The sequence below is a fragment of the uncultured Marivita sp. genome (assembly GCF_947488135.1).
Taxonomy (GTDB): domain Bacteria; phylum Pseudomonadota; class Alphaproteobacteria; order Rhodobacterales; family Rhodobacteraceae; genus Marivita.
This window is the reverse complement of record NZ_CANKYW010000006.1, coordinates 167931-225175: the sequence shown is the minus strand read 5'-3', so window position 1 is coordinate 225175 and position 57245 is coordinate 167931. Positions and strand designations below refer to the sequence as shown.

Here is a 57245-nt window from a genome sequence, read left to right as displayed (position 1 = left end):
AGAAACCCGTGCCGTTGGAGAATGGCCTGTGCGTCGTCCGACTCGAGCCAGTCAAGAAACGCCATCGCCACGTCAGGCGCGGCACTGTCGGCGACCACGGCGCCGGGGTACAGGATCGGCGCGTGGCTGTCCGACGGAAAGACACCCGCCACATGCACGCGGGGTTCCGCTTCGGCGTCGGTCGCATAGACGACCCCCAACGGTGCCTCGCCCAGCGCCACGAGGGCGAGTGCCGCCCTGACATTGTCCGTTGGCGCAAGCCTTTGGTCGAGGGCGTCCCACAGCCCCAGACGCGACAGCGCGTCCTTTGCATAGATCCCGGCGGGCACGGCATCGGGCAAAGCAATGGCCAGCCTGCCCTCCGCGCCGAGTAGGGCGGGAATGTCTGTGTGCTCCGAGATCTCGGTGTCAGACCCCAGCGCCGGATCATACGCCACCAGTACAAGACGGTTCGACGCGATGTTGCGTCGACTATCCGCCAACAGGCGGCCCCGATCCTCGAGCCAGGACACCCAATCTTCGTTCGCCGACAGATACAGGTCCGCGGGCGCCCCCGCCTCGATCTGACGTGCCAGTGTCGAACTTCCCGCGAGGGCGATCGTCACCTGGTGACCGGTCTCATTCTCCCACTGCATTGCGGCGTCGTCCAATGCGTCCCCCAGCGAGGCGGCGGCAAAAACCGTCACCTCGGCAGCCTGCGCCGGAATGGCAAAGCAAAGGGTCAGCAAGGCTGCGCGCAGGTGCTGGATCACGAATGAAGTGTCCTTGTCTCAACGGGGGCGATATCGCGCACACCAGACCAATTGCGCCGTGGAGTGGCAAGGGGCAGCGCGCGGACTGCGACGAATCTCTTGAGAACAAAATAAGAACATATACACTTCACCTCATGCAGACCGCCGCCACCCTTCTGTCACGCCGCCCGCACCGGCCCATGCCCGAAGTCACTCTTGGGGAGGCCGAGATCGCGTTGCGCCTGGGACGTGTGCACGAATTATGCGGATCGGCACGCCGCACTCTGGCGCTCGCCGTCGCGGCGGAGACCGGGGGGCCGGTGGTCTGGGTCACGGTTCAGGGCGCGGCCGAGACCCTGTGCGCCGATGCCATCGCGGAGCTGATGGAGCCCGGCCAGATTCTGTTCGTCACGGTCCCGAAACGCGACATGCTGCTGTGGGCAATGGAAGAAGCCCTGCGCGATGGGCAGGCCCCGGTGGTGGTCGGAGATCTGACCGCACCGCCCGCGATGGTGCCGGTGCGCCGTCTGCACCTGGCCGCCGAAGCAGGATGCGGCGGGGGAGTGTGCCGCCCGCTGGCCCTGCTGCTGACCCCGGATGACGGCGGCGCGCCGGGCATCGAAACCCGCTGGTCGCTTGAACCGGCGCATCACGAAGGTCAGGGACACTGGACCATCAGCCGCCTGCGCGCCCGCATGGCCCCACCGCGAGAGTGGGTGATGATGCACACGCGCACAGGCCTGAAGCCCCGCGCACCGCGCCCCAAAAGGTCGCCCGACATACCCGCGAACCCTGCGGATTTCGCGCGAAATTCCCTGCCCGACCCCGAAGAAACGACACAGAGCGTCGGATAAGGGCACACAAGCTCGTCTCGATGCGCTATCGCTGGGATCATGCGCCTGCCTCTGTCTTTCGTCGCCCTGTTTCTGTCCGTTGCCTTGTTGCAGCTCTCCTCGGGAGGGGTTGGCCCGCTCGATGCGATTTCCGGCGTCACTCTGGGGTTCACCACGGCGCAGATCGGTATCTTAGGTTCGGCACATTTCGTCGGGTTCTTCATCGGGTGCTGGTGGGCACCCCGCCTGATGGGCACCGTGGGACATGCCCGCGCCTTTGCCGCCTTCACGGCGCTGGGGGCGATCGCGCTCATGGCGCACATGCTTTTGACCGAGGCCTGGGCGTGGTCGCTGATGCGGGTCGCCACGGGCCTGTGCATCGCGGGATGCTACACGATCATCGAAGCCTGGCTTCAGGCCGAGGTCACGAACGAGACCCGCGGACGCGCGATGGGTCTGTACCGCATCGTCGATATGGGGGCCTCTCTGGTGGCCCAGCTTCTGATCGGTGTCCTGACGCCGGCGGCCTATGTCAGCTACAACATCCTCGCCATCCTGTGCTGTGCCGCCTTGTTGCCGATGGTCGTGACCAAGAGCCCACAGCCCAGCACCCCATCCGCCCCGCGTCTGCGCCCGATGCTTGCGGTGGCGCGCTCTCCACTGGCCGCCGCCGGGGTGATCGTCGCCGCCCTGTCCTCGGCCTCGTTCCGAATGGTCGGGCCGATCTATGGACAGGGCGTCGGACTGGCGCTTGACCAGATCGCGGTGTTCATGGCTGCCTTCGTGGCCGGAGGCGCGCTGGCGCAGTACCCGATCGGCTGGCTGGCCGACAAATACGACCGCCGCTGGGTTCTCATCTGGCTGTCGGTGGCAGCCATCGTATCCTCCGTGGCCACGGCCAGCCTGACTGACCTCGACACGGTCGGCGTTCTGCTCATGGCGACATTCTTTGGGCTGACGACCTTTCCCATCTATTCCGTCGCGGCGGCCCATGCCCATGACTTCGCGTCGTCGGACGAGCGGGTCGAACTGTCCGCCGCTTTGATGTTCTGGTACGCGACCGGGGCCATCGCGGCACCTTATCTGGCATCGGTGCTAATGGGGCTGTACGGCCCCCCCGCCCTTTTCGCCATGATCGCAGTCGGACATGCGGTGCTAGTCGTGTTCGGCCTGATCCGTATGCGCGCCCGCCCCAGCCAGCCCAAGACACCCTATGTCTACGCGCCGCGCACGTCCTTCCTGATCGGGCGGTTGATGCGCTCCAGCCGGGAAAAGGACTGATCCTCTGGCACTTGCGCCTGTGATCCGGTAAAGCGGCGCGAACTTCAGACAAACACGCGGGCGCAAGTTTTATGGCACGGCATCTGATCACGTCGGCGATCCCTTACATCAACGGGATCAAACATCTCGGGAACCTCGTGGGCAGCCAGTTGCCCGCCGATCTCTACGCCCGCTACCTGCGTGCACGCGGCAACGAGGTGATGTTTCTCTGCGCCACCGACGAGCACGGCACCCCGGCCGAATTGGCTGCCGCGAAGGCAGGCAAGCCTGTCGCCGATTACTGCGCCGAGATGTGGGCGGTTCAGGCGGAACTGGCCAAGGGCTTCCGCCTGTCTTTCGATCATTTCGGTCGTTCCTCCAGCCCGCAGAACCACAAGCTGACCCAGCATTTTGCGGGGCGCTTGGCCGATGCCGGATTGATCCGCGAAGTCAGCGAAAAGCAGGTCTATTCGCACGCCGACAAACGCTTCCTGCCGGATCGCTATATCGAAGGCACCTGCCCCAACTGCGGGTACGACAAAGCCCGTGGCGACCAGTGCGAGAACTGCACCAAGCAGCTCGATCCGACTGACCTGATCGACCCGCGCTCGGCCATCTCTGGCTCGACCGATCTTGAGGTGCGCGAAACCAAACACCTCTACCTGCGCCAGTCACAGATGCGCGGCAAGTTGCAGGACTGGATCGACAGCAAGACCGACTGGCCGATCCTGACCACATCGATTGCGAAGAAGTGGCTGAACGATGGCGACGGCCTTCAGGACCGGGGCATCACCCGCGATCTGGACTGGGGCATCCCGGTCAAGAAAGGCGAGGAGGACTGGCCGGGTATGGAAGGCAAGGTCTTCTACGTCTGGTTCGACGCGCCCATCGAGTACATCGCCTGCGCGGGCGAATGGGCCGAGGCGCATGGCAAGAGCGATGCCGATTGGGAACGCTGGTGGCGCACCGACAAGGGCGCGGATGATGTGCGCTATACGCAGTTCATGGGCAAGGACAACGTGCCGTTTCACACGCTGTCGTTCCCGGCGACGATCCTCGGGTCCGGCGAGCCATGGAAGCTGGTCGATTACATCAAGTCCTTCAACTACCTCAATTACGACGGCGGCCAGTTCAGCACGTCGCAGGGCCGCGGCGTCTTCATGGATCAGGCGCTCGAAATCCTGCCGGCCGATTACTGGCGCTGGTGGCTGCTGAGCCATGCGCCCGAAAGCTCGGACAGTGAGTTCACCTGGGAAAATTTCCAAAGCTCGGTGAACAAGGATCTGGCTGACGTGCTGGGCAATTTCGCCAGCCGCGTGACCAAGTTCTGCCGCTCCAAGTTCGGCGAAGAAGTGCCCGCAGGCGGCACGCCGGGCGAGCGCGAGGCGCAATTGATCGACGATCTGGAAAAGGGCTTGCGCGACTACGAGGCGCATATGGATGCCATTGACGTCCGCAAATCCGCCTTGGCCTTGAGGGCGCTTTGGGTTCTGGGGAACGAGTATCTTCAGGACGTGGCGCCTTGGACGACGTTCAAGGAAGACCCAGACGCAGCAGCAATGCAGATCCGCATCGCGTTGAACCTGATCCGCTTTTACGCCGTGATCTCGAGCCCGTTCATTCCGGATGCCTCGGCGCAGCTGCTGACCGCGATGAAATCCGAAGATGCCGAATGGCCCAAGGATGTGGCCTCAGCCGTGAAGGCCCTCCCGGTCGGACATGCTTTCGCAGTGCCCGAGGTAACGTTCCGGAAGATAAGCGACGATGAACGCGCGGAATGGCAGGAACGTTTCGCCGGCGGCAGACGCTGACGCCGCGTGTTTTGCTGACCAAAGCTGCTTCTTTGGGCTCCAAATACCAGTCTGTTTGCATCGGTGTATTTTGGTCGCGGGCGGGAGCTCGTTAAATACCTGATGGTCTGACATCGCCCCGAGGCTTGAGCCCCGCCCGCTTACGGATGTCCTGCACACTTGATTGGGACGGTTGCCGCCGATCCCGTATGACTGGAACAGGGGAAGTATGATGGAAAATGTATTCGGTGTCGACGTTGCAAAGGCCTGGATTGATGTGGCTGGTCCAGATGGGTACCAGCGTGTTTCAAACAAGGACCTCACCGCCTTCGCGCAAGCGGTTCGCGCGGTGCACGGGGGTGTGGTTTTTGAAGCGTCTGGCGGATGTGAAACGCCTTTGCGGACGGCTCTTGGGACGGTGGGTGTGCCCGCGATCCGGGTCAATCCGCGTCGGTCGCGCGCGTTTGCCAACTCGCTCGGGCGGCTGGCCAAGACAGACAAGGTCGACGCGCAGGTTCTGCGCGAGATGGGGCAGCGGCTGGACCTGCCGGAATGTCCACCCGACAGCGAAGAGATGTTGCATCTCAAGGCTTTGCAGCTGCGCCGCCGACAATTGGTCGAGGATGCAAAACGCGAGAAGGTCCGCTGGACGCAGACCACAGATCCACAGACGAGGCGTTCGATCCAACGCGTGTTGGACGTCTTGAAGGAGGAAGTGGCCGTGCTTTCCAGGCAGATCGAGGCGTGCATCGCAGCCTCCCGCGACTTGTCAGAGCGCGCGCACGTGCTGCGGGGTGCGCCCGGGATCGGGCCGGTCGTGGCCACCGCCCTGCTGACGGAATTGCCTGAACTGGGTCCGCTCTCACCCCGCCAGGTCGCAGCACTTGTAGGCGTCGCGCCGATGGCCCGTGATAGCGGAACGCGCATCGGCAAACGGCGCATCGGCGGCGGCCGCAAAAGCCTGCGAGATGCCCTGTATATGGCCGGCTTGAGTGCCTCTCGATCTGATCCCGGTTTACGAGCCTTCGCTGAGCGACTGAAAGAAAACGGAAAGGCTCCAAAGCAAGCCATCATCGCTGTCACGCGCAAACTCGTCATCATTCTTAACGCAATGATCCGAGACAACCGACCATATGCGACAAACGCATAAACACACTTGCCTCGGGGAGTGCGAGGGGCAGAGCCCCTCGCACGGATCGGATCGGCACAGCCGATCCGAAACCGGAAAGACCCTCAGGCCGCTTTGATCTCGACGACTTCCACGTCGAAGGTCAGATCCTGACCCGCCAGCGGATGGTTCGCGTCGAGGGTCACCTCGGTCTCGTTCACATCGGCGACCATCACGGGCACGACCTGTCCGCTCGGTGTCTGCATTTGCAACTGCGTGCCGGGCTCGAGCGGGATATCGGCCGGGATGTCAGCGCGCGGGACGGCTTGTTGCGCGTTCGGGTCGCGCTGTCCGTAGGCTTGATCGGCGGGCACGTCGACTTTTTTCGTGTCGCCGACGGCCATGCCGGCGATCGCCTGATCGAGGCCAGGAATGATCTGTCCTGCGCCGACGGTGAATTCCAAGGGGTCGCGGCCGGCCGAGCTGTCGAAGGTCGAACCGTCAGCCAATGTGCCGGTGTAATGAATAGAAACGGTATCGCCCGTTTTTGCCTGGGTCATGAATGCTCCATATGTCGGGGAATGAATAAGTGGAGGCCGCCGTTCAGGCAGGTGCTCCGGTGCATAAACGCAGTTTAACAAGACAAGTTCCGAGACACAAATCAGCCTTCGGACATGGTCTCTTCGCTTGGCGCTGCCTCAGTGATCAGCCCGACCATCGCGCCCGCGGGGTCCTTCACGATTGCGATGCGGCCGATGCCTGGCACATCAAAGGGATCGCGCATGATTTCGCCGCCCATTTGTTCGGTCTTCGCGACCTCGGCATCGACGTCGGCCAGCACAAGGTCACACGGGAAGGGCAGTGGTTTTGAAAACGGTGCGGAGGGCGAATGAGCTTTGCATCTGGGCCACCCCCGGAAGGCGTGTCAGGTATTGTCGATGAATGCGGGCGAAATCCTCGGTGTCCTCGGCGACGACCTTGAGGATATAGTCGGCGGTTCCGGCCATCAGGTGGCATTCCAGCACATCCGGCACCCGGGACACCGCTTTCTCGAACGCCTCAAGCAGATCATCCGCCTGGCTGCTCAGCTTGATTTCGACGAACACGGTGGTCGGCATTCCCAATTTGCGCGCGTTCAAGAGCGCCACGTAATCGCGAATATATCCGTCCGCCTCGAGCCGCTGCACCCGCCGGTGACAGGCAGAGGCGGACAGGTTTACCGACTCGGCCAGTTCGGCATTCGAGATCCGGCCCTTGCGTTGCAACACACGCAGGATGCGACGATCCATGTCATCAAGGGCCATATATCAGAAATCTCCTGCAAAATGGCTCAGTATTCGAAGCTTCTTCGCAAGATGACCGGGCAAACGCCGCATATCCAGACAAAATTGCATCGTGACCCACGTATTATTCCCAGAACATCAATCGGAGGAGTTCACCATGAAAATCGGATGCCCCACAGAAATCAAACCGCAGGAATTCCGCGTCGGCATCACTCCGAGCGCGGCACAGGAAGCGGTGGCGCATGGCCATACCGTCTTGATCCAGAAAGGCGCCGGCATTGGCGCGGGTTTCGATGACGACAGCTATAGCGCCGCCGGTGCGCAGATCATCGACACCGCCGACGAGGTGTTCGCGACCGCCGACATGATCGTAAAGGTCAAGGAACCTCAGGCGAAAGAACGCAAGATGCTGCGCGAAGGCCAGCTTCTGTTCACCTACCTGCACCTCGCACCAGACCCCGACCAGACACATGACCTGATCGCATCGGGCGCGACCTGTATCGCATATGAAACTGTCACCGATGCGAGCGGTGGTCTGCCCCTGCTTGCTCCGATGTCCGAAGTCGCCGGAAAGCTTGCGCCTCAGGTCGGTGCGTGGACCTTGCAAAAGGCAAATGGCGGGCGCGGCGTATTGATGGGCGGTGTGCCCGGGGTTGGTCCCGCGCAGGTCGTCGTCATTGGCGGTGGCGTTGTCGGCACGCACGCGGCCCGTGTCGCCGCTGGGATGGGCGCTGAGGTGACCGTTCTCGATCGCTCTCTTCCGCGCATGCGCTATCTCGATGACATGTTCGGAAGTACGTTCCGCACGCGCTACGCGAGCCAGTCCAACATCGCCGAGATGATCACGCAGGCCGATATGGTCGTAGGCGCCGTTCTGATCCCCGGGGCGGCCGCTCCGAAACTGGTCAGCCGGGCCGACCTTGCAACGATGAAGCCCGGCGCCGCGCTTGTGGACGTGGCCATCGATCAGGGTGGGTGCTTCGAAACCTCCAAGGCAACCACGCACGAAAACCCGGTCTACGAGGTCGACGGCATCATGCATTACTGCGTCGCCAACATGCCCGGGGCCGTGGCGCGCACATCGACCATCGCCTTGGGGAATGCAACGATACCCTTCATGCTCGCCCTGGCCGACAAGGGGTGGAAACAGGCCTGCGCCGATGATCCGCATCTTCTCGCCGGACTTAACGTCCATGCGGGCAAGCTGACCTATGCGGCAGTCGGCAAAGCTCTGGGACTGGACGTGACCGAACCCAAAGACATTCTGGCGATGACCTGATCTTCAAATCCGCCGCCGGTCGCGCGACTGGCGGCAAATGTTTGCGAGGACTATACGCAAAGTTGCATGAGAAATTGAATAGACTCGGATTTTGCCCTACCTCTGAGTAGCCTAAGTGACGATGCGTCAACCAAACGCACCGAGTTTGGGCATCCATAAATCAGGGAGGATATTATGGGCCATCTACTTCAAAGCACCGCCACACTTGCAATCGCGCCATTGCTCGCCACCGCGCTCATCACGGGATCGCAGGCCTCCGCGCAGACCGGGGTCAACACAACCAGCCTGCAACACACGGTTGTGCTGTCCGATCTCGACGAGCCGTGGGATATGGCATTTCTCGACGATGGAACCATGTTTTTCACCGAGAAATGCGATGGACTATCTGTCCTCATGCCATCTGGTGAGGTGAACGCCCTTTTGGGCATGTCCAATGCCGAAGGGTATGCCAGCTCTGCCGAAGATCTCTTTTGCGACGGCCAGGCCGGAATGATGGGTGTCGCTATCGATCCCGATTTCGCAAACAACCGTCGAATCTACGTCTACTCGACCTCGAATATGGTGACGCCGCATACCAACCGTCTCATGCGGCTGGTAGTAAGCGAGGACTTCACAGACGTGTCGGACCGCACCGATATCGTCGAGGATGTGCCCTATAAAATGGAAGCGACGGATCACCCGTTTGGAGGCACCGGCGCCCACAATGGCGGGCGCGTGCGTTTCGGACCGGACGGCTATCTTTATCTAACGACAGGCGACAATCACAACAGCGAGATCCCGCAAAGCCCGACACTTATGGGCAGCAAGGTGCTCCGGATCGACACCGACGGGAACGCAGCCGCAGAAAACGCGCCGCCGGAAGGCTTTGACCAGCGCACCTACACCTACGGGCATCGCAACGTGCAGGGGATCGCCTTTCACCCCGAAACCGGCACACCGATCGTCGCGGAACACGGACCCTGGCATTCAGACGAAATCACGGTTCTCCGAAACGGTGGCAATGCCGGTTGGGACCCGCGTCCGAACATGGCAGGTCGCGGTGAGTGCCCGGACAATTACTGTGGCTATAGCCCGAACCAGATGGAGGGCATGAACCGCTATGAGCGCGCAACCTTCATGCCGATGACCGATCTCGAGACCTATCCGGACGCCATGCCACCGATCTGGGACAATAACGGCTGGTCACAAGGTACGTCCTCTGCGGCCTTTCTTGAAGGTGAGCAGTGGGGCGATTGGGACGGCGCGATGGTTGTCGGCATCATGGGTATCGGCTTTGGCGGCACTCCGCTGGGCCAGCGGATCGACGTGATCGAACTGACCGACGAAATGACCGTCGAGGATGTCACCGAATTGACGCTGCCGATGGAACCGGGGCGGTTCCGCTCGGTTGTATCGGGGCCTGACGGCAGCCTCTACACGGCGGTCGACGAGGGTCTGATCTATAAACTCACACCCGGTAATTGATGCAAAAAGCCTTCGCCACACATCACGGCGAAGGCCTGAAAATCGGTCCGGCGCGAGGCTGGCAGCCGTAGTGTCGGCAAATCAGCCCTTGCTCAGAGCATCCCGGATTTCCAGAAGAACGTCGAGTTCGCTCGGACCCGTTTCCACTTCCGGCGCGACATCGTCCGGCTTTTCCGCAGCTTCCTTGATCCGGTTGACCATCTTGACCAGCATGAAGACCACGAAGGCGATGATCAGGAAATTGATCACGGCCATAATGAAGCTGCCGATCGCAAAGACCGGGGCGCCGGCTTCTTGCGCGGCGGCAAGCGACGCGAATTCACTGCCATCCAGCGTGTAGAACCAGCCGGAGAAGTCGATCCCGCCCGTGAACAGGGCGATGATCGGGTTGATGATGTCCCCCACCAACGATGTGACGATCGCCGTGAATGCGGCCCCGATGATGATGCCGACAGCCATGTCCATGACATTGCCCTTGGCGATGAAATCCTTGAATTCTTGAATCATTACGCGTTTCCCTCGTGTTGGCTTGCCCGGCGCGCTGGCCCGGGATGCAAATCTGATAGCATCGCCGAAGCCATTGTCACGTTTTTGGAAACGATCCACTGGGAATTTGCGGATATGTGCCGCAAAATGCGGCTCGCACGCCTCAGATCACGACGGCAGCGCGCCCGTCAGCACATACCGCAGGATCTGCGCGACCTCTTGCGGGCTGCGCGTCATGGCCAAGGCAGCCGCGTCCACCTCTTTCAAGGCATGGTCGTGCTCGGGCTGTTGCAGGATGATGAGCGATTTGCCCAGCGCGCTGGCATACCCGGCGTCGAACGCGGCGTTCCATTGCTTGTATTTCTCACCGAACCGGACAACGACGACATCGGCATCCGCAATCCCCTTGCGGGTCCGGATCGCGTTGACCATCGCTCCCTTGTGATCGTGCCAGTACTTGTCGTTTTCAGACCCAAGGATCGCGACCCCGCAATCGTCGCTTGCGGCGTGATCGGTGACCGGGCTGTCGAATTCGACATCAAGACCCTTGCACGCCTCGATGATTTGCTCACGCCAGTCGGTGTGGATTTCTCCGGACAGATAAACCTTCAATCCCATGGGACTTCTCCTTTTCTGTTGATGAAAGGGGTAGCGCGGATCGGGAAGAAAGCCAATCAATCCACCCGACGGGCCACAACTGTCCGCCGCGGATCCTTGCCGGGTGCCATCTGGGTCTCGATGATCTCGAACCCCGCATGACGGATCGCCGCGTCGAGGTCATCCGTTGTCAGCTTGGCGAAATAGGGGGCTTTTCCGACGGCCTGCATGATGGGAAGGCCGATTTGGATAAACCACCAGATCAGGTTGCGACGTTCCGGCATGCAAAAGGTCTTTGAGACGAAATACCCGCCCGACTTGGTACGGGCGGCGATTTCATCGAGGGCGCTGTCCATGTCTTCGAGAAGGTGAAGCAGGTTGAACGCCAGCACCGCGTCGAACGGCCCATCGGGAGCATCCGCTGCATCCGCCTGGCGAAACTCGACATTGGTCGTGCCTTGGCCGCGTGCCTTTTCGCGGCCCTTGCCCAGCATCGCTTCGGACACGTCCGTGGCCACGATGCGCGCCACGCTGGGTGCCAGCGCCAAGGCCGTTGACCCCGTGCCGCAGCCCAACTCCAGCACTGTGTCTTCTGGCTTCAGAAGCGCACGCACTTGATCCAGCGTCGCCTCATAGGCCTCGGGATTGCGGATCGGCGATGCCGCGTATTTGTCCGCGATGCGATCCCAGAACTTCGCAGACGTATACATAGGTATCTCCGTCTCCTTAGGAGCCGTCAGCCGCGCAAGACGCCGCCGGTGGCCTTGGACACTTTCTCAACGATCTTCTTGCCCACTGCATCGATATCCGCTTCCTTGAGCGTGCCCCCTGTCGGTTGCAGGCGCACGGTGATGGCAAGGGATTTCTTGCCCTCGCCTAAGGACCCGCCGATGAATTCATCGAAGAGCCGCACGTCCGCAATCAGCGCCTTGTCCGCACCGGCCGCTGCGTTCATCAAATCCAAGGCGGCAACGTCGCTATCGACGACAAAGGCAAAATCCCGTTCGACGGCTTGCAGGTCATTGAGCACCAGCGCCGGGCGCGTCGCACCGGTCTTGCGGGGCATCGGGATGTCCTGCGGCCAGAGGGTGAAGGCGACAGCCGATCCCTTGATGTCCATCGCCTTGACGACCTTCGGATGCAATTCGCCGAACACACCCAGCACCTTTTTCGGACCGAGGCAGATCATGCCATGCCGTCCCGGATGCCACCAATCGCTTGCCCCGCGCAGGATCTGTGTTTTGGCCGGTGCGCCCATCGCTGCGAGGATCGCCTCGGCATCGGCCTTGACGTCGAAGAGATCGACGGCACGTGACGTTCCGTGAACATCTTTCGGACCGGTGCGCCCGATCAGCAGACCGGACAGCAGCAGGTGCTGCTCCTCGGGTTCACCGCCGTGGAACGCGTGCCCCAACTCGAACAGGGCCAGGTCCATGAAACCGCGGGCCTGGTTGCGGGCTGCGGCCTGAAGCAATCCCGGCAGGAGCGCGGGACGCATATGGCTCATCTCCGAACTGATCGGGTTCGCCAGCATGGTCGCATCATCACCGCCGCCGAACAGCTCTGCCGCGGCCTTGTCGATGAAGCTGTAGGTGACGCATTCATTGTAACCCAACGCGGCCGCAGTCCGCCGCGCAGCGCGTTCGCGGCGCTGCATCGGGGACAGGATCGGCTTTGGCACACCGGGATCGGTGCGGCGCATCGGCTTGCCTTGAAGCTTGGTCAGCGATGCGATGCGCGCGACCTCTTCCACGAGGTCGGCCTCGCCCATCACATCGGGGCGCCAAGACGGCACATGCGCCATGTTCCCCTCAAGACGGAAGCCAAGCGCGGTGAGTGTCTGGCGCTGTTCGGATTCGGGGATTTCCATGCCAACAAGCGAGATCACCCGCGCCGGATCGAGCTTGTAGGCGCGGGAGGTGTCGGGCACGGCTCCGGCCTGGATCAGGTCGGACGCCTCGCCGCCTGCGTGATCGACGATCATGCGCACGGCAAGTTCCAGACCTTCGGGCGTAAAGGCCGGATCGACACCGCGTTCAAACCGGTAGCGCGCATCCGAGTTGATCTTGAGCGCACGGCCCGTATAGGCGATCTGGATCGGGTCCCAGTAGGCGCTTTCGACGAACACATCGGTGGTCTCGTCGGTGCAGCCGGTCTCTTCACCACCCATGACACCGGCGATGCTCTCCGGGCCCTTGGCGTCGGAAATCACCATCTGGCCGGGTTGGAGCGTGTAGGTCTTGCCGTCCAGCGCCAACAATTCCTCACCACCCGCAGCACGGTGTACGCGCAGATCGCCTGTCACCTTGGCCATATCGAAGACGTGCAAGGGGCGGTTGCGGTCGTAGGTGAAATAGTTGGTCACATCGACAAGAAAGTTGATCGGGCGCAACCCGATGGCGCGCAGCGCGTCCTGAAGCCATTGCGGGCTTGGGCCGTTCTTGACACCACGAATGATGCGTCCGCAGAACAGAGGGCATCCGTCCAGCGTGTCGTCGTCGATCACCACCTTGGTGTCGGCGGTGAAGCTGACAGGCACCGGCTCCACGTCACGTGTCTTGAGTTTGCCAAGCCCCCGCGCCGCCAGATCGCGGGCGATACCCTGCACGCCCAGGGCGTCGGGGCGGTTGGGGGTGATGGCGATCTCGATCACCGGATCCACCTTGGCGGGGTCGTTTTCGGCCAGCCAATCGATGAATTTCTGGCCTACCTCGCCGGACGGCAGTTCGATAATACCGTCATGTTCGTCGGAGAGTTCAAGCTCGCGCTCGGAGGCCATCATCCCGTGGCTCTCGACGCCGCGGATGTTGCCGACGCTGAGCGTCACGTCGATGCCCGGCACGTAGTCGCCCGGCTTGGCCAACACAACCGTGATCCCCGCCCGCGCGTTCGGGGCACCGCAGACAATCTGCTTGTCGCCCTCGTCGGTCTCGACGGTGCAGACGCGCAACCGGTCGGCATCGGGATGCTGCTCGGCGTGCTTCACTTTAGCCAGCGTAAACGTCTTGAGCCTATCCGCCGGGTTTTCGACGCCTTCGACCTCAAGGCCCAGATCGGTCAGGGCATAGGTGATCTCGTCCACGGTTGCGGTGGTGTCGAGGTGTTTCTTCAGCCAGGAGAGGGTGAATTTCATAGTTTGATCCTCAGCAAAAAACAGGCAAGAAAACTGAAATGAAGAGAAGAAATGCCGCTACTATGAATGTAGACCCACCGAGCCAAGACAAGAGCTCCAGTTTCTCCAATTCCTTTACAAGTAGCTTTTCCCATTCCCCAATTGTCTTTTCTCCTAAATTCCCCTGTTTAACTTGTGGAATATGCGACATTGAGGCAGCAAAAAATCCTATGCTTGCAATAAGAGCAGCTACGCTAACTTGAACAATTCCGTGCCAAGTATTCGCATTGCTGCACCTATCAGCCATTTTGATTAATTCTGGCAAGTTGTCAGAATTTCCCAACACCGATAATGCCGCAACGCCAGCCACTAGTGTCGATACCATGGCAACGTTACGTTTCGACCTCCCTTGTAGGCCATTTACTAAGTGCAAAATGCGATCAATTTTATTTGGAATGACGTGCGAGTAGAAACCTTTCACAGATTTACTGCAGGCAGGGCAACATTTTTGATAGCCGTCGGATCCATCGCAAAAACCTCCATGCCTAAGACACAAATAGCGGCCACGGTTCACTTCTAGATAGTGAAACTTTCGTTCTCTGTTCACCCACTCAGCCCCCCATGCAGCGTCGGCACGTCCAAAGCGGCGAAGCCGTAGTGGCGCAGCCAGCGGAGGTCTGAATCGAAGAAGGCGCGCAGGTCGGGGATGCCGTATTTCAGCATTGCGATGCGGTCGATGCCCATGCCGAAGGCAAAGCCCTGCCATTCGTCAGGGTTCACGCCTGCGTTCTGCAAAACCTTGGGATGCACCATGCCCGAGCCGAGGATTTCGAGCCAGTCATCGCCCTCGCCCACCTTGAGCGACCCACCCTCCCAGGAACAGCGGATGTCCACCTCGGCCGAGGGTTCGGTGAAGGGAAAATGCGAGGCGCGGAAACGGAGTTCGACATCGTCGACCTCAAAATACGCCTTCACGAATTCCTCCAGCACCCATTTCAGGTTCGCCATGGAGATATCCTTGTCGATGGCAAGGCCCTCGACCTGGTGGAACATCGGCGTGTGGGTCTGGTCGTAATCGGCGCGGTAGACGCGGCCCGGCGCGATGACACGGATCGGCGCGCCGGTCTTTTCCATCGACCGGATCTGCACCGGCGAGGTGTGGGTCCGCAGGACGTGCGGCGGGCGGTTGTCGCCCTCGGCACGGTGCATGTAGAACGTGTCCATCTCGGCCCGCGCAGGGTGATGGCCCGGAATGTTCAGCGCGTCGAAATTGTACCAGTCAGTGTCGATCTGCGGTCCTTCGGCGACGGAAAAGCCCATATCCGCGAAGATCGCCGTGACCTCTTCGGTCACTTGGCTGATCGGGTGGATCGTGCCCATGCGCCGCGTCCGGCCGGGCAATGTCACGTCCAGCCACTCACCGCGCAGACGCTCATCGAGCGCCGCATCTTCGAGGGCGGCTTTCTTCGCCGCCAGAGCCGAATTGATTTCGTCTTTCAATGCATTGAGCGCAGGACCGGCGACCTGACGTTCCTCGGGGCTCATCTTGCCCAACTCGCGCATTTTCAGGCTGATCTCGCCCTTCTTGCCGACGGCCTGCACGCGCAGATCTTCCAGCGCCGCTTCGCTGTCCGCCGCCGCAATCAGCCCAATATACTTGTCGCGCAGATCGTCCATGTCACCCTCCGGCTCGTGTCGTGCTTTCCCTAGCCGCCCCGGTGCAGGGACGCAAGACGACCCCAATGGAGCGCGCCCTTCTTTCTGGGGCTGGAAAACCGGGGTTTCAGTGTAGGCGCCTCAATCGCGCGGCCCGACAAGCCGGTCGATCGGCGCGTAATCGTCGGTCAGAAGCGTGCCCGCCGCCGCGATCTGATCGACAAATCCGGGACCGAGCGCTGCAAAGGTGGTGCGGTCCGGCGCCGGAACGGTGAAGCTGTCGACGGAGGTCTCCGACATGCCCGCCGCAATCACCATGACGACACGCTCGCCAAGTTCGGGACGACGGGCTTCGGCCCAGACCTCGACCACCGGAAACACCGTCTGGAGGGTTTTGACAACGCTACCGATCGCCTGCATCCGGTCCGCGTAATCGATGACGTTCATCAGGTAGCTGCCGTCGGGTGTCATCCGCGACCGGACAAGGCTGAAGAATTCCTGTGTGACGAGGTGCTGCGGCACGGCCACGTCGGTGAACGCGTCCCCGAGGATGGCATCGTAGCGCGTTTCATCGGTCAAAAGCGCGCGACGCGCATCCATGTGGAGCACGCGCGTGGTCGTTGGATCGAACCAGAAGTCGCGCGCGGCCAGTTCCGTCACGGCGGGGTCGATCTCGGCGACGGTTGTCGTGGTCAGTCCGCGCTGCGCAAACGCACGGGGCAGCGCGTAGTTGCCTCCACCGATCAGGAACCGTGACGGCGTCGCGTTCGGCGCGCGCAGCCGGGCCAGTGCATCCAGCATCGCGGCATGGTCGGTGAACATCACATCCGGTGCGTTCTCCGCCGAAATCCCATGCACCATGTGGTCGATCACCATGGCCCGGGTGACGCGCGACGGATCGGCAGAGATATCGACGCTTTGAAGGCAGAAATACCGGCTTTCGACGTGACAGGGGTTCGGCGAAAACGCCGTGGCACCGGCGAGCCCGACAAGCGCCAGCAAGGTCACGGCATGCAGCGTGCGGGCGCGTCTGGCCAGCACGAAACACAAGGCGGCGCCCGCGCTGTAGACGAGGGTGACCGTGGCAAGCGTCCAAAGGCTTCCCAGCCACGAGATAAAGAAGAAGCCCGCCAGAAGCGTGCCGACAATCGCTCCGATGGCCCCCGAGGCGAACATCGCGCCCAGCGCCTGCCCCTGACGGGACGGACCGGACAGCGACACCTGCGTTAGAAGCGGCGCCGGGATCCCTGCGAACAGCGACGGCAGAAAGAACGCGGCGAGCGTGAGGCCTGTGATGCCCCAGACCGGCTGCGGGAAGGCGGTCAGCACCGGTTCGGCCGACGCACGCAGCGCAAAGCTTGCCAATGCCGTGGTCAAAGCCGCAGCCACAAGAGCCCAGCCGGTCGCGGACATGGGGTTGATCCCCGTCCGGTCCGCCAATCGCCCACCCCACCAATGCCCCGCTGAAAAGCCCGCAAGAACCACGGCGATGACCGAGGTCCAGGTGTAGAGCGACATGCCCACATAGGGCGCAAGCATGCGCCCCGCGACGATCTCCACCACCATGGAGGCGGCGGACACGGTGGCCTGAAGGGCGACAAGCAACCAGAGAGGGGCTATTGGCATCTGAGCCTCGCAAAACGGGTCTTTGGCCCATGTTGCGTGCGCGGCAGGCGAAGGCAAGTGGTGTCGCCTCAGGCGAGCGCCATTACCGGACCTTCGAGAAGTCGCATGAGATCGCCGAAGTACCCGCCCGACCGCGCAGGTTGGTTGGGATCAGAGGTGATCGCCACTGCGAGGTCGCGCTCCTTGTGAGATGCGATGATCTGACCGCCATAGCCGCGCGCCAGAGTGTAGCCCGAGGGCGAAAGGAACCAGCCATAGCCATAGGCCAATCCGGACCACGGCGATCTTGCATGGGGCACCGTCGAGGCGGCGATCCAGCTTTGTGGGATGATCTGCTCACCGTCGTACCGCCCGTCATCGCGCATCAGCTTGGCGATCTTGAGCATCGCGGTCGGGCTCAGGGCCATGTTGTTGCCCCCCATGTAGTACCCCTGCGGATCACGCGTCCACGGCGGGATCTCGATGCCGAGCGGTCTGCCCAGCCGTTCGCGGGCTTGCGCCAGCAGGCTTTGCCCCGTCGCCTCGGTCAAGGCAGCGCCAAGGATATGCGTCGAGCCGGTGGAGTAGAGCATCTGCCCCCCCGGTTCGGCGACCATCGGACGGGACAAGGCATCGGCCAGCCAATTACGGGAATTGACCCATGCACCGTAATTTGGCCCCGACGTGCGTTCGAGCCCTGCCCGCAAGGTCACGAGGTCTTCCAGCGTGATGTCTCCTGCTCCGGGCGTAGCGTTGGCCGGTAATATTCCGGGCGCGACATCCGACAAAGGCGCAGAGACAGACGGCACCTCCCCCCGGTCGATGGCCGCCCCCAGCAAGAGCGCGACAACGCTTTTCGAGCAGGATTTGATGTTGGCGAGGCGCTCCAGCCCCGGCCCGCGCGGCGCCTCGGCGAAGAGCGTATCCGCGCCACGGCTGATCTGGATCGAATGGAGTTGCGGTAACTCTGCGATGGCCGACCGAAGATCATCGGTCTGAGCGCGACCGATGAAGGGCATGCAAAGAGCTGACCCCGAGGCGGCGATGAAGATACGTCGATTGATCATGACAGTCGGTTTATGCCCTGCGGGCCAAGTGTCCAGCGCGCAGGGTTCACGTATGCGTGGGCGGCGCAGGCCGCGGCATCCGGTGCGTCAGGACAGGTGATGCACCTCCTGCAGCGCATAGACCGGGGTCGGTATCCCTTCCATGCGCGCCTTCAGTTGCAGCGCCAGGAACTGCGAATAATGCCGGGACTGGTGCAGATTGCCGCCGTGGAACCAAAGGTTTTCCTGCTGCGTCGGCTTCCACATATTGCGCTGCTCGCCTTCCCAGGGACCGGGATCCTTGGTGGTGTTCGAGCCAAGACCCCAGACCTTGCCCACCTTGTCGGCCATGTCCTGCCCCATCAGGTCAGCCACCCAGCCGTTCATCGAATTGTAGCCGGTGGCGAAGACGATCAGGTCAGCGTCCAGCTTTTCGCCGGTGTCGAGGATCAGACCGTCTTCGACGATCTCGGTCACCTGACCGCGCTTTAGCTTGACCTCTCCGTCGATGATGAGCTGGCTCGCGCCCACGTCGATGTAATAGCCCGATCCACGGCGCAGGTACTTCATGAAGAGGCCCGAGTCGTCGTCGCCCCAATCCAGCCAGAAGCCCGCCTTTTCCAACCCCTCATAAAACTCCTTGTCCTGCTCTTTCATCGCGGCATAGGCCGGGATCTGGAATTCATGCAGGATCGCGTAAGGAAGCGAGGCGAAGATGAGATCGGCCTTTTCCGTGGTTACGCCGGCATTGACCGCCCGTTCGGAATAAAGATCGCCAAGACCGATTTCCATCAGCGTGTCGGATCGCACGATGTGGGTGGAGGACCGCTGCACCATCGTCACGTCGGCATCGTGCTCCCAAAGCGCGGCGCAAATATCGTGCGCCGAATTGTTCGACCCCACCACGACGCATTTCTTGCCCTTGTATTTGTCTGGCCCGGGATGCTGCGAAGAATGGTGCATGTCGCCCTTGAAGCTGTCCATGCCGGGGAAATCCGGAATGCGTGCCTTGCCAGACATGCCTGTGGCCATCACCAGCTGTTTGGGCCGGAGCGTGACCTCCTCGCCGTCTCGGTCGACGACGACGGTCCATTCCTTCTTGTCCTCGTCATAGCTCGCGGATTTGGCGGTGGTGCGGGTCCAGTAGTTGAGCTCCATCACCTTGGTATACATCTCGAGCCAGTCCCCGATCTTGTCCTTCGGCGCGAAGACCGGCCAGTTTTCGGGAAACTTGATATAGGGCAGATGATCGTACCAGACCGGGTCGTGCAGGCAGAGCGACTTGTAGCGCTTGCGCCAGCTGTCGCCGGGCCGTTCGTTACGCTCGACAATGATCGTGGGCACGCCAAGCTGCCGCAGCCGCGCACCGAGCGCGATCCCGCCCTGCCCGCCGCCAATGATGAGCGTATAGGGCTGCTTGCTATAGCCGAGCTCGGCAGCTTCTCTTTCGCGTTCTTCGGCCCATGTTTCCCGGTTCTTACCTGCGCCGTGTTTGGCCCCAAGCGGGCGGCCGAAACCCTTTGGCTCTTCATGTCCCTTGAGTTCGACCATCGTGGTCAACAGCGTCCAGATCTTGCCATCCCGCAGACGGATCAGCCCATATCCACGCGCGACTTCGGTCTCAAACGTGATCCACGCCGTCGTGACGCCACCGTCTTCGGTCACCACTTCGCCCTCGGCCAATGCCCAATTGCGCGGCTTGGTCGTGGAAAGCTGATGCCTGAGCATATCTTCGACCTGATCTTTGCCCTCCACCGTCTTGATGTTCCAGGTGAAGGTGACAAGGTCGCGCCAATAGCAGTCGCCGACGAACATCTCCTGCGCACGGGCGATGTCGCCCTGTTCAAGCGCTTTGCCGAAATCGTCGAGAAAGGCCTGCGTCTGATCGGCCAGCGAAGAATCAAGCATGGTTTCCTCCCAGTTTCTTGTGAACTGGAACAACAGTGCCAATGCGAAAGATTTGACGCTAGGGAAACTTTGGTCGGTCGGCAGGATCGGCGGATTCGGGTTCGCCAAACGCAGATGGCAAAACACAGGGCTTGGAAACAAAAAAGCCCCGCTGATCCGGCGGGGCTTTTTCTATTCTAACTCTCTGTCGCTTACGCGGCCAAGGCACCCTTGGCCTGATCCACGATTGCACCGAAGGCTTCGGGCTCGTGAACGGCCAGATCGGCCAGCACCTTGCGATCCACTTCGATCCCGGCCAGCGTCAGGCCGTTGATGAAGCGCGAATAGGTCAGGCCTTCGTCGTGCATCCGTACAGCGGCGTTGATCCGCTGGATCCACAGGGCGCGGAAATTGCGCTTGCGGTTCTTGCGGTCGCGTGTGGCGTACTGGTTCGCCTTGTCGACGGCCTGACGTGCAACCTTGAAGGTGTTCTTGCGGCGGCCATAGTAACCTTTGGCGGCCTTGATGACCTTCTTGTGACGGGCGTGCGTTGTGGTTCCGCCTTTTACTCGGGACATATCAATTCCTCCTTAGCGCGCGTAGGGCATCATCGGCTTGATGATCTGCTCATCAGCCTTGGACAACACGGTGGTTCCGCGCGCGTCGCGGATGAACTTCTTGTGGCGCTTGATCATGCCGTGGCGTTTGCCGGCCTGACCCGCCTTGATGCGGCCCGTGGCCGTCACCTTGAACCGCTTTTTGCAGCTCGACTTCGTCTTCATCTTCGGCATTTCCGTCTCCTGTCTTCAGATCGGTTTGCGCGCGACTCGGTATGCCAATTCGACCGGCCGCACGGGGTAGAGCGCGCCGTATAGGCGGGGTTTGCGGGCAATGCAACTCTTTCAGAGAAGACTGTCCGGGATTTTCTGTTCCGCCGCCGTGTTGGCGCGTCGGAAGATCAGCGTGACGCAGGTCGAGACGATCACGATGAACAGCGAATAAAGCACCGGTACTGCCATAATCGCCTGCGCCTCGGTGCCTTGGAACGTGAACACGATGATGGCGATGGCCAGCGGCCCATTCTGGATGCCGGTCTCCAACGCCACGGTGCGGGCATTGCGCGGGTGCAGCCGCAGCGCACGGGCGAAGAGGTAACCGATGGTGATGCCGAAGACACCCAGCCCGATGGACGCGATGTAAGTGTTGGGGGTGGTTTCCAACAGGAATTGCCAATTGCGTGGAATCCAGCTGACCATCAGGAACAGGATGAAGAACAGCGCCAAGGCTGAGCCGAAAAACTCCGTGACCGCTCCCACGTTCGCGCTGATCTTGCGCAAGACCATCCCGATCGCCACCGGCACCAACAACAGAACCAGCGTCGCGATGATGTTCTCGCGCGGTATTTCGAGGTTCAGCGCCGAGGCATAAAGGAGAAGCACCAGCGGGATCATGATGACACCCGTTACCGTGGACGTAACCGTCATCAAGACCGAAAGCGCCAGATTGCCCTTGGAAAAATAGGTAAAGATGTTCGACGTGGTGCCACCGGGCATGCAGGCCATGATCAGAATGCCCAGCGCGATGGTTTCCGGCACCACAAGGAAGGTCGCCAGCAGGAACCCGATAAAGGGCATGAACCCGTATTGAGAGATCACCCCGATGGCCAACCCATAGGGACGCCGCAGGGCAAGGTAGAAATCGCGCGGCGTGAGCGATGCGCCCATGCCCAACATGATGACAAAGATCATCAGCGCCAGCAGCGCCTGTTCGAATGCTCCGACCACTGTGCCTACTCCGCTGCGATGCGGGCCAGCTCTTCGGCGCGCAGGTCTTTTCTAAGGATTTTTCCGACGTTCGACTTTGGCAACTCATCGCGGAATTCGACGCGTTTGGGCACCTTGTAGGCGGTCAGGTGTTCCTTGCAATGCGCGCGGATCGCAGCCTCGGTCAGGCCGCCGTCGCGCTTGACCACAAAGGCCTTGACCGCTTCGCCGGTCAAGTCATCCGGCACGCCAATGACCGCCGCTTCAAGGATGCCGGGGTGCAGGGCAAGGCAGTCCTCGACCTCGTTCGGGTAGACGTTGAAGCCCGACACGACGACCATGTCCTTCTTGCGATCCACGATACGGAAATAGCCGTCCGCATCCATCACGCCGATGTCGCCGGTCAGGAACCAGCCGTCGCGCAAGGCGCCCTTGGTTTCCTCCGGCTTGTTCCAGTAGCCCGCCATGATCTGCGGACCCTTGGCGGTAATCTCGCCGCTTTGGCCCTGCGGAACCGGCATCCCGGCATCGTCGATGCAGGCGATATCCGTGCCGGGAACGGGAATGCCGATAGACCCATCACGCGTCTTGCCCAGCGGATTGAAGGTCAGCACGGGGGAGGTTTCCGTCAGGCCATAGCCCTGAAGCACCGGCTTACCGGTGATGCCCTCCCATTTTTGCGCCACCGCCGCCTGAAGCGCCATTCCGCCAGCGGACGAGAACTTGAGATGTTTCGGCGGGCTGTCGGTGAACCAGATCTCGTTGCTCAGCCCGTTGAACAGCGTGTTCACACCGCTCATCCAAGTGATCTTGTAATTCTCGAACGCGCGTTTGAGGTTCGACAGGGGCCGCGGGTTCGGGATGAGGATGTTGCGCGCGCCGAGCCAGTAGAAGGCCAGCATGTTCACCGCGAAGGCAAAGATGTGATAGAGCGGCAGTGCAGTCAGGGCGATTTCCTTGCCCTTCTCCACGCCTTCCAGCATCTCCATCGTCTGTTCCATGTTCAGGATCAGGTTGGCATGGGTCAGCATCGCCCCCTTGGCGACACCCGTGGTTCCGCCAGTATATTGCAGGCAAGCGACGTCATTGGCATCGACCGTCTGTGAATAGACATCCGGCGCGATCCGTTCGCGGGTCATGTGATCACGCCCGGCGGCCAGCGCATCGGGGAAGCGGATATGGGCCACTTCGATGGGTTTCACCGACTTGTCCCAGTGTTTTTGCACCAGCCCGACGATCCCGCGCGGCAGGGATGGCAGGAATTCGGCAACGCGCGTGACGATGATGTTGGGGATCGGATGACCTTGCGTGGCCGCCGGGATCTTGTCGGCGAACATATCCACGATGATCAACGCATGTGGCTCGGCATCGGAGAACTGCTTGCCCATCTCCTCGGCGGTATAGAGCGGGTTGACGTTCACAAGGATACAGCCCGCTTTCAGGATGCCGAAGGCCGCGACCGGAAAGGTCAGGCAATTCGGCATCTGGAGCGCGACGCGGTCCCCCTGCCTCAGCCCCGCAACTTCGCGCAGGTAGACTGCAAAGGCATCCGACATCTCGTCAACCTGATGGAAACTCAGCGTGCCGTTCATGCCGTTCGGCAAACAGGCCGTAAAGGCCGGAGCCGAGCCATACGTGCTTGAGACAGACCGGATCAGGTCCGCCAGCGTGCGATACGATGCCGTTTCGATGTTCTTGCGGACATTCGGCCCATAAAAAGCTGTCCACGGACGCGCGTCGCGTGTCATGCCATCCTCCTCCCATCAATCACGACGCGGCACAGCTCATGGCGCGCATCGTGTACGTGAAAAGATTGCTAAATGGATATTTCAGATTGATCTATAGTGATCGAACGTCACACGACACAGTCGCACCAGGTCAGGTGAAATCCCGAAGCACTTTCGCCACCACCGCCGGGATCGTTTCCAACGTATAGCCGCCCGGTTTGTTGGACATGGCCCAGACGACCATCGCCCCCGCAATCATCAACGTGATCGTTGCAATCCTCGGACGGTCGCCCTTGGAAATCGAAGAAACAACCGCCGGAATGGACAAGACGCCAAGCGCCAGCCCGATAACGAAAAGCGTGTCAGGGTCCATACCGCCTGCTCCCACTGATTACGTGGGGTCAGATTACTCCGGATCCGTGTTATAGATCAAACGTTCGTCGCAGGGCGCAACACGAAGGATGTTGGTTGTGCCCGGCGTGTTGAATGGAACACCCGCGGTGACAAGGATCTGATCGGTCGGTTCCGCGTATTTGCCAGCACGTGCAGCCCGCGCCGCATTGACGACCGCCTGCTTGAATCGCTCCAGTTCACCGGTCAACACACATTCCGTGCCCCAAGTCAGCGCAAGCCGACGCGCGGTGCGTACAGAGCTTGTCATGGCGATGATCGGCACGCGCGGACGCTCGCGGGCGGTCAGCAAAGCCGTCGTGCCAGAAGAGGTGAAACAGCAGATCGCCTTGATATCGGTCGTCTCGGCGATCTCGCGGGCCGCAGCGACGATCCCGTCTGCCACGGTCTGACGCTTGGCGGTTCGGGACGCTTCGATGATTTCGGTATAGGTCGGATCGCTTTCCACTTCGATGGCAACGTTGTTCATCGTCGTCACCGCTTCGATGGGATAATCGCCCGCCGCCGACTCCGCACTCAGCATGATCGCGTCGGACCCTTCGTAGATCGCGGTCGCAACATCCGACACCTCGGCACGGGTTGGCATCGGCGATTCGATCATCGACTCGAGCATCTGTGTCGCCACGATCACTGGTTTCGCAGCGGAACGACAGCGGCGGATCAGGCGCTTCTGGATCGGCGGCACGTTCTGCACCGGCAGTTCGACACCAAGATCGCCGCGCGCCACCATGATACCGTCGGAGACCTCAAGGATCTCTTCGAACGCTTTGACGCCCGCAGGCTTCTCGATCTTGGACAGGATCGCGGCACGGCCCTTGCACAACTCGCGCGCCTCGATGACATCCTGCGCGCGCTGCACGAAGCTGAGAGCGAGCCAATCGACCCCAAGTTCGGATACGAACTCAAGATCCTCGCGGTCTTTATCGGACAGCGCCGCCAGCGGGAGGACGACGTCAGGGACGTTCACACCCTTACGGTTCGAAATGGTGCCGCCAGTGATAACCGTGCAATCCGCGAAATCGGCACCGCAGGTTTCGACTTTCAACCGGATTTTGCCGTCATTCACCAAAAGATGCGCGCCAGGCTCCAATGCCGCGAAGATCTCGGAATGAGGAAGCGTGACGCGGGTTGCCGTGCCCTCTTCGTCCGCCAAATCGAGACGGAAGCTCGCGCCTTCGACCAATTCCTCTTCGCCATTTGCAAAGACGCCGACGCGCAGCTTGGGACCCTGAAGGTCGGCCAGAATACCGATCGTGCTGTCACAGTCCTTTTCGACCTGCCGGATGATCGCGTGACGTTCGGCGATCTCATCGTGGCTGCCATGGCTCATGTTGAGACGGAACACATCCGCACCGGCCTCGTGAAGGCCACGGATCATCTCGTAGGTGCTGGAAGCCGGCCCCAGGGTGGCCACGATTTTCACACTCCGCAAACGTCTCATTCGGAATCCCGTCCTTCAACTTGGTTCTGGGCGACCGGCAGGTCGCAGTCCACCGCTGCTGCAACACGTCTTGTCGGCAAGTGCGCCGCCTCATGTTACCGCTAACTTTCGCTTGGCGTTATTGCTCATTTCCCTTTCCTGCGCAACTCAACTATCTGATGCGCCCGGGAGATCACATACCTATGACATATGTACCGTTTTTTGTGCATGGAGAGAACCGGTCCTCGCGTTGGCTGATCACGTGCGATCATGCGACGAACACGGTGCCGCCGGATCTCGGAGGCTCGCTCGGCCTGCCCGAAGCTGACATGGCACGGCACATCGCTTTTGATCCAGGGGCTGCCGGTGTGACCCGCGCCATAGCCGATGCGTTGGATGCGCCCGCGATCCTGTCGAATTTCTCGCGGCTGGTGATCGATCCAAACCGCGGAGAAAACGACCCGACCCTGTTGATGCGCCTTTATGACGGGTCCGTCATTCCCGGCAATCGGAACGCCTGCGCCGAAGAGAAAGAGCGCAGACTCAACGCGTATTACCGCCCCTATCACGACGCGCTTGCGGCACTTGCGGCGCGGCGCGACGACACCGTCATCGTGGCGGTTCATTCGTTTACACGGCAGTTGAAATCCCGCCCAAGCCGCCCGTGGCATATCGGGATCCTGCACGCCTATGACCGGCGTCTGTCCGACCCCTTGATCACGGCGCTGGAAGCCGAACCCGACCTTGTTGTCGGTCGCAATGAACCCTATCCCGGGCACTTACCCGGTGATGCGATCGATCGGCACGCCTTGCATCACGGCAGGCTGAACACACTTATCGAATTGCGCAATGACCTGATCGCAACCGAGGCAACGCAAGCGGCATGGGGCGAACGGCTCGCACCGATGCTTGTCGCGGCTTTGGCGAAAACGAATGAATGAACCGGAGGATCCGAAGATGGACAAACAGACACAGCTTGAGATCGAGGCCGCCGCCTTTCGCCGCTTGCGGCAGCATCTGATCGAGGATCGCCCTGACGTTCAGAACATCGACATGATGAACCTGACAGGGTTTTGCCGAAACTGTCTGAGCCGCTGGTATCAGGAAGCCGCCAACGAGCGCGGGATCGAGATGGACAAGGAGGCCGGGCGCGAGGCGTTCTACGGCATGCCCATGTCCGAATGGAAAGCCCGCTACCAGACCGAAGCGAGCGATGCGCAGAAAGCGGCGTTCGAGGTGGCATTCAAGGAAAACGTCACTGACAAGGAAAGCTGACCGGGACAGGCCGACCATGCACAATCGCATCGTCGGCCTTCGTCAAATCAATTTATCCAAGACGACGATCAGCGGTTGGCGCCCGGAACCCAGAGGATATCGGCCTTTCCGTCGTTATTCGCCACACGCGCCGCGACGAAGAACCAATCGCTCAAGCGGTTAAGGTACTTGACCGCCGCAGGGTTCACGCTTTCCATCGTGGCAAGCTCGACCGTCAATCTTTCCGACCGGCGCGCGACCGTGCGACATTGGTGCAGATGTGCCGATAGTGCCGATCCACCGGGAAGGATGAAGCTGCGCAGCGGTTCGAGTTTCGCATTCATCGCATCGATTTCCGATTCAAGACGATCGGTCTGCGATGAAACGATCCGCAACGGCGGATACTCGGCATCGGCGTCCTTCTCCATATCGGGACGGCAGAGATCCGCGCCAAGGTCGAACAGGTCGTTTTGAATGCGCGAGAGTTGGCCATCCAACTCACCATCGGTATGCAACCGCGCCAGACCGACGATCGAGTTCAGCTCATCCACCGTTCCATAGGCCGTGACCCGCATCGAATGTTTGGCAACCCGTGCGCCATTGCCCAGCGCGGTTTCACCATCGTCACCGGTTTTGGTGTAGATCTTGTTCAGAACGACCATCGCTTATTCCCCCCGAACCCAGACGAACAGCAGGATGAGAAGCACCGCAACGAACTGTGCGATGATCCGCCAGCGCATCGCCTTGTTCGCGTATTTCTTGTTGAACTCACCCCCCTTGGCAAAGCTTCCGATCCCGAAAAGCAGGATACCGACCACCGCGAGACAGGCGATGGCGACAACGATGAACAGCGGATCTTGCATCATGGCAGGTGGTCTTTCTTAACTTCGTGTTCACGGGGATGTAGCCGTATCGCGGCACAAGGCGAATGAAAAGTCAGCCCTTGGACAAAAGCCAGTCCAGGGCACGTGTTGGAAGCAGCCGACGGGCAACTGCCATCAGATGCGTCGGTGTCGTGACCCGGTAGCGCGGTTTCGGCGACGATGACGTCAGCGCCTTCTCGACAGCGTCAGTCACCGCTGAGGCCGGCCATTGCACACGCGAACTGCCGCCTTTCTTGAGCATATCGAGCAGCGAGTCCTCGTACTGCGCACGGCGCGCTGAAGCTTCCCAATCGACCCAGTGATCGAATTGTTTGATCGCGTTTTTCCGAAAATCCGTCTCGATCGGGCCGGGTTCGATCAGGATGACACGAATTCCCGTCCCTGCCATTTCCATGCGGAGAACATCGGCATAGCCCTCAAGCGCAAATTTCGTGGCCACGTACGCCCCGCGATATTTCATGCCCACCAATCCCAGAACGGACGAGTTGAACAGAATGCGGCCGTGACCCCGTTTCCGCATCGCCGGAATAAGCCGCAGGGATAGATCGTGCCACCCGAGAAAATTCGCCTCGAACTGAGCGCGCATTCCGTCGGCCGGGATGTCTTCCAGCGGCCCGGGCAACGCGTAGGCCCCATTGTGAAACACAGCATCCAACGCGCCTGCGGTCTCCTCCAGCACCGTTTGAGCGCACCGCGCGATACTGGCGCTGTCTTCGTAGTCGAGTTGCGGTGCGGCGAATCCTTCGGCTTTGAGGCGTTCGCAATCCTCGACGGATCGACACGCCGCAAAGACCTTCCAGCCCTGCGTCTTCAATCGCCGCGCCGTGTCCAGTCCGATGCCCGACGAACACCCGGTGATCAGGATGGTTTTCGATGCCACGTCAGTTGGCAGCCGTTACGAGCCATTCAGCGATCCAGCCTTCATCCCCGGTGACGGTGTCGCGCAGATGGAGCCAGCCATTGCCTTCGTCCTTGAGCACCTCAATCATATCGTTGCGGATCAACTGCCCCACCACCGCGTAATCGGTGCCCGGTCCGCCACGAACATTCACCCGGTCTCCATCGACAAAGCGCAGGTCGGGGCGTGGTTCCTCCACCGGCTGCACCGCTGTGGCAGCGACTTCGACGACGGGCGTCGGATCGCTTTCCGGCTCAGAAACATCCACTGTGTTGACCGGATCTTCTTTCTCAATCGGCTTGATCAAAGCACGAGCTTGGGCGATGTCCGTAAGCCCAGCAACAGTTGTATCCGCCCGCGCCACGATGGTCAAAGCGGGCTCCGGGTCCGAAACGAAGGGCTTCGGCTCTGCGAAGACGGTGACCGAATTGCTACCGGGTTCGAAATCGGACCCTCCGGACAGTTCGTAGAACGCGACGCCCATGAGTGCGAATGCAACCAAAATATACTTGTTCATCTCAATCCCCCAATGCGGTCGCACGTCAGCTCGCCGGAACAGGAATATCGCGATTCTTTGCCCACGCCGAATGGGAAAGAGAAAAAATATTCCCGCAATTGCTTTACGGCCTCAGGGGCGGTGAGTATCACATCATCTATGGTTGATGATGTCGACGACCCCAAGATGACCCCCCGCGACTTTGCGGAACCGCTACGCCGAGCGATCGGTGAGCGGTACCTGACCTATGCGTTGTCGACGATCATGCACCGGGCGCTGCCCGACGCGCGCGACGGGCTGAAACCCGTGCATCGCCGTATCCTTTATGCAATGCGCGAACTCCGGCTGAGTTCCACCGGGGGTTTCCGCAAATCCGCCAAGATCAGCGGCGACGTGATGGGCAATTACCACCCGCACGGCGACGCCGCGATCTACGACGCGATGGCGCGGCTCGCGCAGGACTTCAACGTCCGCTATCCGCTGGTCGATGGACAGGGCAATTTCGGCAATATCGACGGCGATAATCCCGCCGCCGCGCGCTATACCGAAGCGCGCCTGACGGCAGTCGCCGAGGCGCTGCTGGACGGGTTGAACGAGAACGCGGTCGATTACCGGGCGAACTACGACGGCACCCTCGAAGAACCTGTTGTTCTTCCCGCGCAATTTCCAAACCTTCTTGCCAACGGCTCCAGCGGCATCGCCGTCGGCATGGCGACAAACATTCCGCCGCACAATATCGCGGAACTGATCGACGCCTGTCTGCATCTGATCAAGGTGCCGGACGCGCGCGACGATACGCTGCTCAACTACGTGCCAGGGCCGGATTTCCCCACGGGCGGCGTGATCGTCGAAGACCGCGAAACCATCGCGCAGGCCTACCGCACCGGGCGCGGGTCGATCCGCTTGCGCTGCCGTTGGGAGGTCGAGGATCTTGGCCGTGGTCAATGGCAGATCATCGTCACCGAGATCCCGTATCAGGTACAGAAATCCAAGCTGGTCGAACGGCTGGCCGAACTGATCCAGACCAAGAAGGTCCCGATCCTTGCCGATATCCGTGACGAATCCGCCGACGACATCCGCATGGTGCTTGAGCCGCGCTCCAAGAACGTGGACCCGGATGTGTTGATGAACATGCTGTTCCGCAACTCCGATCTGGAAACGCGGTTCAGCCTGAACATGAACGTCCTCATCGACGGGCTGACGCCCAAGGTCTGTTCGATGAAAGAGGTGCTGCGCGCCTTCCTTGATTTCCGGCGCGAAGTCTTGATCCGGCGCAGCCAGCACCGGATGGACAAGATCGACCACCGGCTCGAAGTGCTGGAGGGCCTGATCGTCGCGTTCCTGAACCTGGACCGCGTGATCGACATCATACGCTACGACGAAGAGCCGAAGGCCGCCCTGATGCGTGAGGACTGGGGCAAGGATCACCCGCGCGCGCGCGACGAGGCCGACTATGTCTCGCCTCCGATGGTCGGCGATGACGAGGAACTTGGCCTCACTGAGGTTCAGACCGAAGCCATCCTGAACATGCGGTTGCGGTCGCTCCGCAAGCTCGAAGAGATGGAGCTCGTGGCAGAACGCGACCGCCTGATGGAGGAACGCGCGGGGTTGGAGGACCTCCTGGAAAGCGGCGATTTGCAATGGGACGCCATCGCGGACCAGTTACGCGAGACCAAAAAGACCTTTGGCAAAAACTACGTCGGCGGCGAGCGCCGCACCACCTTCGCCGAAGCAGGTGTCGTCGAGGACGTCCCGATCGAGGCCATGATCGAGCGTGAACCGATCACCGTGGTCTGTTCCGAGATGGGCTGGATCCGGGCCATGACCGGCCATATCGACCTGAATCGCGAGCTCAAGTTCAAGGATGGTGACGGACCACGCTTCATCTTCCATGCAGAGACCACCGACCGGTTGCTGGTCTTTGGAACCAACGGCCGCTTCTACACTCTGTCCGCCGCCAACCTGCCGGGTGGCCGGGGCATGGGTGAACCGCTGCGCCTGATGGTGGATCTGCCCAACGAGGCGGGGATCGTCGATCTGTTCATCCACCAGCCGGATCGCAAACTCCTTGTTGCCTCCAGTGCGGGCGACGGGTTCGTCGTGCCCGAGACCGAAGTCGTGGCCCAGACGCGCGCGGGCAAACAGGTGCTCAACGTCAAGGGCGACGTACGGGCCAAGTTGTGCAAACCTGTGACCGGCGACGCGGTCGCAGTCGTTGGCGAAAACCGCAAAGTTCTGGTCTTTGCGCTGGACGAACTACCTGAGATGGGACGCGGGAAAGGCGTGCGGCTGCAAAAGTACAAGGACGGGGGCCTCTCGGATGCAACCACCTTCACCCTGGGAGAAGGCCTCACCTGGCGCGACCCGGCAGGACGCACCAGAACGGAAACAGACCTCGGCGAATGGACCGGAAAACGCGCCAGCGCCGGACGTATGGCCCCACGCGGCTTCCCCAGAGACAACACCTTCACCTGATCCGGACAGGCTGACCACAGACGTCGTCGGTCATCGCAGCGCGCTTTTCTGGCTGGCCCTGAAAACCGGCGTCCTGACCGTGCTGACATTGGGCTTTTACCGCTTCTGGATGCGCACCCGCTTGCGACGCTGGTACTGGTCGGCCATCCGGCCCGGTGGCCATCCGTTGGAATATGTCGGCGACCCGGTCGAAAAACTCCTCGGATTTCTGTTCGCGGTGGTGGTTCTGGCCTTCTATATCGGCGTCGTGAACCTTGTCTTGATGTTCGCGAGCTTCTCGCTGTTTCAGGACAACTTCGCCGCCTATGTATCGAGCCTTGTGGGCGTCATCCCGCTCTGGTTCTTCGCCCAATACCGGGCGCGCCGCTATGTCCTCGCCCGCACGCGATGGCGCGGGCTGCGGTTCGGTCTTGAGCCCGGAGCCTGGGGCTATGCATGGCGCGCGGTGGTGCATTGGCTCGTCACAATTCTGAGCGCTGGCCTTTTGCTGCCGCGGATGACGTTCTGGCTTGAAAAGTACAAGGTGGACCGCACGTTTTTCGGGACCGCGCGCATGACGCAAGGCGGCACCTGGACGATGCTGTACCCGGCGATGAAACCGCTCTTTCTCGCCCTCGGGATCGGCCTACTTGGCGGCGCGGCGATCCTGTCCGAGAATATCCCGGTTGGCGCGGGCCTTTGTGTGATCGCTGGGTTTGTCGGATTCTATGGACTGTTCCACTACCGGGTTGAGACGCTCCGGCGTTTGACGGAAACGAAGTCGATCAATGGCGTCAGCTTAGATCTTGCGCCCAATGCGTTCCGAGTCATGATGATCTACGTGCTTGGAAGCCTGCTGGCAGCATCGGCTGTTTTCATCCCGATGGTCCTGTTGGGGATCTTGCTGTTGCTGATCCAATCCGCCGACATGCTGGCCGAAATGGGGCTTGAGGATACGATCGCGCCGATCGCCGGGTTGGGGCGCTACGCGATTATCGCCATCAGCGTGATGATCTATTTTTCGATCTTCCTGCTGTGGAGCGCTTTGACCAACGTATTCGTCACGCTGCCGGTGATCCGCCACTATTTCTCCACCCTCACCTTGTATCCCGCTGCCGCTATTGACGACATCAGACAACGCCCGCGCGATGAATTCGCAGAGGCTGAAGGCTTTGCCGACGCTCTGGATGTGGGGGCATCGCTATGACCGTTCTTCGCATCGGCCGCGTGCCAGAGCCGTTCTCCGCGACGGGAACCTATTTCGACGGCACCCGCGCCCGTCCCGCGACGATCACTCTGACAATCGACGAAGAGGCGCAAACGCTGGTCGGCTTGGCCGACACCGGAGCCAGGCTGCACTGGCGACTAGCGGACATAAGACAAATACCGGATCAGGCCGGGGGCGATCAGATGGTCATCCAGCGCGCCGATGATCCGGTGCAGCGCATTCTCTTGCCGGATGATGGCTTGGCTCCGCGCCTGCCCAACCGGACCAAACGCCCGACCGTTACGAAACGTGGACCTCTTCTTGGCTGGGCGGCTGCCGCAGTTGCATCTGTCGCGCTGATCATTTTCGTCCTTGTGCCGATCATGGCGAACCAGTTGGCGCGGTTCATCCCACCGGACGGTGAGCGCGCCTTGGGCGAGGTCACACTGGATCAGATCCGCAGTGCGCTCGACCAGACCGGGCTGAACCCTGTCCCACTCTGCGACAACCCGGAAGGCGTGGAGGCGCTCGCCAAGATGGAGGCGCGGTTGCAAGATGCGCTTCCCGAAGGCCAAAGCCTCACCGTATCGGTTCTGGATCACGGCATGATCAATGCCTTCGCTCTACCCGGCAACTACATCGTGTTCTTTCGCGGCCTGATCGAGAAGGCGCAATCCCCCGAGGAGGTCGCCGCCGTGTTCGCGCATGAAATCGGCCATGTGGTCAGCCGCGATCCAACGCGGCACGCGCTGCGATCCGCCGGGTCTCTGGGCGTGCTCGGGCTGCTGTTCGGTGACTTCGCCGGCGGCGCGGCGGTTCTCTTGCTGGCGGAACGCCTGATCGAAGCGCAGTACAGTCAGGAGGCCGAAGCCGATGCCGATGTCTTCGCCCACGCTGTCCTGCGCGACGCGCAGATCGCGCCCTCGGCCTTGGCAACAATGTTCGAACGGTTCCGCGAGATCGGAGGAGAGGCAAGCCCCTTCGTCGCTCATTTCCTGAGTCATCCCGCCTTGGGAGATCGCATTCAGGCAGCACGGGATGCCACGCCGGAGGGGTTCGAAGGCGTTCCGGTCCTCACCGCGCAGGAATGGCGCGCGCTGCAAAACATTTGCGAATGATGCTGCATCAGAACAATCGGCGGCAAGATTGGCGAAAAACGCGGCGTCCTTTGGCGCTAACGTGACGATTTTGCCCTGTTTCCCCTGCCCGGTGTTCGTTATCCCTTGCCGGGAAGACATATCAGAATCGCAACTCCGTCTGCGATAAAAAACGAGAGGAACGCGCTTATGAAGGTCCTTGTGCCTGTCAAACGTGTGATCGACTACAACGTGAAGGTTCGTGTCAAAGCGGACGGGTCCGGTGTCGATCTCGCCAATGTCAAAATGTCCATGAACCCCTTTGACGAGATCGCCGTAGAAGAGGCGATCCGCCTCAAGGAAGCGGGCAAGGCCGACGAAATCGTCGCGGTCAGCATCGGCGTCAAGCAAAGCCAGGAAACCCTGCGCACCGCACTTGCGATGGGCGCGGATCGCGCGATCCTCGTCGTCGCAGCAGAGGATGTGCATCAGGACATCGAACCGCTGGCCGTGGCCAAGATCCTTGCCGCCATCGTCAAGGAAGAAGAGCCGGGCTTGGTTCTGTGCGGCAAGCAGGCTATCGACAATGACATGAACGCCACCGGCCAGATGCTCTCGGCCCTGCTCGGCTGGAGCCAGGCGATGTATGCCAACAACGTCGATATCGACGGCGATCATGCGGTTGTAACCCGCGAGGTCGATGGCGGTTTGCAGACCATCAAGGTCAAGATGCCGACCATCATCTCGACCGACCTCCGCCTGAACGAGCCGCGCTATGCTTCGCTGCCCAACATCATGAAGGCCAAGAAGAAGCCTTTGGATGAAAAGACAGCCGCCGATTACGGCGTCGACGTCGCCCCCCGCCTCGAGATCGTGAAGACGTCCGAGCCGGAAGAGCGTGCCGCCGGGATCAAGGTTGGTTCCGTGGACGAGCTTGTGGCGAAACTCAAAGAAGCGGGGGCTGTGTAAATGGCTGTACTTCTGATTGCAGAAATCACCGATGGCGCGCTGGCGATGGACGCCACCGCCAAGACCGTAACCGCCGCGAAAGCCTTGGGCGACGTGACGGTTCTGGCCGCAGGCGCCTCCGCGAAAGCCGCGGCAGACGAAGCCGCGACAATCGAAGGCGTGTCGAAAGTCTTGCTGGCCGAGGATGACCTTTACGGGCACCGCCTCGCGGAACCGGTCTCGGTCCTGATCGCATCGCTCGCCGGGGATTATTCGCACATCGTGGCGCCCGCGACGACGGATGCCAAGAACATCCTGCCGCGTGTCGCAGCCCTTTTGGATGTCATGGTTCTCACCGACGTGACCGCCGTGGTGGACGCCGACACGTTCGAGCGCCCGATCTACGCCGGCAACGCGATCCAGACCGTGAAATCCTCGGACGGCACAAAGGTCATTTCGTTCCGGACGTCGACCTTTGACGCAGCACCGACAGGTGGCTCGGCTGAAGTTGAGACGATCTCGTCCGGCGACAACCCCGGCCTCTCCGAATGGGTCGAGGATAAAGTTGCCGAAAGCGACCGCCCAGAACTTACCTCTGCCGGGGTCGTCGTGTCCGGTGGCCGTGGCGTCGGGTCCGAGAGCGATTTTGCGATGATCGAAAAGCTCGCCGATACGCTCGGTGCCGCCGTCGGTGCCTCGCGCGCCGCGGTCGACTCGGGCTTTGCGCCGAACGACTGGCAGGTCGGCCAGACCGGCAAGGTCGTTGCCCCCGATCTCTATATCGCCGTCGGCATCTCGGGTGCGATCCAGCACCTTGCGGGCATGAAAGACAGCAAGATCATCGTCGCTATCAACAAGGACGAAGAAGCGCCGATCTTCCAGGTTGCGGATTACGGCCTTGTTGCCGACCTGTTCGACGCCGTCCCGGAATTGACCGAAAAGCTGAGGTAAACGTCAGTTAAGAATGACAAAGACCGGCGCGCCCCCAATGGGCGCGCCGTTTTCATGTCAGGACGCCTTCAACTGCTCTGGAAACGGCGGCAGCCACCGCGTCATGCGCCGCCGGGCCCGGTAAGTGTTCGGCCCGCGACAATTCCATCGCCGGCACATGCATTTCGTCGCATCCAGCGTGCCATTGGGGTGGAACCACCTCGATCAGTGAATGGACATGCGGCTCCAGCGGGCGAACCGCCCCGCGTGTCAGAAAGGGCTCCTCTGCCGCAGGATCATCCGCGATTTCGGACAGGGTCGATGGTGCGAACCACAACAAGAAAACTGTCCCGTTCATCTGGGCGATCAAAGTGCGCATCCGCGCTTGCCATGCAGCACGCGCTTCGGCGGCGACGATTGCGAACCGCTCCGGGCAGATCGCATGAAGCCGGGCCAACAAATGGCGCGTGAAATGCACTTCGGTATAGTCCATCTCCGGGTAGAGCGACTTCAGCGCCTCCGACGCCTTGAGAAATCGGTCATTCCGACGCGGGTGCACCGAATAGAAACGATTGGATGTATTGTGCGTGCAGGTCAGCTGAACAACCGTAATCTGGGCATGCGCTGCGGTCAGAAGAGCACCCGGATCGTTCAGATATGCATCGATCCCCGCGTTCTCGACCCCCAGATTGACCACGGTTGTCCCAGTGCGTCCCTCAAGCGACGTTGGCCAAGGCCGCGAAAGGTAGCGCCCGTAGACACCGCAACCGCCAAGACAGGCGATGTAGGGAGATCGCAAAGCCCTGCGCGGCCCCCTGAACCACAAGCGAGACCCATTGTATCGACATGGCGCATAATCAATCGCTTGATCGCGCGTTGAGGAAATCTCCATATCCCCACCCCTTCTCTTTTCCCGCTACCGAAATTGGGGCGATTCGGTTCTCAAAACGCTAAAGTTAAATTTCGACCGAACCGTCCGATCCACCTTGCAGCGCCCTGCCCCAACAGCCATTGTTGCGGCGAAGCGAACGGAGCAAATGCATGACGGTCAATTCAATCGGAGTTGTCGGAGCGGGACAGATGGGCAATGGCATTGCCCATGTCATGGCGCTCGCGGGCTATGACGTCGTCTTGAACGACATCAACGAAGACGCTCTGAAACGCGCGGTCGACTTGATCGAGCGGAACATGGACCGGCAGGTCAGCCGCGACAAGATCACCCAAGACGCGCGGGATCAGGCAATGGCGCGCATCGTCACGACGAACGATCTGCCACAGGTCGCCAAGACCGATCTCATCATCGAAGCGGCAACCGAGGAAGAGACGATCAAGCAAAAGATCTTCGACAGCCTGCTGCCACATCTCGCCGACCACACGATCCTGACCTCGAACACCTCGTCCATCTCCATCACGCGTCTGGCGAGCCGTACGGACCGGCCGGAAAAATTCATGGGCTTCCACTTCATGAATCCGGTTCCGGTCATGCAGCTCGTGGAACTGATCCGCGGTATCGCCACGGATAAGGAGACCTATGACACCTGTCTGGGCGTGGTTGAGAAGCTCGGCAAAACGGCAGCCTCAGCCGAGGATTTCCCAGCCTTCATCGTCAATCGCATCCTGATGCCGATGATCAACGAGGCGGTGTATACGCTTTACGAAGGCGTCGGAAACGTGAATTCCATCGACCAGTCGATGAAGCTTGGCGCGAACCACCCGATGGGTCCGCTCGAACTTGCCGATTTCATCGGGCTCGACACCTGCCTCGCGATCATGAACGTGCTGCACGACGGTTTGGCGGATACCAAGTATCGCCCCTGTCCCCTGCTGACGAAATACGTTGAGGCCGGGTGGCTTGGCCGGAAAACGCAGCGCGGATTCTATGACTACCGAGGCGAAACCCCGGTTCCGACGCGCTAGGATCTTTGCCCCAAAGCCATGGTCGTTTCCCGCAGGCTCGACACGAAATCGCGGCTGCGTCCTGCGTAGGCTTCGATCGCATCTGCGGGAATGGGTTCGCCGACAATCGGGGCCTGCGGTTTGCCACAGGCGTGAATGACCTCGTGGATCAGCAAACCCTGCCGGATCGTCGCCGATAAGCGATTGGCGATCTGGTAGGCCCGGGAGTTTTGGCCAGGAAAGAAAACCGGCACGACCGTCGCGCCAGACCTCTGGATCAGATTTGCCGTAAATGGATTCCAGTTCCGTTCGATCGCCGGGCCGAAAAGACTGTCGCTCGATGCAACGACGCCCGACGGGAACAGTGCGATCACACCGCCGCCTTTGAGATGGCTCATCGCCCGGCTGCGCATCTCGAGACTTTGCTCGCGGGCATCTTCCTCGTGCGGGAAAGGCACCGGGATCATGAATTCCTCGATCTCGGTCACACCCGTGAGAAGCGAACGTGTAAGGATCTTGTAATCGGTCCGCACCCGCCCGATCAGCTCTGCAAGGATCATGCCGTCGACCAGACCGTGCGGATGGTTCGCGACGACGATCACCGGCCCGGTCTTCGGAATGCGCGCGATCTGCTCCGGCGGCGTTTCCAAGGCGATCTTCATCAGACCAAGCGCCTGACCCCAGAAGGCTTGTCCTTCGGCGGGGCCCATCCGTTCGAAACGACGCACGAGACGCAGCAACGGGATCTTGCCGGTCATCCATTCCATCGCGCGGATCGTGTTGGATTTCCAGGGGTTGGTGAACGTGTTGGCGTAGCTCAGCTTGCGCTTGTCGTAGGGCACCTCTGCCGGCGCCAGAGGGCGCGCGTCGGTCGATGAATGCTGATAGCTATCAACCATAGTGCGGTATGTCGTCCTGTTTTCCGGTTGCCCATACCGACCCGAGGGTCAGTTGCCTTCTCCAAACCGATCAGCCACCAATGTCTCGATTGCGGTGGCAAGGGCCTCTGCGTCCGGCCCTGAGGTGACTACCTCAATAGAGGTTCCTTTGGAGGCTGCCAACATCAAAAGCCCCATGATGCTGTCGCCGGAGGCGCTCATCCCGTCCTTGCGAACTTCGGCCGTTGCGTCGAAACCTTCGACAACCTCGACCAGTTTCGCCGACGCCCGAGCGTGCAATCCCTTCTCATTCACGATTTCAAGAACGCGCTGCGCCGTGGCGGACATATAGACGGGCCTCCCTAACCCTTGTGATCAGGCGCTCTGATCAAGAGTTATGTCTTGGCTGTCAATGTATTTCCGGCCTGCATCCAAAGCGGCGCGCACCGCTTCCGGCACCGTTTTATCCCGACTTTTGGCAAGTTTGATCAGCATCGGCAGGTTGGCGCCGTACACGATCCGGCGGTTCTCCGGCTGGCACGCCCGAAGGCTAAGGTTCGACGGTGATCCTCCGAACATATCGGTCACGATCACCACGCCGTCGCCGGTATCGACCTCGTCGGCCAAGGTGCAAATTTCGTTTTGCTTGGCGTCGCGATTGTGGTCGGCATCAATCGACACTGCAGCCATGCCGGGCTGATGGCCCACGACGTGTTCGACGGCGGCAAGATACTCATGCGCCAAACCACCGTGAGCGACGATCACGATCCCAATCACTCTGCCACCTTTTCGCGATCCGGCAGATCTGAGCTGCCGGCGGCCACGATCCCCCGTCGGGCCAGTTCCTTGTGCGCAATTGACACCCGCCAGCCGTCCTCTGCAAGCGTTCTCGCGATCTCTTCCGTAACGACAACCGACCTGTGTTGCCCTCCGGTACACCCGATGCCAATCGAAAGATGCGTTTTGCCTTCCTCTTCCATCTCGGGAAGCAGAAATGTCAGCATATTGGTGATGCGATCGACGAAAGGGCCGAACCGGGTATCCGATGTCACATGGTCTCTGACATCATCCGCAAGTCCCGTCTTGTCCCGCAAGTCATCCTGCCAATGCGGGTTCGACAGGAACCGGCAATCGAAAACCATATCGACCCCGTGCGGGATACCGCGCTTGTAGGAAAAGGACTGAACCGCCACGGAAAGCGTCTGTGACGACGTATCGGCGAACCATTTGTGCAATTCGGCCTTGAGGTCATGCGGCGACAGCAACGACGTATCGATCACGATATCCGCGCGGTCGAGGACCGGCCGCAACAGATCGATCTCGCGGGCGATCCCGATTTCCGGCGTTTCCTCCTGCGCCAAGGGATGCCGACGACGCGTTTCCGAATAGCGGCGCAACAGAACATCCGGTCGGCTGTCCAGAAACAAGAGCACCGCGTTCCCTTCGATGCGGCCCACCAGGTCGGCATGCAATTCGATCAGGCTTTCCGCAGAGAAGTCGCGGTTTCTCACATCGATCCCCAATGCGAGCGGTCGGTCGATCGGGCCACCATCGAACAGGCGCGGGATCATCCGCAACGGAATGTTGTCAATCGCTTCGAAGCCCATGTCCTCCAGCACGTTGATCGCAGTCGACCGCCCGGCGCCAGACGGCCCGGAGACGAGGACAACCCGATTCCCGTTCGGTTGGATCGACATGCGTTTTGTTCCGTATTCAGGAAGACTGACGTCGAATTTCTTCCGCACGTAGATATTGCAGAATTGCGGCAGGGAAATGCTGCGACTCGACATTGTGAAGCAATGGAAATGTTTGTGCGTGGTATGTGATCGTCCGATCCGGGGGCAGCCTATCCGTTTCGATTTGGTCCATATCGACCACAACGCACAACTTCGCGGGGGACAGGTATCGCGCATGCAGGAGGCCAACACCCCGCGCCTCGATCAATCCGCAAAGCGGTTCCGGGCAAGTCAGGACGACACTATCAGCGGCACCGGTCAAAATCACCCGGTCGTCCGCGACGAGCGTCGCGCCCCGTGCCATCATCTCGAGCGCGAGAGAGGATTTGCCCGAACCAGAGGCACCTTTCAGCAGCACGGCCTGACCATCGACCGCAACCGCCGTGGCGTGAAGGGTCAGCGCGCCGTCTTCGGACATGGCAACGCTCAGAGAGGCAAGCCGACGACGAACCGCGCACCTAGCGGTTCGGAGGTCGCATCCGCTTCGGTCGGACGGATATTCTCGGCCCAGATCACGCCGCCATGCGCCTCGACGATCTGCTTTGAAATCGCGAGGCCCAGACCGGAGTTGTTGCCGAAATCGTTTTCAGGGCGCTGCGAATAGAACCGTTTGAAGATCTTGGTGAGGGCCTCGTCCGGAATGCCCGGGCCAGTGTCCTCGACCACGATCAGGACCCTGTTCTCGCGGCGGCGCGCCCAAAGGCGGATGGCATCGCCATCTTCGCAAAAGCTGATCGCATTGGTGATTAGGTTAACAAAGACCTGCGCCAGACGCGCTTCCAGCCCGTGCAACATGATCGGACGATCCGGCAAATCGGCGATGAATTCGATGCCCCGGCGTTTGGCGTCTTCGCCAAGGAACTGCGCAAGATTGCCAAGCATGTCCAGAAGATTGAATTCGGCCTCTTCCTCTTTTACCAGTTCGCTGTCCAGGCGGGATGCGTTGGAAATATCGCTGACCAGCCGGTCCAGACGACGGACATCATGGTCGATGACATCGAGCAATCGGTCGACCTGATCCGGTTTGCGCGCAACGCGCAACGTTCCAACCGCAGACCGCAATGAGGCCAATGGGTTCTTGATCTCGTGTGCGACGTCCGCCGCGAATTGCTCGTTCGCATCAATCCGGTCGTACAAGGCTGCAACCATACCGCGCAACGCGCCGGAAAGGCGGCCGATCTCGTCCGGACGGGCCGTCAGATCTGGAATGCGGATGCGCCCCGAGGACACATTGCGGCGGTTTCGGTCGCGCCCAACTTCGGCCGCGTCGGCGAGGTTGGAAATCGGGTTAGAAATCGTGGAGGCCAGGACAAGGCTCAGGCCGATGGACACGAGCGTGGCGATGACGAACATCTGCAACACGTTCTCACGCTCAAGGCGCACCGCTGCGTCGATCTCGGGCGCGTAGCTGACGAGGGCGATTGTACCGGCAACACCGGTTTCGACCTGGATCGGACTTAGCGCCGTGAAAATGGTTTCGCCAAGCGGACCTTCCGCGCGTTCGATCCGCGTCAGTGTCGGGTCGGTCTCTTCGATCTGTCGGCGCAAGATGTCTTCGAGCGTGAGAGCTTCCAGCCCTTCTTCAGACCGGAAGACCGACGATACGCTGTTCCACACGGTCATCAGGAAGTCAGAAATGACCGTCGGTTTCTCTGACGCCGGCAACGGCTGGCCGGTCTGATCCGCGCCATTGATATCGCCGACAAGGAACCGTGCGGCATCGAAGATGAACACCCGCAGACCGGGCCGCATTTCAAGATTGTCGAGCGTGTCGCCGACATCGATCCCCACCCCGGTGCCAAGGTTGACGGTGGGTTCTCCCAAGGCCTGCGCCTCAAAAACGTCGGCGATGAGTTCTGCTTCGATCCTCACCGACTCCGCTTTCTGTTCGGCAAGCGTGTCGCGCGAGGAGTTCAGGAACAGGATCCCCGCCACCAGGAAGTTGAGGGCGACGAGGTTGAAGGTTATGATCTTCCGGGTCAACGGAGACCGGTTGAGCGCAAAAAGACCCCGCTTTTCCCGGATGCTGCGCACTTCGGATTCAACGGTTCTGTCGGGGGCGACCCAGTCGTCCCCGAGCACCACATCCGCATCCTTGCGCCCGCCGGCTTTTGAGTGGGTCACGCCCTCAACCAGTGCCATGGTTACTCTTCGTTGTAACGGTAACCGATCCCGTAGAGCGTTTCGATCGCCGAGAAATCATTGTCGACGGTGCGCATTTTCTTGCGCAGACGTTTGATGTGGCTGTCGATCGTCCGGTCATCGACATAAACCTGATCGTCGTAGGCCACATCCATCAACTGATCCCGCGACTTGACGAAACCGGGACGCTGCGCAAGGGCCTGCAACAGAAGGAATTCGGTGACGGTCAGGGATACATCCTGCCCCTTCCAGGACACCGAGTGACGCAGCGGATCCATCGTCAGATTGCCGCGCACCATGAGTTTGGTTTCTTCAACCTCGGTCCCGGCAGCATCGCCGGAGATGGCATCCTGACGTCGGAGAAGCGCGCGGATACGTTCGACCAGAAGACGTTGCGAAAACGGTTTCTTGACATAGTCATCCGCTCCCATGCGCAGGCCAAGAACCTCGTCGATCTCATCGTCTTTGGAGGTGAGAAAGATCACCGGCATCTTGGATTTCTGACGCACCCGCTGAAGCAGGTCCATGCCATCCATCCTTGGCATCTTGATATCAAAGACGGCCATATCGGGCATTTTCTTGTTAAATGCATCCAACGCGGCCTGTCCATCGTTGTAGGTTTCAACCTCGAAACCCTCTGCCTCAAGGGTGATCGCGACCGATGTCAGGATATTCCTGTCATCGTCCACAAGGGCGATTTTCGACATGGAGTGTGTTCCTTGTACTGCTCTCAATTATGTTTTTTCCGACATTATGCGTCTTTTTTTCCTTTGCGCCAATGCAATTTTGCGAATCACTCCGCAGCGGTGCCTTTATTGAGACCGAAAAATCCTTACGGATGGCTAATTTGCATCACACCCGCCGGCGAAGCAGCGCCATGGTTGCGCTAAACTCGTTTTGGTTGCGCTAACTGCGCGATTGCGTCCTGTTCAGTTTCGGAAGCGACATGCTAAGACGCCTGTACCCCCGACGCCCCGTCGCGGGTGGGACGCCGCCTGCGCGCCCCCATGTTATACTGCCGCAGATCATCGCGGCTACAGGAGCTTGGCAAATGACATTTGGACGGGTGAACCCGGAATTCCGGCTGGAAGATCAACAGATCAACGGGCTTGGCAATGTCTATTACAACCTCACAGAGCCGGCTCTGATCGAAGCCGCACTGAAACGTGGTGAAGGCACGCTGGGCAATGGTGGGGCGTTCCTCGTGACCACCGGGAAGTTCACAGGCCGGTCCCCGAAGGACAAGCATGTCGTCAAAACCGACAGCGTCGCCGACACGATCTGGTGGGACAACAACGCGCCGATGTCGCCCGAAGGCTTTGACGCGCTCTACGCCGACATGCTCGAGCACATGAAGGGTCGCGAATATTTCGTTCAGGATTTGACCGGTGGTGCGGACCCCAAACATTCCATCGACGTGCGCTTCATCCAGGAACTTGCGTGGCACAATCTTTTCATCCGCCACATGATGCGCCGCCCCGAACGGGAAGACCTCGACAGCTTCACGGCGGATTTCACGGTCATCAACTGCCCGTCCTTCCAGGCCGATCCAAAAAAGCACGATTGCCGCTCGGAAACCGTGATCGCGATGAACTTCGACAGGAAGCTGATCCTGATCGGCGGGACAGAATACGCGGGCGAGAACAAGAAATCCATCTTCTCGCTGCTGAACTACCTTTTGCCGGAAAAAGGCATCATGCCGATGCACTGCTCGGCCAATCACGCCGTTGGCAATCCGGTCGATACAGCGATCTTCTTCGGCCTGTCCGGCACCGGCAAGACAACGCTGTCCGCCGACCCGAACCGCGTTCTGATCGGCGACGACGAACACGGCTGGTCGGATCGTGGTACTTTCAACTTCGAAGGTGGCTGCTACGCGAAGACGATCAACCTGTCCCCCGAGGCAGAGCCCGAGATCTACGCGACGACAACCAAGTTCGGCACCGTGATCGAGAACATGGTCTTCGATCCCGAAACCTTCGAACTGGACTTCAAAGACGACAGCCTGACCGCAAACATGCGCTGCGCCTACCCGCTCGATTATATCTCGAACGCATCTTCGACAGCGCTCGGTGGGCATCCGAAGAATATCATCATGCTCACCTGTGACGCGTTCGGCGTGCTGCCCCCGATCTCGCGTCTGACGCCTGCGCAGGCCATGTATCACTTCCTGTCGGGCTTTACCTCCAAGGTGGCCGGAACCGAACGCGGTGTCACCGAACCGGAGCCGACCTTCTCCACCTGTTTCGGCGCGCCCTTCATGCCGCGCCGGCCCGAGGTGTACGGCAATCTACTGCGCGACAAGATCGCCTCGCACGGCGCGACCTGCTGGCTGGTCAACACCGGCTGGACCGGCGGCGCCTACGGCGCGGGCGAGCGAATGCCGATCAAGGCAACCCGCGCGCTTCTGACCGCAGCACTTGACGGCAGCCTTGCCGAGGCGGAGTTCCGCAAGGACCCGAATTTCGGCTTCGAAGTGCCGGTCAAGGTCGAAGGCGTGCCGGACATGCTGCTCGACCCGCGCCGCACCTGGAACGATAAGGACGCCTACGATGAACAGGCAGCCAAGCTGGTCCAGATGTTCGCCGACAACTTCGCGCAATACGTGCCCTATATCGACGATGACGTGAAAGCGGCTGCCATCGGCTAAGCTGCCTGCGTCGAAAGGCGCTTGGAAATAGCGGGGCGCGCGCACCATACTCTGGTGCACTCGCCCCGTTTTTTTCTGCATCTGCAATGGGCACCTCGCCGCAAAGCAGCAATCTCACACGAAAGATTGGAACAAATCGCAGGCCTGCTGGGTATTTTTGTTGCGCTGCACCTGCAAAGTAGATATCCAGCGGCAAAGCTGAAAGGACACGATTCATGGCCCATGACGGACAAGACTTGACCCTGACGACCGAAACCATCCTGCCCGACCTGCTGAGCCTCACCGGCGCTGCCGTGGACCCCGCCAATAAGGTGCTTGAAAAAGCCGCCGCACGCGTCCGCGACATGGTGGAATCCGAGGGTCGCGTGTCCGGCGCGCTGATCGAGGAAAACCAGACCGCCGCACACGGCCTTGCATGGTTGGCGACGTACGTCGAATCTCTGCGCCAGATGCAGGGTTGGGCCGAGCGCCTGGATGCCGATGGCAAGTTCGGCGAGGTCGAGCAGCTTATCCACCAGATCGCGTTCGGCGAATATCTCTGGCAGATCTACGGCGGCATCCAGATGAACCAGGGCGAAATTGTCCGCCTTCAGGACATCGGCCTCTCGCAAGATGATATGCGCCTTCTGATGACACCTGAGGTCATGCGCCTGACGCAAGAGGGCAATACACAGGCGGCGCGCATTCGTCTGGTCGAGCTGATGCAGGAACGCAGCGCGGAACTGACCGTCGGGGCCTGCGGTCTGGACGAAGAGCTCGAAATGATCCGCGAGCAATTCCGCCGCTTCTCTCTCGACAAGGTCGAGCCCTACGCGCACGAATGGCACCTCAAGGATGAACTCATCCCGATGGAAATCATCGATGAGCTGGCCGAGATGGGCGTCTTCGGCCTGACCATCCCCGAAGAGCATGGCGGCTTTGGTCTCTCCAAGAATTCCATGTGCGTTGTCTCTGAAGAACTGTCGCGCGGATATATCGGGGTCGGTTCCCTTGGCACTCGGTCCGAGATCGCGGCCGAACTGGTCATCGCCGGCGGAACGGATGAGCAAAAGGCAAAATGGCTTCCCGGTCTCGCATCAGGTGAAATCCTGCCGACCGCCGTGTTTACCGAACCGAATACAGGCTCTGACCTCGGGTCGCTCCGCACCAAAGCCGTGAAGGACGAAAACGGCGATTGGATCATCAACGGCAACAAGACCTGGATCACCCACGCCGCCCGCACCCATGTGATGACGGTGCTGGCGCGCACCGTGCCGGACACCTCCGATTATCGCGGCTTGTCCATGTTCCTTGCCGAAAAGACACCCGGCACCGACGAAGCGCCTTGGCAGGACCCGGGCATTTCGGGCGGTGAGATCGAGGTGCTCGGCTATCGCGGCATGAAGGAATACACGCTCAACTTCGACGACTTCAAGGTCAAGGGCGAGAACCTCCTGGGGATGGAAGAAGGCAAGGGCTTCAAGCAGTTGATGGAGACGTTTGAGTCGGCTCGCATCCAGACCGCCGCCCGTGCCATCGGCGTCGCGCAATCCGCGCTGGACGAGGGCATGAAATACGCACAGGACCGCAAGCAATTCGGCAAAGCGCTGATCCACTTCCCGCGCGTCGCATCGAAACTCGCGATGATGGCGGTCGAAATCATGATCGCGCGTCAGCTCACCTACTTCTCGGCCCGCGAGAAAGACGAGGGGCGTCGCTGCGACCTTGAAGCCGGCATGGCCAAGCTGCTGGGGGCTCGCGTGGCCTGGGCGGCTGCCGACAACGCGCTGCAAATCCACGGCGGAAACGGCTTTGCGCTGGAATACAAGATCAGCCGCATCCTCTGTGATGCGCGTATCCTTAACATCTTCGAAGGGGCCGCCGAGATTCAAGCGCAGGTCATCGCGCGACGGCTTCTTGGCTGAGCGGGGATTTCAGAGACCCGTTTTCCGTTAACGGAAAACTGCGGATGCGTTAACGCATCCGCGTTCTCACCCGTCTTGTCGGATCGCCTCGTTCTTGGGATCGTACGGGCTGTCTTCGACCACCTCGGCATCCCAAAGCCGATCGAACATCTTGACCTTGAGCTTGGTCCCCGGAACCGCCAGTTCGGGCGTCACATATCCCATGCCGATGGATTTCCCGAACGCCACCGAATAACCGCCCGAGGTTAGACGCCCGACGCGCGTCTCCCCATCATAGAGCGCCTCGCGCCCCCAGGGATCGGCATCCTCCGGTCCGTCGATCAGCAACGTGCAGCACTTCGACCGTATACCGGTCTTTTCCAACGCCGCCTTGCCGTGAAAGTCCTTCGACAGGTCGATAAAACGCGGCAGATCGGCTTCGAGCGGCGTCGCATCGCGGCCCAGCTCGTTGCCGAAGGCGCGATAGGATTTTTCCTGCCGCAACCAGTTCTGCGCCCGAGCGCCGACCAGTTTCATGTCGTGCCCGGCCCCCGCCGCCATCAACTGATCCCACAGGTAGTTCTGCATCTCGATCGGGTGATGCAATTCCCAACCCAGTTCGCCCGTATAGGCCACCCGGATCGCCCGCACCGGGCACATGCCCAACTCGATGTCGCGGCAGGTCAACCATGGGAAGCGTTTGTTGCTGAGAACCGTTGCCGGATCGGCATCCTTGACGATCTCGTTCAGCACATCACGAGATTTCGGTCCGGCGATGGCAAACACACCCCATTGCGTGGTCACATCCTGAATCTCGATATTGCCGAACTCACCTGCTTTATCCTCGGCCGCCTTCTTCAGGTAATCGGCGTCATAGGCTGTCCAGGCCCCTGCCGAGACGAGGTAATACTCATCCTCACCCAACCGCACGATGGTGTATTCCGTCCGGGTAGTGCCGTGATCGGTCAGCGCATAGGTCAGGTTGATGCGGCCAATTTTGGGCAGCTTGTTGCAGGTGAACCAATCCAGAAACCGGGTCACCCCCGGCCCTTTGACCACATGCTTGGTGAACGCCGTCGCGTCGATCAGACCGACGCCTTCACGGATCGCCTTGGCTTCGTCGACGGCATATTGCCACCAGCCACCGCGACGGAACGACCGCGCGTCGTGGTCGAAGGTTTCCGCCGCATCCAAAGGCCCGTAGTAGTTCGGACGTTCCCACCCGTTCACACAGCCGAACTGCGCGCCCAGCGCCTTTTGTCGATCGTACGCTGGCGCCGTACGAAGCGGACGACAGGCCGGGCGTTCCTCGTCAGCGTGGTGCAGGATGTAGACGTGCTCATACGCCTCTTCGTTCTTGCGCGCAGCGTATTCGGTGGTCATCCACGACCCGTAGCGCTTGGGGTCGAGCGAGGCCATGTCGATCTCGGCCTCCCCTTCGACCATCAACTGCGCAAGATAATACCCCGTACCGCCCGCAGCCGTGATCCCGAAGGAAAACCCTTCGGCCAGCCACATGTTGCGCAATCCCGGTGCGGGCCCCAAAAGCGGATTTCCGTCCGGCGTATAGCAGATCGGACCGTTGAAATCGTCTTTCAGACCAACCGTTTCCGAGGTCGGAATCCGGTGGATCATGCTCATGTATTCCTCCTCGATCCGCTCCAGATCGAGCGGAAAGAGATCGGCGCGAAAGCTGTCCGGCACGCCGTATTCAAAACGCGCGGGCGCGTTGCGCTCGTAGGGGCCAAGGATCCAGCCGCCGCGTTCTTCGCGCACATACCATTTGGCATCGGCATCGCGCAGCACGGGATGCTCCGGATTGCCGGCCTTGCGCCATTCGACCAGCGCCGGGTCGGGTTCGGTGACGATATACTGATGTTCCACCGGAATCGCCGGGATCTTGATCCCCAGAAGTTTTGCCGTGCGCTGCGCGTGGTTGCCGGTGGCGGTCACGACATGTTCGGCATGGATCACCGTCTGTTCGTCGGACGGAACAAGATTGCCGCCCTTCTCGACCATCTTTGTGACGGTCACATCCCAGTGGTCGCCGGTCCAGTGGTACGAATCTACCTGCCACTTGCGTTCGATCACGACGCCGCGCTGGCGCGCGCCCTTGGCCATCGCCATCGTGACGTCGGCGGGGTTAATGTACCCATCCAAAGGGTGATAAATCGCGCCAACCAGATCCTCGGTGCGCAACAGCGGATACCGTTCGTTGATCTGCGCGGGCGACAGCCATTCATAGGGCACGCCGCAGGTTTCGGCTGTGGTGGCGTAAAGCATGTATTCGTCCATGCGCGCCTGGCTTTGCGCCATCCGCAAATTGCCGACGACCGAAAACCCCGCGTTCAGCCCGGTCTCCTCTTCAAGCGTCTTGTAATACTTGATCGAATAATCGTGGATATGTGTCGTCGCGTAGGACATGTTGAAATACGGCAAAAGCCCCGCAGCGTGCCATGTCGACCCGGACGTGAGTTCGTCCCGTTCGAGCAGCATCACATCGTCCCAGCCCGCACGCGCGAGGTGATAGGCGATCGAGGTGCCGACGGCGCCGCCGCCGACGACCAAAGCTTTGACATGCGTTTTCATGGGTATTCACTCCGAGGCGTTTGACCCCGTGAATACCGTTGCGCCGACCGCGCCGCCAAACCTTCCCGACACGTTGCGGCAGGAAAACGACGCGCAGGCGATTCAAGCCGTCATTGAAGAGCGCGCGCCCGCGGCAAGAGCGATGAATCCGGTGCCAATCCACCATCCGCAGCCGCGACTTCGATTTCTGTCTCGACGGAACTTTCAGGATCATCGACGATGACCACAAGCGGATCACTCTCGTCAATCACGCTGCCATCCTCGGTAAGACCCGCAAGTTCCAATACGCCGGATCGGGACGCCCACGCGTAGCCGCTTGCGATGCCGGAATGGGCGACTGCGAATACGTCGCCAGCCTGATCCCCGTAACGATCGACGACCGAGGCCTGATACTGTGCGAAGGATAAATCATAGTCGGCCGCTTTCGCCTGCTGTGTGTAATCCCACAGCCCAATGACGGCAGCCGTGCCCGCGCCGAGGAAGCTCAGCTTTGCAAGTCCTTTAGCAAATTTGACAACCATGTGTCCCTCCAGATGAGTTGTGTTTATTCTGGGCCGTGCCGGTGATCTCAATGCGTCAACACAATGGCCATAAGTCGGCGCGGTACACTCTTTCGTCATCGATCCCTTGGAAATCCGCGGGTTTAAGAGAAATCGTCGATAATTTGCTGACAATTGGCGCTTCTTGGACCTTACGACCCTCCCCTAAGTCCGCGTTCACTGTCGTGTGGCAGATTCACGCTGGCAAAGCGCGTTCTGGCCCTTTCGCCCACTGCCCAGCAGACCTATAAGACCCTCGGCTTGTGACCCGACAGAGTCGCAGGCCTAAGACTTATTGGCTTGGGGCAAATCGCAGATGTTGGGACTCGACAAATTGCTGGGCATGTTCTCGTCGGACATGGCCATCGACCTTGGGACAGCGAATACGCTTGTCTACGTCAAAGGGCGCGGTGTTGTCCTGTCCGAGCCCTCTGTGGTCGCCTACCACATCAAGGACGGTCAGAAAAAAGTCCTCGCCGTCGGCGAAGACGCCAAGCTGATGCTGGGTCGCACGCCCGGCAGCATCGAGGCGATCCGCCCGATGCGCGAAGGCGTGATTGCCGACTTCGATGTGGCCGAAGAAATGATCAAGCATTTCATCCGCAAGGTGCACAAACGCTCCACCTTTTCCAAACCCAAGATCATCGTCTGCGTCCCGCATGGCGCGACCCCGGTTGAGAAACGCGCGATCCGCCAGTCGGTACTGTCGGCAGGCGCGCGCAAGGCCGGTCTGATTGCTGAACCCATCGCAGCGGCGATTGGTGCGGGCATGCCGATCACCGACCCGACCGGCAACATGGTGGTCGATATCGGCGGCGGGACGACCGAGGTCGCGGTTCTGTCGCTTGGCGATATCGTCTACGCCCGCTCCGTCCGTGTCGGTGGCGACCGGATGGATGAAGCGATCATCAACTACCTGCGCCGCCAGCAGAACCTGCTGGTGGGCGAATCGACAGCGGAACGCATCAAGACGTCCATTGGCACCGCGCGCATGCCTGACGACGGGCGCGGCGCGTCAATGCAGATACGCGGGCGCGACCTCTTGAACGGTGTGCCCAAAGAAACCGAGATCAGCCAGGCCCAGGTGGCAGAGGCCCTGTCCGAGCCAGTCCAGCAGATCTGCGAAGCGGTGATGACCGCCCTCGAAGCGACCCCGCCGGACCTGGCCGCCGACATCGTAGACCGGGGCGTCATGCTCACCGGCGGTGGCGCACTTCTGGGCGATCTGGACCTTGCACTGCGTGAACAGACCGGGTTGGCGGTCTCCATCGCCGATGAAAGCCTGAATTGCGTGGCCCTGGGCACCGGCAAGGCGCTGGAATACGAGAAACAACTGCGCCACGCGATCGACTACGACAGCTGACCGCACACCCATTTGCGGAACTCTATGCTAAAAGGGCTCGCAACCTGATCCGAAAACCAATTCCCACTTTTCGGGTAGCGCTTGGAAGGGGAAGATTTGGCGAAGAACGGCACCAATAGCGAAGACTACACGACACCGCTGCGGCGACTGCTGCTGGCGTTCGTCGTTCTGTGCCTTCTTGGTCTCTTCTTCGTCTGGCGCATCGACAGCCCTCGCGTCGAACGCTTCCGCGCTGCCGTCATCGACACGGTGATCCCAAGCTTTGACTGGGCGATGGCCCCGGTGACAGCAACGGTGAACCTCGCGCGGGACTTCCGCAGCTACCAGCGAATCTACGAACAGAACCAGGAACTCCGTCGCGAACTACGCCAGATGGCGTCGTGGAAAGAGGCGGCCCTGCAACTTGAACAGGAAAACGCTAAGCTGCGCGACCTGAACAACGTACGGCTCGATCCACGGCTCACCTACATCACCGGGGTGGTACTGGCCGATTCCGGCTCGCCCTTCCGACAGTCGCTTCTCATCAACGTGGGCTCGCGCGACGGTATTGTTGACGGCTGGGCAACAATGGATGGCACCGGTCTCGTCGGGCGAATTTCGGGCGTCGGGCCGAACACCAGTCGCGTGATCATGCTGACGGATGCCACGAGCCGCATTCCGGCGACGATCCAGCCCTCAGGCCAGCGCGCCTTGATCGTTGGCGACAACACCTCCGCCCCACCGATCGACTTTCTGGAAAACCCCGATCAGGTGCGGCCCGGCGACCGGATCGTGACCTCCGGTGACGGCGACGTGTTCCCGCCCGGGCTTCTGATCGGGCAAGTGGCCCAAGACCCCGGTGGCCGTCTGCGCACCCGACTGGCTGCCGATTACGAGCGTTTGGAATTTTTGCGCGTCCTGCGCGATCACGGCGCGCGCCGCGTGTCGAACCCGTCGGCGTTGATCTTGCCCGAAACCGCCTCCGGCGAGATCGGGCCCACCGCAGTGGAGGCAGGGCAGTAATGGACTCCGGCCTTCTTCAGATCTGGGGCATGCGGCTCATGTTCGTCCTCGTGGCGCTGCTGATCCTGTTCTTCCATCTGCTGCCGCTGAACCCGGCGCCGAGCCAATGGGCCAGCCCGGACATCCTTGTCGCGGTCGTTTTTGCCTGGGCCGTGCGGCGTCCCGAATATGTCCCGATCCTGCTCTTGGCCGGGGTCATGCTGCTCGCGGACATGCTCCAGCAACGTCCCCCCGGCCTGTGGTCGGTTCTGGTGGTCTGCGCGGCCGAGTGGCTGAAGTCGCGGGAACGCCGCCAGCGGGAAACGACATTTGTTCTTGAATGGCTCACCTTCGCGGGTACCCTGATCGTGATCACGATCCTCTATCGCGCGGTGATGATGGTCCTTATCCTGTCCCCCGGAGCGCTCACACTGAGCTTTATTCAGGTGGTCATGACCATCGCCGCCTATCCTGCGGTCGTGGGAGTATCCTATTTTCTCTTCGGCATCCGCCGCGCGGCACCCGGAGACATGGACCGTTTGGGACGAACGCTATGAGACGAGCGCCAAAGGATACAGCGGAAAGCGTCCGCAAGATCTCGCGCCGCGGCCTCATTCTGGGCGGCGCGCAACTGGCCTTTGCCGGTGCGCTTGGTTTGCGCATGCAGCATCTCCAGGTGGATCAGGCCGATGAATTCCGCCTGCTTGCCGAAGAGAACCGCATCAACATCCGCCTGATCCCGCCGACGCGCGGTCAGATTTTCGATCGGAATGGCATCCTCATTGCCGCGAACGAACCCTCGTACCGCATCACGATGGTCAAGGAGGACGCGGGCGATATCGACGATGTGATCGGTCGGCTCTCCGCCTTGGTCGAACTGGATGAAGACGAGCTCAACCGCGCCCTGACCGAAATGCAGCGCAGCGCACCGTTCCTGCCCGTCACCGTGGCCGAACGCGTCACCTGGGACGACATCAGCCGCGTCGCTGTGAACGCCCCCGCCCTGCCCGGCGTCACACCCGAGGTCGGCCTGTCACGCGTCTACCCGCGCCGGGGCGATTTTGCGCATGTCGTCGGATATGTCGGCCCGGTCAGCGAACGGGATCTTGCCCGGTACGAGACGCCCGACCCCGTTCTGCGCATCCCGCGGTTCCAGATTGGCAAGGTCGGGATCGAAGCCCGCCACGAAGAGGTGCTGCGCGGCCGTGCCGGGGCCAAGCGTGTCGAAGTGAACGCGGTGGGTCGCGTCATGCGCGAACTCGATCGCCGTGAAGGCACTCCGGGTGCCGACATGCAGCTGACGGTCGACAGCAAGTTGCAGAGCTATATTCAGGCCCGCCTCGGCGAAGAAAGCGCCTCGGTCGTGGTGATGGATGTGAACAATGGCGACCTTTTGGGCATCGCTTCCTCGCCGTCATACGATCCAAACAAATTCGTGCGTGGGATCTCGGTCGCGGATTATGCCGTGCTGCGGGATAATGACCACCGCCCTCTGGCATCGAAAACCGTGCAGGACGCCTACCCGCCCGGGTCGACCTTCAAGATGGTGACCGCGCTCGCCGCAATGGATGCGGGGGTCGTCGCGCCCGACGATACCGTCTGGTGCCCCGGCCATATGCAGGTCAGCGGTCGCAGGTTCCACTGCTGGAAACGTGCAGGCCACGGGCATATGAACTTCGAACTGTCCCTGCGCGAAAGCTGCGACGTCTACTATTACGACTTGGCACTCAAGGTGGGGATCGAACGCATCTCCGAAACCGCGCGACGCCTCGGATTGGGTGAGGCGTTCGGTATTGGCATGTCCGCCGTCACCGAAGGGCTCATGCCGGACAAGGAATGGAAGAAACGTGAACGCGGCGCGGATTGGGTGATCGGCGATACCGTCAATGCCTCGATCGGCCAGGGCTTCGTTCTAAGCTCTCCGCTCCAGCTTGCCGTCATGACCGCGCGGCTTGCGACCGGGAAGAACGTCACCCCTCGCCTCGTGCGCCGGATTGGCGCGGCCGAGCCTGAGGCGCTTGGTGGTGAGGATCTTGGCTTCAACGAAAACCACCTGCGCCAGATCCGTCGCGCGATGTACGCCGTGAGCAACAACCGCCGCGGTACGGCCTATGGGTCGCGGATCATCGAAGAGACGTTCCGCATGGCAGGCAAGACCGGCACCAGCCAAGTGCGCAATATCACCGCCGCCGAACGCGCGCGTGGCGTGACCCGGAACGAAGACCTGCCCTGGAACCGGCGCGATCACGCGCTCTTCGTGAATTACGCCCCGTACGAGGCGCCCAAGATCGCCGTATCCGTCGTGGTCGAGCACGGCGGCGGCGGATCGGCTGCGGCGGCCCCGATTGCGCGCGATGTCACGCTTCAGGCGCTCTACGGGGAGGATCCCCCGCTTGACGCCTACCCGTCGAAGGATCGCGAACGCATCCGCACCCAGCAGGAACGCTTGCAACAGGTGCTGCAATCCAATGACCCGGACGGCCGGAGCCGCGCATGAGTTATCTTGAATATACGGTCAAAACCGTCCCGGCAGGATGGCGCAAGATGCTCTTCATCAACTGGCCTCTGGTCGTTCTGCTTGCGGCCATCGCCGGTGTCGGTCTCCTGATGCTTTATTCGGTTGCCGGCGGTTCCATGACGCCTTGGGCCGAACCGCAGATGAAGCGGTTTGCGCTGGGTCTGGCGATCATGTTCGTGGTCGCGATGGTGCCGATCTGGTTTTGGCGCAATATGTCGGTGATGGCCTATCTGATCGCCATGGTGCTTCTGGTGGCTGTGGAATTCTTCGGCTCCGTCGGCATGGGCGCGCAGCGCTGGATCGATCTGGGCTTCATGCGCCTGCAACCATCCGAATTGATGAAGATCGCTATGGTGATGGTTCTGGCGGCCTATTACGACTGGCTGCCGATCAAACGCATCTCGCACCCGTTCTGGGTGCTGATCCCCGTGTTCATCATCCTACTGCCAACGTTTCTGGTGCTCACCCAACCGGACCTCGGCACCGCCATCCTTCTTGTGGCCGGAGGCGGACTGATGATGTTCCTAGCCGGGGTGCATTGGGCCTATTTCGGAACGGTTCTCGCGGCGGGCATCGCAGGGGTCTACACGGTGTTCCTCAGTCGAGGCACGGATTGGCAACTGCTCAAAGACTACCAATTCCGCCGCATCGACACCTTCCTGGACCCGTCCTCCGACCCGCTTGGCGCGGGGTATCACATCACGCAGGCCAAGATCGCGATGGGCTCCGGAGGCTGGACCGGGCGCGGTTTCATGCAGGGCACACAATCGCGGCTGAACTTCCTGCCGGAAAAACACACTGACTTCATCTTCAACACGCTGGCCGAGGAATTCGGCTTCATCGGCGGGATTTCCCTGCTGCTGCTCTACGTCCTGATCCTCATCTTCTGCATCGTGTCGGCCTTGCAGAACCGCGACCGCTATTCTTCGCTTCTGATCCTCGGGATCGGCGTGACCTTCTTTCTCTATTTCGCGGTGAATATGTCCATGGTTATGGGGCTTGCGCCGGTTGTGGGTGTGCCCCTTCCTCTGGTCAGCTATGGCGGTTCGGCAATGCTTGTCTTGATGATCGCGTTCGGCCTTGTACAAAGCGCCCATATCCATCGCCCAAGGTAAGCCATGACCGTCAACATCCTGTTCGCCGCCCACGAGAAACGCTGGGCGCAGTACGAAACACCGTTGCGCACCGCTTTGGACGCCATCGGTATCGACTACGTGCTGTCGACCAGCCATCCGCCCGAGGACGTCGATTACATCGTCTACGCACCGAATTCGGACGTGCAGGATTTCACGCCCTATACGCGCCTCAAGGCCGTGCTGAACCTGTGGGCAGGGGTCGAAACCGCCGTCCACAACCCGACGCTCAAGGTTCCCTTCGCGCGCATGGTCGATGCCGAGGGTCTGACCCAGGGCATGGTCGAATGGGTCACCGGACACACGCTGCGCCACCATCTTGGCATGGACGCGCATATCGTGAATCCCGACCATGTCTGGACTGCCGAGGCGCCGCCAGTGGCAGCGGATCGGCCCGTGGGCATCCTGGGTCTCGGAGAGTTGGGCACGGCCTGCGGGCAGGCACTTGCCGCCTTGGGCTTCCCGGTGTCGGGCTGGGCGCGCAGCGCGAAGCAGATCGACGGCATAACCGCCTATCACGGCGACGACGGCCTACGCGAAATCCTGAGCACCTCCGAGATCGTCATTCTCCTTTTGCCCAGCACGCCAGCGACCGAAAACATCCTGAACGCCGAGACACTGTCGCTCTTGCCCAAGGGTGCGGTCATCATCAACCCGGGGCGCGGGCAGTTGATCGACGATGATGCCCTGATCGCGGCTTTGGACAGCGGTCAGGCCGGACATGCCACGCTCGATGTCTTCCGGGTCGAACCACTGCCTCCGGGACACCCCTACTGGGCCCATCCGAAGGTCACGGTCACTCCTCATATCGCGTCCGAAACTCGACCGCCCAGCGCCAGCCGGGCCATCGCCGAAAACATCCGGCGCGGCGAAGCGGGTGAGCCGTTCTTGCACCTTGTGGACCGGGACGCCGGATACTAAGCCCGCATCACCTCAACAGGAGCTGCCGCCATGAAATTTGACCGTTCGGTAAAAATCGCCCCCTCCATCCTGTCCGCCGACTTCGCAAATTTCGGCGCCGAGATTCAGGCGGTCGAAGCGCAGGGCGCGGATTGGATCCATGTCGATGTCATGGACGGTCACTACGTGCCCAATATCACCTTCGGCCCGGCCACCTGCGCCGCGATCCGTCCGCATATCAAGACCGTGATGGACGTGCACCTGATGATCGCCCCGGTCGATCCCTATATCCAGGCCTTCGCCGATGCGGGCGCCGACATCATCACCGCCCATGTTGAGGCCGGACCACACATCCACCGTACCCTACAGGCCATCCGCGCAACGGGCGCCAAGGCGGGTCTGGCGCTGAATCCCGGGACCCCCGCTGAGGCG

General features: G+C 60.9%; 56 protein-coding genes (2 of these 56 cut by a window edge). 23 read left to right on the top strand and 33 right to left on the bottom strand.

The genetic code is table 11. The features are described 5' to 3' along the window. Positions 1-752, bottom strand: partial view of a molybdate ABC transporter substrate-binding protein gene (modA, locus tag Q1B16_RS16980; RefSeq protein WP_299791521.1) — the 5' portion only. It extends 22 nt beyond the left edge of the window; only the first 752 of its 774 coding nucleotides appear in the window; the start codon lies at positions 750-752; its stop codon lies off the left edge, out of view. Between the two features lie 179 nt (positions 753-931). Here modA and Q1B16_RS16975 point away from each other — a divergent pair, with 179 nt between their 5' ends. The 4 genes from Q1B16_RS16975 (at position 932) to Q1B16_RS16960 (ending at position 5764) form a co-directional block, all read left to right on the top strand. Further along, on the top strand, positions 932-1585 hold the full coding sequence (locus Q1B16_RS16975) for a hypothetical protein (RefSeq protein WP_299791518.1): 654 nt from the start codon (positions 932-934) through the stop codon (positions 1583-1585). A 39-nt stretch (positions 1586-1624) separates the two neighbouring features. After that, positions 1625-2845, top strand: a complete 1221-nt coding sequence (locus tag Q1B16_RS16970; RefSeq protein WP_299791515.1) for an MFS transporter — start codon at positions 1625-1627, stop codon at positions 2843-2845. A 71-nt stretch (positions 2846-2916) separates the two neighbouring features. Next, a complete protein-coding gene (gene metG, locus Q1B16_RS16965) occupies positions 2917-4635 on the top strand; it encodes a methionine--tRNA ligase (protein WP_299791512.1) in 1719 nt (572 codons plus the stop codon). 211 nt (positions 4636-4846) lie between these two features. Beyond that, positions 4847-5764, top strand: a complete 918-nt coding sequence (locus Q1B16_RS16960; protein WP_299791509.1) for an IS110 family transposase — start codon at positions 4847-4849, stop codon at positions 5762-5764. An 83-nt stretch (positions 5765-5847) separates the two neighbouring features. Here the strand turns inward: Q1B16_RS16960 and Q1B16_RS16955 are convergent, their stop codons facing one another. The 3 genes from Q1B16_RS16955 to Q1B16_RS16945 form a co-directional block, all read right to left on the bottom strand. After that, positions 5848-6282: a peptidylprolyl isomerase gene (locus Q1B16_RS16955; RefSeq protein ID WP_299791506.1), complete on the bottom strand. Its 435-nt coding sequence runs from the start codon at positions 6280-6282 to the stop codon at positions 5848-5850. A gap of 101 nt (positions 6283-6383) precedes the next feature. Further along, on the bottom strand, positions 6384-6563 hold the full coding sequence (locus Q1B16_RS16950) for a hypothetical protein (protein ID WP_299791502.1): 180 nt from the start codon (positions 6561-6563) through the stop codon (positions 6384-6386). A gap of 4 nt (positions 6564-6567) precedes the next feature. Further along, on the bottom strand, positions 6568-7026 hold the full coding sequence (locus Q1B16_RS16945) for an Lrp/AsnC family transcriptional regulator (RefSeq protein WP_299791500.1): 459 nt from the start codon (positions 7024-7026) through the stop codon (positions 6568-6570). Between the two features lie 136 nt (positions 7027-7162). Here Q1B16_RS16945 and ald point away from each other — a divergent pair, with 136 nt between their 5' ends. Together ald and Q1B16_RS16935 are read left to right on the top strand one after the other, a co-directional pair. Beyond that, on the top strand, positions 7163-8284 hold the full coding sequence (ald, locus tag Q1B16_RS16940; protein ID WP_299791497.1) for an alanine dehydrogenase: 1122 nt from the start codon (positions 7163-7165) through the stop codon (positions 8282-8284). A 174-nt stretch (positions 8285-8458) separates the two neighbouring features. Further along, on the top strand, positions 8459-9748 hold the full coding sequence (locus Q1B16_RS16935; RefSeq protein WP_299791494.1) for a PQQ-dependent sugar dehydrogenase: 1290 nt from the start codon (positions 8459-8461) through the stop codon (positions 9746-9748). Between the two features lie 81 nt (positions 9749-9829). Here the strand turns inward: Q1B16_RS16935 and mscL are convergent, their stop codons facing one another. The 15 genes from mscL to pyk all read right to left on the bottom strand — a co-directional run bounded on the left by mscL (position 9830) and on the right by pyk (position 25479). Further along, positions 9830-10255 carry a large conductance mechanosensitive channel protein MscL gene (gene mscL / locus Q1B16_RS16930; RefSeq protein WP_299791492.1) on the bottom strand — a complete coding sequence of 142 codons (426 nt, stop codon included), beginning with the start codon at positions 10253-10255 and terminating at the stop codon, positions 9830-9832. Between the two features lie 147 nt (positions 10256-10402). After that, positions 10403-10852 carry a YtoQ family protein gene (locus Q1B16_RS16925; protein WP_299791489.1) on the bottom strand — a complete coding sequence of 150 codons (450 nt, stop codon included), beginning with the start codon at positions 10850-10852 and terminating at the stop codon, positions 10403-10405. A gap of 56 nt (positions 10853-10908) precedes the next feature. Further along, positions 10909-11541, bottom strand: coding sequence for a class I SAM-dependent methyltransferase (locus tag Q1B16_RS16920; protein WP_299791485.1), 633 nt, complete (start codon positions 11539-11541; stop codon positions 10909-10911). Positions 11542-11567: 26 nt separating this feature from the next. Next, complete coding sequence (gene pheT / locus Q1B16_RS16915; RefSeq protein ID WP_299791482.1) at positions 11568-13964, bottom strand: phenylalanine--tRNA ligase subunit beta; 2397 nt, start codon at positions 13962-13964, stop codon at positions 11568-11570. A 10-nt stretch (positions 13965-13974) separates the two neighbouring features. Further along, positions 13975-14424 (bottom strand): hypothetical protein, encoded by a 450-nt coding sequence (locus tag Q1B16_RS16910; protein ID WP_299791479.1) that lies wholly within the window; start codon positions 14422-14424, stop codon positions 13975-13977. Between the two features lie 122 nt (positions 14425-14546). Then, positions 14547-15620 (bottom strand): phenylalanine--tRNA ligase subunit alpha, encoded by a 1074-nt coding sequence (gene pheS, locus Q1B16_RS16905; RefSeq protein WP_299791476.1) that lies wholly within the window; start codon positions 15618-15620, stop codon positions 14547-14549. Positions 15621-15740: 120 nt separating this feature from the next. Continuing rightward, positions 15741-17225, bottom strand: a complete 1485-nt coding sequence (locus Q1B16_RS16900) for a fused MFS/spermidine synthase (protein ID WP_299791473.1) — start codon at positions 17223-17225, stop codon at positions 15741-15743. 68 nt (positions 17226-17293) lie between these two features. Further along, a complete protein-coding gene (locus Q1B16_RS16895) occupies positions 17294-18271 on the bottom strand; it encodes a serine hydrolase (RefSeq protein ID WP_299791470.1) in 978 nt (325 codons plus the stop codon). A gap of 87 nt (positions 18272-18358) precedes the next feature. Next, positions 18359-20158: an NAD(P)/FAD-dependent oxidoreductase gene (locus Q1B16_RS16890; RefSeq protein WP_299791467.1), complete on the bottom strand. Its 1800-nt coding sequence runs from the start codon at positions 20156-20158 to the stop codon at positions 18359-18361. A gap of 191 nt (positions 20159-20349) precedes the next feature. Next, positions 20350-20715 (bottom strand): 50S ribosomal protein L20, encoded by a 366-nt coding sequence (gene rplT / locus Q1B16_RS16885; RefSeq protein ID WP_299791464.1) that lies wholly within the window; start codon positions 20713-20715, stop codon positions 20350-20352. A 12-nt stretch (positions 20716-20727) separates the two neighbouring features. Beyond that, complete coding sequence (gene rpmI / locus Q1B16_RS16880) at positions 20728-20928, bottom strand: 50S ribosomal protein L35 (RefSeq protein WP_085628113.1); 201 nt, start codon at positions 20926-20928, stop codon at positions 20728-20730. A gap of 111 nt (positions 20929-21039) precedes the next feature. Then, a complete protein-coding gene (locus Q1B16_RS16875; protein ID WP_299791460.1) occupies positions 21040-21921 on the bottom strand; it encodes a bile acid:sodium symporter family protein in 882 nt (293 codons plus the stop codon). A 5-nt stretch (positions 21922-21926) separates the two neighbouring features. Beyond that, a complete protein-coding gene (locus Q1B16_RS16870) occupies positions 21927-23648 on the bottom strand; it encodes an AMP-binding protein (protein ID WP_299791457.1) in 1722 nt (573 codons plus the stop codon). Positions 23649-23778: 130 nt separating this feature from the next. After that, positions 23779-24000, bottom strand: coding sequence for a hypothetical protein (locus Q1B16_RS16865; protein ID WP_299791454.1), 222 nt, complete (start codon positions 23998-24000; stop codon positions 23779-23781). A gap of 33 nt (positions 24001-24033) precedes the next feature. Further along, positions 24034-25479: a pyruvate kinase gene (gene pyk, locus Q1B16_RS16860; protein WP_299791451.1), complete on the bottom strand. Its 1446-nt coding sequence runs from the start codon at positions 25477-25479 to the stop codon at positions 24034-24036. 182 nt (positions 25480-25661) lie between these two features. Between pyk and Q1B16_RS16855 the strand changes: the two genes are divergently transcribed. Both Q1B16_RS16855 and Q1B16_RS16850 read left to right on the top strand, forming a co-directional pair. Beyond that, a complete protein-coding gene (locus tag Q1B16_RS16855) occupies positions 25662-26399 on the top strand; it encodes an N-formylglutamate amidohydrolase (RefSeq protein ID WP_299791448.1) in 738 nt (245 codons plus the stop codon). A 16-nt stretch (positions 26400-26415) separates the two neighbouring features. Next, the gene (locus Q1B16_RS16850) at positions 26416-26733 is read left to right on the top strand and encodes a DUF1244 domain-containing protein (protein WP_299791445.1); all 318 of its coding nucleotides are present in this window, start codon (positions 26416-26418) and stop codon (positions 26731-26733) included. A 68-nt stretch (positions 26734-26801) separates the two neighbouring features. Here the strand turns inward: Q1B16_RS16850 and Q1B16_RS16845 are convergent, their stop codons facing one another. The 4 genes from Q1B16_RS16845 to Q1B16_RS16830 form a co-directional block, all read right to left on the bottom strand. Then, positions 26802-27374 carry a cob(I)yrinic acid a,c-diamide adenosyltransferase gene (locus Q1B16_RS16845; protein WP_299791442.1) on the bottom strand — a complete coding sequence of 191 codons (573 nt, stop codon included), beginning with the start codon at positions 27372-27374 and terminating at the stop codon, positions 26802-26804. 3 nt (positions 27375-27377) lie between these two features. Next, on the bottom strand, positions 27378-27578 hold the full coding sequence (locus Q1B16_RS16840) for a twin transmembrane helix small protein (protein ID WP_299791439.1): 201 nt from the start codon (positions 27576-27578) through the stop codon (positions 27378-27380). A 70-nt stretch (positions 27579-27648) separates the two neighbouring features. Continuing rightward, positions 27649-28476: an SDR family NAD(P)-dependent oxidoreductase gene (locus Q1B16_RS16835; RefSeq protein WP_299791436.1), complete on the bottom strand. Its 828-nt coding sequence runs from the start codon at positions 28474-28476 to the stop codon at positions 27649-27651. Between the two features lies 1 nt (position 28477). After that, positions 28478-29011 (bottom strand): SH3 domain-containing protein, encoded by a 534-nt coding sequence (locus tag Q1B16_RS16830; protein WP_299791433.1) that lies wholly within the window; start codon positions 29009-29011, stop codon positions 28478-28480. A 138-nt stretch (positions 29012-29149) separates the two neighbouring features. Between Q1B16_RS16830 and Q1B16_RS16825 the strand changes: the two genes are divergently transcribed. From Q1B16_RS16825 to Q1B16_RS16805, 5 genes are all read left to right on the top strand, one after another. After that, complete coding sequence (locus Q1B16_RS16825; RefSeq protein WP_299791430.1) at positions 29150-31465, top strand: DNA topoisomerase IV subunit A; 2316 nt, start codon at positions 29150-29152, stop codon at positions 31463-31465. Positions 31466-31475: 10 nt separating this feature from the next. After that, entirely contained in the window at positions 31476-32651 is a 1176-nt protein-coding gene (locus Q1B16_RS16820; protein ID WP_299791613.1) for a DUF898 family protein, read from the top strand. Beyond that, positions 32648-33769 carry a M48 family metallopeptidase gene (locus Q1B16_RS16815; protein ID WP_299791427.1) on the top strand — a complete coding sequence of 374 codons (1122 nt, stop codon included), beginning with the start codon at positions 32648-32650 and terminating at the stop codon, positions 33767-33769. The genes Q1B16_RS16820 and Q1B16_RS16815 overlap by 4 nt, the downstream gene beginning before the upstream one ends. A gap of 168 nt (positions 33770-33937) precedes the next feature. Continuing rightward, positions 33938-34696 (top strand): electron transfer flavoprotein subunit beta/FixA family protein, encoded by a 759-nt coding sequence (locus Q1B16_RS16810; protein ID WP_299791423.1) that lies wholly within the window; start codon positions 33938-33940, stop codon positions 34694-34696. Then, entirely contained in the window at positions 34697-35626 is a 930-nt protein-coding gene (locus Q1B16_RS16805) for an FAD-binding protein (protein ID WP_299791419.1), read from the top strand. Between the two features lie 52 nt (positions 35627-35678). Here Q1B16_RS16805 and Q1B16_RS16800 read toward each other — a convergent pair whose 3' ends face one another. Continuing rightward, on the bottom strand, positions 35679-36497 hold the full coding sequence (locus Q1B16_RS16800) for a DUF6473 family protein (protein WP_299791416.1): 819 nt from the start codon (positions 36495-36497) through the stop codon (positions 35679-35681). 149 nt (positions 36498-36646) lie between these two features. On the opposite strand from Q1B16_RS16800, the gene Q1B16_RS16795 reads away from it, so the two are divergent. Continuing rightward, positions 36647-37522, top strand: coding sequence for a 3-hydroxybutyryl-CoA dehydrogenase (locus tag Q1B16_RS16795; RefSeq protein WP_299791412.1), 876 nt, complete (start codon positions 36647-36649; stop codon positions 37520-37522). Here the strand turns inward: Q1B16_RS16795 and Q1B16_RS16790 are convergent. The 7 genes from Q1B16_RS16790 to Q1B16_RS16760 are packed head-to-tail and all read right to left on the bottom strand — an operon-like array spanning position 37519 to position 42964. After that, the gene (locus Q1B16_RS16790) at positions 37519-38400 is read right to left on the bottom strand and encodes a lysophospholipid acyltransferase family protein (protein ID WP_299791409.1); all 882 of its coding nucleotides are present in this window, start codon (positions 38398-38400) and stop codon (positions 37519-37521) included. The genes Q1B16_RS16795 and Q1B16_RS16790 overlap by 4 nt on opposite strands. Positions 38401-38448: 48 nt before the next feature. Next, the gene (locus Q1B16_RS16785) at positions 38449-38727 is read right to left on the bottom strand and encodes an HPr family phosphocarrier protein (protein WP_299791406.1); all 279 of its coding nucleotides are present in this window, start codon (positions 38725-38727) and stop codon (positions 38449-38451) included. Positions 38728-38754: 27 nt separating this feature from the next. Beyond that, entirely contained in the window at positions 38755-39156 is a 402-nt protein-coding gene (locus Q1B16_RS16780) for a PTS fructose transporter subunit IIA (protein WP_299791403.1), read from the bottom strand. Then, positions 39153-40076, bottom strand: a complete 924-nt coding sequence (gene rapZ / locus Q1B16_RS16775) for an RNase adapter RapZ (protein WP_299791400.1) — start codon at positions 40074-40076, stop codon at positions 39153-39155. Before rapZ ends, Q1B16_RS16780 begins: the two co-directional genes overlap by 4 nt. Before the next feature lie 16 nt (positions 40077-40092). Then, on the bottom strand, positions 40093-40533 hold the full coding sequence (locus tag Q1B16_RS16770; protein WP_299791397.1) for an HPr kinase/phosphatase C-terminal domain-containing protein: 441 nt from the start codon (positions 40531-40533) through the stop codon (positions 40093-40095). 8 nt (positions 40534-40541) lie between these two features. Next, positions 40542-42257, bottom strand: coding sequence for a sensor histidine kinase (locus tag Q1B16_RS16765; protein ID WP_299791394.1), 1716 nt, complete (start codon positions 42255-42257; stop codon positions 40542-40544). A 2-nt stretch (positions 42258-42259) separates the two neighbouring features. Then, a complete protein-coding gene (locus Q1B16_RS16760; protein ID WP_299791391.1) occupies positions 42260-42964 on the bottom strand; it encodes a response regulator transcription factor in 705 nt (234 codons plus the stop codon). Between the two features lie 344 nt (positions 42965-43308). On the opposite strand from Q1B16_RS16760, the gene Q1B16_RS16755 reads away from it, so the two are divergent. Then, positions 43309-44907 carry a phosphoenolpyruvate carboxykinase gene (locus Q1B16_RS16755; RefSeq protein WP_299791388.1) on the top strand — a complete coding sequence of 533 codons (1599 nt, stop codon included), beginning with the start codon at positions 43309-43311 and terminating at the stop codon, positions 44905-44907. Between the two features lie 215 nt (positions 44908-45122). Next, the gene (locus Q1B16_RS16750) at positions 45123-46811 is read left to right on the top strand and encodes an acyl-CoA dehydrogenase family protein (RefSeq protein ID WP_299791385.1); all 1689 of its coding nucleotides are present in this window, start codon (positions 45123-45125) and stop codon (positions 46809-46811) included. 66 nt (positions 46812-46877) lie between these two features. On the opposite strand, the gene Q1B16_RS16745 is transcribed toward Q1B16_RS16750, so the two are convergent. Both Q1B16_RS16745 and Q1B16_RS16740 read right to left on the bottom strand, forming a co-directional pair. After that, positions 46878-49379, bottom strand: a complete 2502-nt coding sequence (locus Q1B16_RS16745; protein WP_299791382.1) for an FAD-dependent oxidoreductase — start codon at positions 49377-49379, stop codon at positions 46878-46880. Positions 49380-49489: 110 nt separating this feature from the next. Next, on the bottom strand, positions 49490-49900 hold the full coding sequence (locus tag Q1B16_RS16740; protein ID WP_299791379.1) for a hypothetical protein: 411 nt from the start codon (positions 49898-49900) through the stop codon (positions 49490-49492). A 334-nt stretch (positions 49901-50234) separates the two neighbouring features. On the opposite strand from Q1B16_RS16740, the gene Q1B16_RS16735 reads away from it, so the two are divergent. The 7 genes from Q1B16_RS16735 to rpe all read left to right on the top strand — a co-directional run. Then, positions 50235-51281 (top strand): rod shape-determining protein, encoded by a 1047-nt coding sequence (locus Q1B16_RS16735; RefSeq protein WP_299791376.1) that lies wholly within the window; start codon positions 50235-50237, stop codon positions 51279-51281. A 96-nt stretch (positions 51282-51377) separates the two neighbouring features. Further along, positions 51378-52283, top strand: coding sequence for a rod shape-determining protein MreC (gene mreC, locus Q1B16_RS16730; RefSeq protein ID WP_299791373.1), 906 nt, complete (start codon positions 51378-51380; stop codon positions 52281-52283). Further along, positions 52283-52819 carry a rod shape-determining protein MreD gene (locus Q1B16_RS16725; protein ID WP_299791370.1) on the top strand — a complete coding sequence of 179 codons (537 nt, stop codon included), beginning with the start codon at positions 52283-52285 and terminating at the stop codon, positions 52817-52819. The genes mreC and Q1B16_RS16725 overlap by 1 nt, the downstream gene beginning before the upstream one ends. Beyond that, positions 52816-54759 (top strand): penicillin-binding protein 2, encoded by a 1944-nt coding sequence (mrdA, locus tag Q1B16_RS16720; RefSeq protein ID WP_299791367.1) that lies wholly within the window; start codon positions 52816-52818, stop codon positions 54757-54759. The genes Q1B16_RS16725 and mrdA overlap by 4 nt, the downstream gene beginning before the upstream one ends. Continuing rightward, positions 54756-55895, top strand: a complete 1140-nt coding sequence (rodA, locus tag Q1B16_RS16715) for a rod shape-determining protein RodA (protein ID WP_299791364.1) — start codon at positions 54756-54758, stop codon at positions 55893-55895. Before mrdA ends, rodA begins: the two co-directional genes overlap by 4 nt. 3 nt (positions 55896-55898) lie before the next feature. Next, complete coding sequence (locus tag Q1B16_RS16710; RefSeq protein WP_299791361.1) at positions 55899-56834, top strand: glyoxylate/hydroxypyruvate reductase A; 936 nt, start codon at positions 55899-55901, stop codon at positions 56832-56834. A gap of 30 nt (positions 56835-56864) precedes the next feature. Further along, on the top strand, positions 56865-57245 hold the 5' portion of the coding sequence (rpe, locus tag Q1B16_RS16705; protein ID WP_299791358.1) for a ribulose-phosphate 3-epimerase. 297 nt of this gene lie beyond the right edge of the window; only the first 381 of its 678 coding nucleotides appear in the window; its start codon is at positions 56865-56867; its stop codon lies off the right edge, out of view.

Excerpts from the sequence above, each read along its gene's own strand:
- Q1B16_RS16975 (WP_299791518.1), top strand. The coding sequence starts at position 932 with ATGCCCGAAGTCACTCTTGGGGAGGCCGAGATCGCGTTGCGCCTGGGA.
- Q1B16_RS16970 (WP_299791515.1), top strand. The coding sequence starts at position 1,625 with ATGCGCCTGCCTCTGTCTTTCGTCGCCCTGTTTCTGTCCGTTGCCTTG.
- metG (WP_299791512.1), top strand. The coding sequence starts at position 2,917 with ATGGCACGGCATCTGATCACGTCGGCGATCCCTTACATCAACGGGATC.
- Q1B16_RS16960 (WP_299791509.1), top strand. The coding sequence starts at position 4,847 with ATGGAAAATGTATTCGGTGTCGACGTTGCAAAGGCCTGGATTGATGTG.
- Q1B16_RS16955 (WP_299791506.1), bottom strand. The coding sequence starts at position 6,282 with ATGACCCAGGCAAAAACGGGCGATACCGTTTCTATTCATTACACCGGC.
- Q1B16_RS16945 (WP_299791500.1), bottom strand. The coding sequence starts at position 7,026 with ATGGCCCTTGATGACATGGATCGTCGCATCCTGCGTGTGTTGCAACGC.
- ald (WP_299791497.1), top strand. The coding sequence starts at position 7,163 with ATGAAAATCGGATGCCCCACAGAAATCAAACCGCAGGAATTCCGCGTC.
- Q1B16_RS16935 (WP_299791494.1), top strand. The coding sequence starts at position 8,459 with ATGGGCCATCTACTTCAAAGCACCGCCACACTTGCAATCGCGCCATTG.
- mscL (WP_299791492.1), bottom strand. The coding sequence starts at position 10,255 with ATGATTCAAGAATTCAAGGATTTCATCGCCAAGGGCAATGTCATGGAC.
- Q1B16_RS16925 (WP_299791489.1), bottom strand. The coding sequence starts at position 10,852 with ATGGGATTGAAGGTTTATCTGTCCGGAGAAATCCACACCGACTGGCGT.
- Q1B16_RS16920 (WP_299791485.1), bottom strand. The coding sequence starts at position 11,541 with ATGTATACGTCTGCGAAGTTCTGGGATCGCATCGCGGACAAATACGCG.
- pheT (WP_299791482.1), bottom strand. The coding sequence starts at position 13,964 with ATGAAATTCACCCTCTCCTGGCTGAAGAAACACCTCGACACCACCGCA.
- pheS (WP_299791476.1), bottom strand. The coding sequence starts at position 15,620 with ATGGACGATCTGCGCGACAAGTATATTGGGCTGATTGCGGCGGCGGAC.
- Q1B16_RS16900 (WP_299791473.1), bottom strand. The coding sequence starts at position 17,225 with ATGCCAATAGCCCCTCTCTGGTTGCTTGTCGCCCTTCAGGCCACCGTG.
- Q1B16_RS16895 (WP_299791470.1), bottom strand. The coding sequence starts at position 18,271 with ATGATCAATCGACGTATCTTCATCGCCGCCTCGGGGTCAGCTCTTTGC.
- Q1B16_RS16890 (WP_299791467.1), bottom strand. The coding sequence starts at position 20,158 with ATGCTTGATTCTTCGCTGGCCGATCAGACGCAGGCCTTTCTCGACGAT.
- rplT (WP_299791464.1), bottom strand. The coding sequence starts at position 20,715 with ATGTCCCGAGTAAAAGGCGGAACCACAACGCACGCCCGTCACAAGAAG.
- rpmI (WP_085628113.1), bottom strand. The coding sequence starts at position 20,928 with ATGCCGAAGATGAAGACGAAGTCGAGCTGCAAAAAGCGGTTCAAGGTG.
- Q1B16_RS16870 (WP_299791457.1), bottom strand. The coding sequence starts at position 23,648 with ATGACACGCGACGCGCGTCCGTGGACAGCTTTTTATGGGCCGAATGTC.
- Q1B16_RS16865 (WP_299791454.1), bottom strand. The coding sequence starts at position 24,000 with ATGGACCCTGACACGCTTTTCGTTATCGGGCTGGCGCTTGGCGTCTTG.
- pyk (WP_299791451.1), bottom strand. The coding sequence starts at position 25,479 with ATGAGACGTTTGCGGAGTGTGAAAATCGTGGCCACCCTGGGGCCGGCT.
- Q1B16_RS16855 (WP_299791448.1), top strand. The coding sequence starts at position 25,662 with ATGACATATGTACCGTTTTTTGTGCATGGAGAGAACCGGTCCTCGCGT.
- Q1B16_RS16850 (WP_299791445.1), top strand. The coding sequence starts at position 26,416 with ATGGACAAACAGACACAGCTTGAGATCGAGGCCGCCGCCTTTCGCCGC.
- Q1B16_RS16845 (WP_299791442.1), bottom strand. The coding sequence starts at position 27,374 with ATGGTCGTTCTGAACAAGATCTACACCAAAACCGGTGACGATGGTGAA.
- Q1B16_RS16840 (WP_299791439.1), bottom strand. The coding sequence starts at position 27,578 with ATGATGCAAGATCCGCTGTTCATCGTTGTCGCCATCGCCTGTCTCGCG.
- Q1B16_RS16830 (WP_299791433.1), bottom strand. The coding sequence starts at position 29,011 with ATGAACAAGTATATTTTGGTTGCATTCGCACTCATGGGCGTCGCGTTC.
- Q1B16_RS16825 (WP_299791430.1), top strand. The coding sequence starts at position 29,150 with ATGGTTGATGATGTCGACGACCCCAAGATGACCCCCCGCGACTTTGCG.
- Q1B16_RS16815 (WP_299791427.1), top strand. The coding sequence starts at position 32,648 with ATGACCGTTCTTCGCATCGGCCGCGTGCCAGAGCCGTTCTCCGCGACG.
- Q1B16_RS16810 (WP_299791423.1), top strand. The coding sequence starts at position 33,938 with ATGAAGGTCCTTGTGCCTGTCAAACGTGTGATCGACTACAACGTGAAG.
- Q1B16_RS16805 (WP_299791419.1), top strand. The coding sequence starts at position 34,697 with ATGGCTGTACTTCTGATTGCAGAAATCACCGATGGCGCGCTGGCGATG.
- Q1B16_RS16800 (WP_299791416.1), bottom strand. The coding sequence starts at position 36,497 with ATGGAGATTTCCTCAACGCGCGATCAAGCGATTGATTATGCGCCATGT.
- Q1B16_RS16795 (WP_299791412.1), top strand. The coding sequence starts at position 36,647 with ATGACGGTCAATTCAATCGGAGTTGTCGGAGCGGGACAGATGGGCAAT.
- Q1B16_RS16790 (WP_299791409.1), bottom strand. The coding sequence starts at position 38,400 with ATGGTTGATAGCTATCAGCATTCATCGACCGACGCGCGCCCTCTGGCG.
- Q1B16_RS16785 (WP_299791406.1), bottom strand. The coding sequence starts at position 38,727 with ATGTCCGCCACGGCGCAGCGCGTTCTTGAAATCGTGAATGAGAAGGGA.
- rapZ (WP_299791400.1), bottom strand. The coding sequence starts at position 40,076 with ATGTCGATCCAACCGAACGGGAATCGGGTTGTCCTCGTCTCCGGGCCG.
- Q1B16_RS16770 (WP_299791397.1), bottom strand. The coding sequence starts at position 40,533 with ATGTCCGAAGACGGCGCGCTGACCCTTCACGCCACGGCGGTTGCGGTC.
- Q1B16_RS16765 (WP_299791394.1), bottom strand. The coding sequence starts at position 42,257 with ATGGCACTGGTTGAGGGCGTGACCCACTCAAAAGCCGGCGGGCGCAAG.
- Q1B16_RS16760 (WP_299791391.1), bottom strand. The coding sequence starts at position 42,964 with ATGTCGAAAATCGCCCTTGTGGACGATGACAGGAATATCCTGACATCG.
- Q1B16_RS16755 (WP_299791388.1), top strand. The coding sequence starts at position 43,309 with ATGACATTTGGACGGGTGAACCCGGAATTCCGGCTGGAAGATCAACAG.
- Q1B16_RS16750 (WP_299791385.1), top strand. The coding sequence starts at position 45,123 with ATGGCCCATGACGGACAAGACTTGACCCTGACGACCGAAACCATCCTG.
- Q1B16_RS16745 (WP_299791382.1), bottom strand. The coding sequence starts at position 49,379 with ATGAAAACGCATGTCAAAGCTTTGGTCGTCGGCGGCGGCGCCGTCGGC.
- Q1B16_RS16740 (WP_299791379.1), bottom strand. The coding sequence starts at position 49,900 with ATGGTTGTCAAATTTGCTAAAGGACTTGCAAAGCTGAGCTTCCTCGGC.
- Q1B16_RS16735 (WP_299791376.1), top strand. The coding sequence starts at position 50,235 with ATGTTGGGACTCGACAAATTGCTGGGCATGTTCTCGTCGGACATGGCC.
- Q1B16_RS16725 (WP_299791370.1), top strand. The coding sequence starts at position 52,283 with ATGGACTCCGGCCTTCTTCAGATCTGGGGCATGCGGCTCATGTTCGTC.
- mrdA (WP_299791367.1), top strand. The coding sequence starts at position 52,816 with ATGAGACGAGCGCCAAAGGATACAGCGGAAAGCGTCCGCAAGATCTCG.
- rodA (WP_299791364.1), top strand. The coding sequence starts at position 54,756 with ATGAGTTATCTTGAATATACGGTCAAAACCGTCCCGGCAGGATGGCGC.
- Q1B16_RS16710 (WP_299791361.1), top strand. The coding sequence starts at position 55,899 with ATGACCGTCAACATCCTGTTCGCCGCCCACGAGAAACGCTGGGCGCAG.